This is a genomic window from Clostridioides sp. ES-S-0048-02, assembly GCF_020658495.1.
Lineage (GTDB): Bacteria > Bacillota > Clostridia > Peptostreptococcales > Peptostreptococcaceae > Clostridioides.
In genome coordinates this window covers 288358-346028 of record NZ_JACVWH010000001.1, presented here as the reverse complement: position 1 = coordinate 346028, position 57671 = coordinate 288358, and the positions used below count along the sequence as shown (strand labels likewise).

Genomic DNA, 57671 nt, shown 5'->3' with positions numbered 1-57671 from the left:
AATAACAATAATAATTATAAGTAAAAAGTTATATCTTTTTATAGATTATTTGCCAAATATATAATATAATTTTATATAGTATAGACTTTTTTTAATTTATTATTTAGATTTTTAGTGGATTTTTTAATTATGGAGGTATTTAAAATATGGAAATAAAAAGATATGAAGGAACTGGAAGAATGAGTAGAGCTGTAGTTTACAACAATACAGTTTATTTATGTGGACAAACTCATGCTGAAGGAGGAGTAGTTGAGCAAACTACTGAAGTTTTAAATAAAATAGAAGATTTATTAAACAAATATGGTTCAGACAAACAACATTTACTATCTGTTACCATTTATTTAAGAGATATGAAGGACTTTGAAGCTATGAACTCTGTATGGGATGCTTGGGTTGAAAAAGGATTTGAACCTGCTAGAGCTTGTGTTGAAGCTAGACTTGCTAGAGAACACTTATTAGTTGAAATGAGTGTTGTTGCTGCTACAAAATAATTGTTTTAAATTTAATAAGCAAATATAATTACTTTAACCTATAAGGAGATATAGTATTGATTAATACTACATCTCCTTATTATTTAATTCATCAATTTAATTGTTTTCTATTGGCAATATCAACCTAGATGGATATTTTCCTCCATGATAAATTGTATTTTTTGCTTTTATATACTCAATACTATTATAACTATCTTCAGTGTTACTATTTTGGAATATAAAGTTTTTCGCACTAGATGTTATATCTAACCTAATTCTATGCCCAGTTTTAAATGTATTTGATATTTTTGAAGTTGTTATTGTAAACTTATAAATTTCTCCTTCTTCCATAAATTCTGACTTGTAAAAACTATTTCTGAATCTAGCACTTAGTATACCATCAGCTAATTTAATTGAGTTTCCATCTAAATCCACATCCATAATTTTTATAACCCAATCAGTATCTTTTGCCGAACTTGATGCAAAAAATTCCAACTTTATATCACCTGTTATAGTAAATTCTTCACTAAAAGCATCTGATGTGTAGCACAACATATCACTTCTTTTCTCCAAATCTTTATAATTATTTGGAACTCCCACTTCATTTTCTGACATATCAATCAACTGTATTGAAGGGTCTTTTGGATTATATATGTAACTATCATAATTTTCTTTTGAACATTCTTCAAAAGATAGTTTTCCATCCCCTAAAGATGTATTAGCATTTCCACCACTTATTAAATAGATACTTTTATCTATTTTATTTGCTATTGGCCAATTATCTGCCATCTTCCATTCATTCGAACCTACTGAATAATACTCTATTGGAGCAGTCTTATCTATATCATTTTCTACTCCTTTTAAGTATTTATCAAACCATAATAGATAGTTATAGTCTACATCATACCTCAATGAATTATCTCCAAAAGGAATATCATTTATATCCCTTATCGTGTTTGAATTATGCATCCATGGACCTAATATAGCCTTTCTCTTTCCTCTTTCATAATTTTTTATTACATCCAAAGCTTCTGTAGTACCCATACCATTATCATCATACCATCCAGATATGACTAATGCAGGCACATTTATTTTATCTTTTTTTAGATGCCAATCCATCCTATCCCAATATTCATCCTTTTCTACTCTTTTTATCCACTCTTCTAAAAATTCTATTCTATATCCAAGTGCTTCAATAGGTATATTTTGTATCGGTCTTATATTTAAAACATCATCCCAGTCATCTCTTAGCATTTTACTTCTATCGACTTTATTTCTTGATACCATAAATGCCCATGCAAGCATTCCAGATACAAAAGCTCCACCTTTTCTTGGTATGTCAATAAAAGGACTACCTGCTGTAACTATACTAATTAAAGCTTTTAGGTGTTTGTTTCCTGAAGATGCAGCTGCCCATTGAACATAACCAAGATATGAGGCTCCCATCATTCCAACAACTTCATTTGACCAGTCTTGTGCTACTATCCAATTTATAGTACTATCTCCATCTTCTCTTTCATAAATCATAGGCTCCCACTTACCTTCTGATTCATTTCTTCCCCTGACATCTTGTATTACAACAGCATATCCCCTTTGTACATACTTATAATATATTTCTTTGTCATTTTCTTTTCCATATGGAGTTCTCATAAGAATTGTAGGTACTTTTTTAGTAGAGTCTTCAAACTTAGGAAGATATACATCTGTAGAAAGTTTTATTCCATCTTTCATATCAATCATATAATTTCCATCAAATTTTATAGGATATATCGCTTCATTTTTATGTGTTTTATTCCACTCTTTTAATATCGTATAATCCTCATATTCATCCATAATTAGTATAGTACAAGTTTCCCTGGACAAGCATATAAAACCAACTATTTTATTATCCAAAACAATTACATCTAAAGGAAATTTTTTATTTCTTTGAACCCAGATATAGTCATTAAACTTAGAATATGTTTCTCCTAACTCATTTACAACCATACTTTTATCTGTGTTTATTAAGCTATTACTATAAACATTAAAGTTTTCAAATAAGAAGTTTAAATCTATTTTTGTAAGATTTAAATAATATATTCCTTCATCTTTATTCATAGGTTTTATTTCTTCTATTTCATTTGTAAAAGGATTTAATTTTTCAATAAGTAATGTTTCATCAAATACTACATTACCACTATACAAACCAGATATATATAACTTAAACTTTTTCAATAAAATTCACCTCCTAGAGACCAAGAACCATTTTTATTGCATATGCCACCGATATACCTGCATAATTTCCTAATACTCCACCAATTACCCCCATCACTACAGCTACACTTACAAGCGAATTCCATTTTGCTGAAGCGGCTACTAAAGCTGACGTTGGACCATCAGCAATTGCTCCAACTATAGAAAGTATTACATATTGATACTTTATCTTTAACATTCTAGTTACAAATAGATGGAAGACAAATGAAGCAAAGATTATGCTAAAGCAATAAAATGTTATAGTAAAAGTTGAACCTAAAAATTCTTTTATATCTACTGAAAATCCTATTGTACATAAAAAGAATAATGCAACAAACAATCCTAAATCTAAATTCCCCTTTAATTTTTTTACTGGTTTTAATTGAGCAATTATAATTGAAATTGTTGTAACTAAAAGAATTCTTGCTGCACTGCTAAAGCTTGAACTAAAATATCCTGAAAGAATTGTTGCAACCTCTGTAACAACAAAGCCTATAGCCAGCATCCAAGCGATATCTTTTATGCTCCACTCTTTTGATTCCATAAATTCTTCATTCTGACAATCTTCTAACTCTGATTCTTCTAAATGATATGGCCAAAACTTTTGAAACTTCTTAGAATTTTTTAATATTGCTGGAAGTGCAAACATAAATATTAATGTTGGAACTCCAATTACATAATCAGCTGCATTCGCTGCTGCTAGAGTTTGTCTACTTACATTAAGACCTGTTCCAATAGCTGTAAGATTAGCACTTCCTCCAGTATATGTACCTACAAACATCCCTGCAACTTTCCATCCTTCTGATATTTCACCTGCAAATACCAATCCAAATAAAAACGCCATTATACTTACTGTCAATACTGCCACAAAAATTGCTATTAAAGGCTCTCTTGATAGCTTTGTCATTTCTTTTAAATCAACACTCATCAACATTATAGTCATAGAAACTGGTATAGCATATGTAGAAATAGTTCCATACAATTCTGTACTTACTGGAACTACCTTTAAATTTGAAAGTATTATTCCCATTATGATTATTGTAAGTGCTGGTCCTAAACTCTTAGTTACTTTATATTTTTGTAAGTAAAATCCAAATGCAACCATAGCTGTCATTATTGCAAGTATACTACCTGTACTTGAAAAAAGTGTATTCATATTTAACCCCCTAATTTCATCATAAGTTTACTTCTATTCCTAAACCTGGTTTGTCGATAAGATTCATAATATCTCCATCCATTTCAAATCCTCCAGATATACTTTCTAACTCTTCACAAAACATAAAACTATCAAGGTCAGCTTCTGTTATATTCTTCTTAGATGCTATTAAATTTGCTGCTGCTGTTATACCAATCCTTGTCTCAAGCATACATCCTAACATACAATTAACCCCACTTGCTTCAGCTATATTATTGATTTTTATTGCAGGGTAAATTCCACCAGATTTCATTAACTTGATATTAAATGTATCAACTGCATTTTTCTTTATAGCTTTAATTGCATCTATTGGTGAATGTAATGACTCATCTATCATAATCTTAGTATTACTCTTATTTCTTATGTAAGCAGTTCCATCTAAATCCCAATGTGGAAGTGCTTGTTCAATCGCATCAACGCCAAATTCTTCTAGTTTTTTGATAGTATTTATGCTACTATTTACATTCCAGCCTTGATTTGCATCTATTCTAATTCTTATATTATCTCCAACAGCTTCTCTAATTAATTTTACAGCTTCAATATCTTCTTCAGGTCTTATTCCAGCTTTAAGTTTCAATATTCTAAAACCTTCTCTAACTCTTCCCAGTGCTTCTTCTGCCATTTTCTCTGGTTTATCTATACCTATAGTTACATCTGTTTGAATTTTGTTATCATATCCTCCAAGAACTTTATAAAGAGGTACATTCATAATTTTACCTTTAAGGTCATACAAAGCTATATCAATTGCTGCTTTGGCAGAAGTATTACCTATTATGATTCCATCCATAATTGTATGTATAGTTTCAATATCTAATGGGTCTTTACCTATAAGTTCCTTTTTAAACATGATTAATATAGAAATTACAGTATCTAAAACTTCACCTGTAACTGCTGCAAGAGGAGCAGCTTCTCCAAATCCACAGTAACCTTCATCAGTCTCAATTTTTAAGATTATGCTCTCTCCATATTCAATTGTTCCAAACGAAACTACAACAGGCTTTCTTAATTTGATTCTTAATTTTTCAAATTTAATATCTGTTATTTTCATGTTAACCTCCTCATTTTTGAAGTAATAATTTAATTTTTTTATTTTTATACTTCAAATTATATTATTACTTCAATACATCTGTCAATATAATTTACTGAAAATTTAATTTTTTCTAAAATATCCTACAATAATACCTTTAAAATTAATAATCCTATATTAAATTTTTCTGCATTATATTGATTCATCAACAAATTATTTTTATAAGATTTTATTTGCACCTCACTAATTGCTAATTCTTAAAATCTTCCATTCATCTTTCTTGCTACTACTTCTATGTTATGCTATAATTACTTTGTTTTAATCGAATATTTTGTATAAATTTTATTATTTGGAGGTTCTTATGCTAGGGGAAAAGATGAGAAATATAAGAAAAAACAAGAAAAAAACACTAAGTGATGTTTCCAAATTGACAGACTTATCTATAAGTTATATATCTCAAATCGAAAGAGATGCTATTGAACCATCCCTGTCTTCATTAAGAAAAATCGCTGAAGTTTTAGATACTCCTTTATATATGTTTATGGATGATAATAACACGGATGATTTAGTCATCAGAAAAGAAGATAGAGTTATGATGAAGTTTCCAAAAAGTGAAATGTTTTATGAGATAGTATCTCCAATGCCAACAGCTGATTTTGCACCTTCAATCTTATTTTTAGAATTTGAACTTAAACCAGAAAGTGAAGATACTAAAGACTATATCTCTCATGCATCAGAAGAAGTGGTTGTATTGACAAGTGGTATAGTTGATATTTGTATAGGTGAAAATATAGTAAGATTAAATCCTGGGGATTCAACATTTATAAAAGCTAATACTCCTCATAAAATTATCAATCCAAGTAAAGATAAACCAGCTCGTGGATATGGTGTTATATCACCTCCCATTTGGCCAATAAAGTCCAAGTAAATATCTACAATACAATTGTTTAATATGTAAAATGTTTTAATACATAAAACCAAAACGTAAGCTCTTTTAAAATTAATGTATTTACTCAAATAAAAATAGCTATTTGACTAATTCAAACCATTTTAATAATGGCAAATAGTAAATAGCTATTTCTAAATTGTACTTTAAATTGTAACAAAAATTAATATTAATTAAATTTAAATTAAACCGCTATATCGTTTAATACTTTGGCTTTAACAACTCTTATATTTTTCATACTTTTATATATATCTTGAATCTTATCTTCTTGTTCTTTCAATAATCTATGAGCTTCATATATATCTACAAACTCAAACTTTACTACATCATTTGGCTTTGATTGTGCTAACTTACACAAATCTACACTTATAACATTTCCTATTTTAGTATAACCACCACTAGTTTGTCTATCTGATAACATTATGATAGGTTTCCCGTGTCCAGGTACTTGTATAGCTCCATAAGAAATACCATCAGATATAATATCTGCTCCATTAATATGCTTTATACTATCTCCTTCTAATCTACAACCCATTCTATCTATTTCATTTGTAACTTTATATTCATTTAATAGAAATTTTTCTACTTCCTCTTTAGAAAAAGCATCAAATTGAGGTCCTTTTACAATTCTTAGTACTATTTCTGAACTATAATTTGGAATGTATTTTGAATTTAATTTTTTGTTTATTGTAAAATCTTTTTCTTGAGCAAAAGTATTTATATAATCACCTTTTTTAAGTGCTCTACCTTCAAATCCACCAATCTTAGCTCTTGTATAAGTTGATTTACTTCCCATTGCAAGTGGAACATCTATTCCACCAGCTATTGATACATATGCCCTAGCCCCTGAGTTTACACCTCTAAATGATAATATGTCACCAGGATTTATTTGATATGACCTCCAATTTTGAATCTCTTTTCCATTTATTCTAGCTCCTAAATCTCCACCAGTTACTGCTATTTGTGTATATTCATCAAAGGTAATTGTAGGACCTAACATTAGAACCTCCAAAGAAGCTTCATCTTCAGAGTTTCCAACTAATATATTTCCCACTCTATGTGCATATTCGTCCATTGCTCCACACCCAGATACACCATATTGTCCATATCCAACTCTACCTCTGTCTTGTATTAATGTTTGGAAACCTCCTAATTCTACTTTAAATCCCATATATACCACTCCCTGTATTATCACTATTTTTAAACACTTAAATTATTTTTTTCAATTTCTATAAATTCATCTAAAGTTATTGGAACAAACTTTATAAAATCTCCAGCTCGAAGTAAAATTTGTTCTTCTCTATTTTCGTCATATAGTTTTAAAGGTGTTCTACCAATTATTTGCCATCCACCAGGGCTATCTATAGGATATACACCTGTCTGAGAACCAGCTATTCCCACACTTCCACCATAAATTTTAGTTCTTGGTACTTCTAATCTAGGTGTAGCTATTCTTTCATCCATTCCACCTAAATATGGAAATCCAGGAGTAAATCCCAACATATATATTAAATACTCTCTGCCTGTGTGTATATTTATGACTTCATCTACAGTCAGATTATTGTAACTTGCGACAGTTTCAATATCTATACCAAATACCTTATCGTAACATACTGGAATTTCATGTATTTTAGGTTTTGGCAGCTCTATACTTTCTAAATTATTTTCTATTTTTTTTAAGCTCTCAATTAAACTATCAAAATCTATTTTCAAGGGATTGTAGCTTATCATAAGTGACCTATATGTTGGCACCATTTCTGTAACAATACCTTTGAGATTTGATATTTCTATCGCTCTCATAAACGAAATTACTTTTTTATTTATATCTTCCGATATTTCATTTCCAAATTCAGCAACTACTGCTTTGTCTCCTGATAGCAAGTATCTAGTTTCCATAAATGTCACCTCTTTTAAATTAAGCAAATAAAGTACTCAGGCTACTAAGAGAAGTTATCCCTGCATAAGCAGATATTAAAACTACTATTAATCCAAATATCAAAAGCCATGTAGGATGTTTATAATCACCAACAATATCTTTTCTCTTAGATGCTATAAGCATTATTCCTAAAGTTATTGGAAGTATTAAACCATTTAAAGCTCCTGCTAAAATTAATAAAGTTGCTGGCTTTCCTATAAATGCCATTATAAGTGTTGATATAGCTATAAATGCTATTATAAAATACTTTTCATTTTTTTCTATGAAAGGATTTAGCGTCTTTAAGAAAGAAACTGATGTATAAGCAGCTCCTATAACTGATGTAATTGCAGCAGACCATAATACAAGCCCAAAGAATTTATATCCTATCGCTCCTGCACTAAATTTAAAAGCTGAAGCTGCTGGATTTTCTGGGTCAAGTTGAATCCCTTTTGAAACCACTGCTAATATTGCTAAAAATAAAAGTACCCTCATCATAGTTGCAACTAATATCCCTAAAAGAGATGATTTAGTTATTTCTTTTATATTTTCTTCACCTGTTATTCCACCATCTATTAATCTATGTCCTCCAGCGAATGTTATATATCCTCCAACACTTCCTCCAAGTAGAGTTATTATCGGAAATATCAGTGTCTTTGGATTTTCTGGTTTTACCATTCTATAAACTGCTTCTCCAACAGGAGGATGATTTGATATTGCTACATATCCAACTATAATTATCATACCTAATGCTAAAAACTTAGTTATCTTATCTACTAAAGAATTTGAATTTTTTGACATAAATACAAATATTGCTATTAATCCACTTAATACAGTTCCTAATGTCATATTCATATTAAACATTACATTCATACCAAGTGCAGCTCCACCAACATTTCCTATATTAAAAGCTAATCCACCAAGGCCTACTAAAAAGGCTACTAGGTAACCTAAGCCAGGTACTATTTTATTTGCTATATCTTGACCTCTAAGACCTGATACACCAATTACTCTCCATACATTCACTTGAGCTCCTATAAAAAGGATAGTTGTAATTAGTACTACAAATGAAAAACTTGGCCCAAAATCTTGAGTAAACTGTGCTGTCTGAGTTAAAAATCCTGGCCCAATTGCTGATGTTGCCATTATAAATGCGGCCCCTATAAGTGCCCCAACGTCTTTTTTACCTTTTTCGTTATCTGTAATATTTTTTGTACTCATATTTTATTTCCCCCTCATATTATCAGTCTTACAATGTGTCCTCTGATGAACAAACTTCCATATTTTCTAATGGACAAACCTCTATACTTTCTAATTCAAAACGTTTTCTTATTTCTTTAACAAACTCTATTGCTTTTGGATTGTCTCCATGCACACATATAGAGTCCGCTTTAATATGTATAATTTCGCCAGTTATAGTTTCCACTGTTCCTTCTTTTACCATCTTAACAACTCTATCTATTGCAGTTTTTGTATCATGTATAACGGCTCCCTCTACATTTCTTGGAACCAAAAATCCGTTGCTATCATAGGCTCTATCTGCAAATACTTCATTTGCAAACTTAAGTCCAACCTCTTTAGCTGAATTTATCATTTCACTATTATATAACCCTAACAATGTAATATCTTTATTAACTTCATATATAGCTTCACAAATCGCCATAGCTAAATTTTTATCTTTTGCAGCCATATTATATAAAGCTCCATGTGGCTTTACATGCTGTATATTACATTCATTTGAAGTTGCAAATGCCATTAATGCTCCTAATTGATACTTTGTATAATCTTTAGCTTCTTGTTTTGTTATTTTCATCTCACGTCTTCCAAATCCTATTAAATCTAAAAACCCTGGATGTGCTCCTATTTTAACTCCATTTTCTTTAGCGAGTTTTACTGTTTTATCCATATGGCTAGGATCTCCTGCATGAAATCCACAGGCTATATTAGCTGATGAAATATATTTTAAGACTTCTTCATCTAAACCAATCTTATATGTTCCAAAACTTTCTCCTAAATCGCTATTTAAATCTACTTTATACAATTTATGACCCCCCTTGCTAACATTTTGATAGAATAAGTAGTTTTAATTTTTAAATTTTGTTTATTATATATATTGCATGAAATATTTTATTACTTGTATGCAATCTATTTTTTCAACTATTTTAATACATTTAATTAATATAATTTTACCATTTAAGGAATTTTTTTGCAATTAATTTAAATCGACATTCATTTGTACTTCTTTTTCAAAAACATTTTTCCCATTTTTTAGTTAATAATTAATTATTTATAGATGAATTATAGCTTTTAACTTTCATTTTTAAAGCATTTTTCAATTTTAATAACTTTGTATGCAAGACAGAAGTGTTTTTTTTCATTCATTTGTTTATTTCATCTATATAATTATTTATTTTTGTCCATAGAATGTCTTTACATTCCCTTAAATACTTCATTTCATACTTTGAATGGAAAAATTTAAATATGTATACTAAATGCATGTTAAAATATTATGTTAAAAAGACGACAATATTTGTACATAATGTAGACATATAAATTTATAAATTATACAATAGTATTATTAAGATTATATATTTTTTAACATAAATTTTATATTGGAGGAAAAACAATGGAAAAAAACTATACTATGCCGATATACCAAAAGATAGCTTTGGATATTGCAAATAAAATATATACAGGTGAAATACAGGAAGATTCAGTATTGTTTGGACGCTCTGCTTTGGCTGGTAAATACAATGTATCACCAGAAACTATAAGAAGAGCTGTTAAAATTTTAGAAGATATTGGCGTTGTTAAAAGCATAAAAGGTAAAGGTGTTATTGTACTATCACCAGACAAAGCTTCTTCTTTTATAAAAAAATATAGAGACATTACAAATATATCATCATATAAATCAACACTTTACAATTTAATAGATACTAAATCAAATCTAGAAAATGAAATCTTAGATACTATAAATAAAATTATAGATTATTCTAATAGACTAGAAATAATAAACCCCTTAGTGCCCGTTCAGTTCACAATAAATTCTAATTGTAAGTACATTGGCCAAACAGCTGCACAAACTAAGTTTTGGCAAAATACAGGCGCTACAATTGTTGCAATCAAAAGAGGTGAGGAACTTATAATCTCTCCTGGTCCATATATTGAATTTTTAGAGGGAGATATTCTTTTGGTTGTTGGAGACCAGCATATTTATAATTCTATACCAATGTTTTTATACGAAAATGAAAAATAGATTATACTATTTGGTTACAACTATGCAGAAATATAAATTTGAGAATAAAAAAGTAAAAATAAAAAAGTAGAGCTTTACAAAGCCCTACTTTTAAGTTTAAACACATCTAACCTTTAAATTTCTGACTCATCTTCTTTTTCCCAACTTAAAGCTCTTGATACAGCTTTCTTCCAACCTTTATATAATCGACGTCTCTTCTCTTCACTCATATTTGGATTAAACTCTTTTTCGACTGACCATTTTGATGTAATTTCATTTCTTCCAATATAGAATCCTACACACAATCCTGCTAAATAAGCAGCCCCCAAAGCTGTAGTTTCTACTATTTTAGGCCTATCTATATCTACATTTAGTATATCTGACTGGAATTGCATTAAGAAATTATTATTACTGGCTCCTCCATCAACCTTTAATGACTTTAATTTTAATTTTGAATCATGTTGCATTGCTTCTAATACATCCTTTGTTTGGTATGCAATTGATTCCAATGTCGCTCTAATTATATGCTCTTTTTTTGCACCTCTTGTAAGACCCAATATTGAACCTCTAGCATACATATCCCAATATGGAGCACCAAGACCTGTAAATGCAGGTACTACATACACACCATTAGTATCTTCTACTCTATTTGCATAAAATTCACTGTCGCTTGCAGATTCAATCATTTTAAGTTCATCTCTAAGCCATTGGATAGATGCTCCACCAATAAATATACTTCCTTCCAATGCATAAGTTACTTTTCCATCAACACCCCAAGCAATCGTTGTAAGCAAACCATGTTTAGATTTAACTATATTGCTACCCGTGTTCATAAGTAAGAAGCAACCTGTTCCATAAGTATTCTTTGCAGTACCTTCTTCAATACAATGTTGGCCAAATAAGGCTGCTTGCTGGTCTCCTGCACATCCAGCAATAGGTATTTTAGCCCCTGATAACATACGCTCATCTGTATGCCCATAGACATAGCTAGAAGGTTTTACTACTGGCAACATACTTATTGGTATATCTAATTCTCGTAATATATCTTTATCCCATTCTAAGTTATTTATATTGTACATCATTGTTCTAGATGCATTTGAATAATCTGTTATATGTACTTTCCCACGTGTTAAGTTCCATATTAACCATGTATCTATAGTACCAAATAACAATTCGCCTTGTTCTGCTTTTTCTTTAGCACCTTCTACATTATCTAGTATCCACTTTATCTTTGTTGCTGAAAAATATGCATCTATCAAAAGACCAGTTTTTTCCTTTATTGATTCCTCTAATCCTTTACTTTTGAGTACATCACAGATTTCTGATGTTCTTCTACATTGCCATACTATCGCGTTATAAATCGGTTTCCCAGTATACCTACTCCAAACAATGGTCGTCTCTCTTTGATTAGTTATACCTATTGAAGCAATTTCTTCTGGTCTTATACCTGCTGTTTCTATTACCTCTCTCATTACCCCACTTTGTGAACCCCATATTTCCATAGGGTCATGTTCTACCCAGCCAGCTTTTGGATAAATCTGTTTAAATTCCTTTTGCGCAATTTTTACTATTTCGCCTTTTTTATTAAATAATATAGCTCTTGAACTAGTTGTCCCTTGGTCTAGTGCCATTACATATTTCTTTTCCATTATTTTATTCTCCTTATCATATAATAATATTATTAACTTATTAAAAAGAAAAATCTAATATTACATAATTTTAGTACATATTCCTGCTTAAATATAAAAAATATAAATCTAATTAGATTAAATACTTATATAATAAGGCATCTATTTTACGCCATATCTATATATTAATATTATACATTATAGCTTGCATATTGATTAATAAATTTTAAAGGTTTATAATAAACAGTGTTCATAATAATTTTAATGAAAGAGGTGGTCATATGCCTAAGATTTTAGAAAATGTAAAGGAAGATATACTAAAAGTGTCTCGAGATATGATTTTGGAAGAAGATTACTCAAATATTAGCATAAGAAAAATAGCCCAAAGGTGTGGTATAAGTGCAGGTACAGTGTATAATTACTTCAAATCAAAACAAGAAATAATAGAATATATTATAAAATCAGAATGGGATTTATTGATAAGGCGAATTGAATACTCTAATAAAAATAGTAATAATTACATTGAAAAACTAAATATTATCTTTACAGAAATAAGAAATTTTATAAACAAAGTTCATAATATTCAATATGACGATTTTTTAGATACTTTTGAAATGGAAAGATTTATCGAAATGAAAAAACAAAAAAATGATTTTCATGAGCAACTTTCAAATAAAGTATATGAAGCTTTACAACAAGAAGATTTCTTTAATAATGATAAATTAGTATGTAATATCATAATCAAAATGTTTTTTTCATACTCAACCTATCTTCATATAGAATTTGAAGATTTAAATCCGTATATTGAAAAATTAATACATTAAGGTGGTGTTTACCTTGAATTCTAATACTAGTGTTCAAAGCAAAGATAATAATCCAAAGTTATTTTTAGTACTCACTCTTTATCTTTTAGGTATATTTATGGGAGCTATTGATACTGGAATAGTATCACCAGCAAGAACAATTATACAAAATAGCCTAGGTGTAAATGAAAAAACAGGAATTTGGATGATTACTATATATACACTAACATATGCATCTGTAATCCCTATTTCTGGTAAATTAGCAGACAAAATAGGAAGAAAATATGTATATTTAGTTAGTATATTTCTATTTGGTAGTGGCTCATTAATCTGTGGATTATCATCATTATTTTCCAACTTTTACATTTTACTAATTGGCCGTGTTATACAAGCTATTGGTGGAGGCGGAATTATGCCAATTGCTACAGCAGAATTTGGAACCACTTTCCCAGAAAACAAAAGAGGTATGGCTTTAGGTTTAGTTGGAGCAACTTATGGTATAGCAAATATTTTAGGTTCAAGTATAGGTAGTACAATACTAAGTATATTTGGAACTCAAAATTGGAAGTGGTTGTTTTTTGTTAACCTTCCAATATGCTTGGTTATAATTATTGGAGGAATACTATGTATTAAAAATAATAAGTCTACATCTACAGAGAAAATTGATAAATTAGGAACATTAATGTTGATATGTATAATAGTATCTTTGTTATATGGTCTTATGAATATAGACTTTTTTAATTTTAAAAATTCTCTACAAGATACATCAGTTTATCCTTATTTATTGACATTTATAATACTTATACCTATTTTTATATTTGTTGAAAATAAAGCTAAAGACCCTATTTTGAATTTCGAATATTTTTTGAATCCAAGAATACTAATAGTACTCATTTTATCTTTAATTGTTGGCATTGGAATGATGGGTATGGTATTTGTTCCACAATATGCTGAAAATGCATTAAAAATAAATGCTGGTTCTGGTGGATATTTTGTTGCTATATTAGGATTATTTGCAGGTATTGCCGCTCCTTTGAGCGGAAAACTTATTGATAAGTTTGGCGCAAAAAAGATACTGTTACTTGGATTTTCAGTATCTATGATAGGCTCTCTTTATCTGATTTTAATTGCACTAAAAACCAATACAGTATTTAGTGTATGTGTAAGTCTTATATTTATGGGATTAGGAATGGGATTTACTATGGGAACACCTTTAAATTACATGATGCTTTCAAATACAAAAATAGAAGAATCTAATTCTGCACTTGCAACACTGTCTCTGATACGTTCAATTGGAACTTCAATTTCACCTGCAATAATGATTGGATTTATAGCACATGCGGGATTATCTGTACAGGATAATATTATGGATATAGTTGGTAAACCATCAACACCTAAAATAGTTCAACTTGAAGAACTTGAAACTATGATAGATGATTTAAAGTCAGACCCAGAAATGGCTAAGAATTTGAAAAATATTTCTATACCAAACATGAACGATTCATCAAGTATTAATATGGATATGACAGATGGCAAACTCCCAAAATACTTACTAGACAAAGTTCAATCAGCAGATACAACCAATATTACCAACATCACAAAAGAAATATCAACAACAATGTTTGATGAAAAAGTTCCTTCTGTAATTACGAAAATAGAATTAAATGTCCAAAAAGGAATAGATGGTACTCAAAGTGGAATAAATGGTATTGAAGAAGGTGAAAACAAACTAAACAGTGGCATCAAAGGAATTCAAACTGGTATTGACAATATGATAAAAGCTAGAACTGGTATTAATCAAGGAATAGCTGGAATAAAAAAAGGTATCGCTGGCACTGATAAAGGCATAAAAGGTATGGAACAAGGTATAAAAAAACAAGATAAAGCTATAAATGAAATGACACTTGCTTATAATAAAATACCTACAATACCACAGGGTACTACTCCTTCTGATAATGAAAATTCATCAAATAATCAAGAGCAAAATAACACTAGTAATTCTGACTCAAACAGTAATAAAAATGATTCTACAGAAAATAAAAATAACAATTCTAGTGAAAATAAACAAAATTTAAATGAAAAAAAAGAAGCTCTAAATTCTTAAATACAACAACTAAAAAAAGCAAGAGCTGAGTTAAATACCAAATTGCAAAAAACTAAATCTCAAAGAAAAGAATTAAGTAAAAAACTTAAAAACATGGAATCTCAAAAGAAAGAACTTCAGAGAAAATTAAATGATTCCATAAATAAAAAACAAGACATGGAAAAAGGTTTTGACACAATGGAACAACAGAAAAAATCGCTTCAATTAGTTCTAGCAAAAACACAGGAATTAAAAGATGAAATACCAAAAGCTTTTAATAAGTCAAAACTAGATTATATAAATTCTATAGAAAACAATAAAACAAAAATAGAAAATACACTACAATCTACTCTAAATTTAGGATTTAGACAGATGTATATAACAGTTTTTTGCGTAAATTTACTTGCATTCATAGTATTGTTATTCTATAAAGAAAACAAAACTAGATAAACAAATCCAATAGTATTATATTGTAAGCCTATATTATATTTTAAACATTTGAAATTCTTTATCTTTAACTAATATAAACTACAGTATAATACTATTCTCTTTCTAATATCTATCCTTAATATAATTTATATATATTCTTCATTATTAGAAAATTATATTTTCATACCCAAGTATACTTTAAAAGTAATCTATAAAATATATTATTGAAACTATTTTATTTTCAATATCTACTTTTGTCTATTAAAAGATATCTATAAATCAAAATAAACCATATATTTTCAATTATAATATGTTAAAATCATAGTATGAGTATATTAATTTAAGCAAAATGTCATTTAGACTTTATTTTAGTAATTTTATAAAACAAAAGGAATATACCTCGATTTTTAATGTCATCTGGACTTTATTTATAAAAAGAAAGGAGTGTGTTTCATGGATACTTTAGGAAAAAGAATTGCTTATTTGAGAAACTCCAGAAAACTTACCCAGCGTAAACTTATGGACATTTTAAAATTTGAAAACTTAGGTAAGTTTGAAACTGGAGGTAGAAAGCCTAATTGCGATATATTAATGTCAATAGCTGATTATTTTGATGTTAGCACTGACTGGCTTCTATATGGAAAAGAAAAAGTAAACTCCAATAATAGTGTTAAAGAAAATAGGGAAGATTATTTGTATAATCTACATGTAACTGATGATGAAATGATGGTATTAAACCTCTATAGGCAATTGAATGAACGTGATAAAATAAAAATAGAAGGAATGCTAGAGTTTAAGATATCTGAATATAAAGAATTAGAAAAACATTCTCCTACTGAGGATAACGATAAACCAGTTTAAACATACATAATTTGATACGAATTTACATCATTTGTAGAGATTCTTTTTTTGTGATAAATTGGCAACTAAAATATGGATATTAAATTGCTCAAATAAACTATGATTTAATTACAAATACATTTATTGTAGTTGAATTAACATATCCATATTTTAGTTTATATGTTTTTTATATGTTTTTAAAAATATTCTATATCACTATGTAATTCTTTCTATCTCTAATTAATATATTACTTACGTCTTTAATTCTTCCAACATCTTTTTATATACAATTGTACATCCTTCGTAATTTTCCTCTTTAAGAAGGATTGAGCATGAAGTAGAATATTTAGTTAAAATATCCAATTTTTCCATGTTTAAACTTCGTACACCATTGAGAGCTGTAATAAAATCATCAATTGCTCTACAGCACTCTATTACTCCATCTGAATCTAATTTACACATAAGAATATGTCCCTTCTTCATATATTAGTTATTAATATTAATCTTCTTCTGAGTATTCTATATTAAGCAATTGATAAATTGATGATTTATATTTTTTTCCTGTCCTTCTGCCATTTAAAATAGCTGACAAATAGTTTTCATTAACACCGACTTTTTTTGCTAATTCCCTTTGAGTCATGTTTAATTCAATAAGCCTTTGCTTGACCTGTATTCCCAAAAAAGGTATCCATTTTTTTCGAGTATCCATTTAATCAAGTTCCCTTTCTAAATAATTTATATTTATTTTTATTATTAAACTTATACACCTCCCTCTGTTTAGTATATTTTTTAAATATGTACAAATATTAAGTACATGAATTTATTTAATACTAAATAAGATTTTTTGATTACTTTGTGCTAAAATTAGGATGTAATTTCGTATCATTAAATTAATTATAAAGTCATTTTGACCTTAAGTCAATATTTTTTATGTCATTTTGACCTTAAATTTGCAACTATCTATATTTTAAAAAGTCTTTCTGACATTAATTGAATGGAGAGTGTTTATGGATACTTTAGGAGAAAGAATTGTTTATTTAAGAAAAACAAAGAACCTTAAGCAATATGAATTAGAAGAAATGTTAAACTGTGATAATTTGAGTAAATTTGAAAGAAATATTAGAAAACCAAATTATGAGATATTAAAATCCATAGCTGATATATTTAATGTTTCTGTAGACTGGCTATTAAATGGAGATAATATATCACAAGAATCAAATTTAATTTGCGATTCCTCACCAAACTATCCATTTAATAGCATCAGTTCTAATGAAATAAAACTTTTAAAAAATTTTAGAAAACTAAGTGATTATGATAGAGCAAAAATAGAAGGTATGATTGAATTAAAACTTCATGAATATGAAAAAGAGAAAGATTTTGAAAAAACTGAGTATGATAAAAATAAAGATAAAAAATAGATAAATAATTTTTATGTTGCTTTTGATACGATTTTACATCATTTCTTTGCTCTAATATTTTTATTTCATTTATTTTCTTTTTTATAGTTTTATGATAAAATAATTAGTATATTTTGCTTTACTTGAATGTAATTATTTATACAAAAGTCAAACATAATATAAATGTAGTAAATTTTTAGTTTCAAGTAATCTCTCGTTATTATAACTAAATATTTATTAAAATTAGGAGGATAAAATGGGCTTAAAAGACAAATTCGCGCAATCATTTGCTAGATCAAAAACTATGAGTGGCCCTGAGAAAAAGGCTAATGAAATAATGGGTAAATTACTTCTTAAGAAGGCTATATTACCTATCGTTTTAATGTTCGTGATAATAATCGCTGGAGCTATGCTGAAAATCAATTCTTGGGTTACACTTGGCATAAATTTAGTTATTGCTGTTGGTGCTTTCTTCTACATAAGAAATTCTAGTAAAAAGTATCAAAACTTTAAACCTTATGTTGGCAATTTGATTAGTTTAGAGAAAAAAGGTAAAAAAGAGTATGTTGCTATTATAAAACAAGGTAAACTACCAGTTAAATTACAAATTGCTTATGGTGGTGAAGACCTTGAACATATTAAGAAAAATCAAATGGTTCAAATAAGTTATAATCCAGATGCTAAAATAGCTATTTTAGTTAACAGACAATAATTTTATAGTTTAATTATAAAAAGAGGTAGCATTAAATGCTACCTCTTTTATATTTATATATTTTTTTAATTTTACTAGTATATGTTGTTGCTTCTACTAACCATTGTTACCAATTTAAAGTTATAACCTTTAAATTGGTAACATATCTTTTATATCATTTATTAAACTCACTCTAGCAGTGTTTACACTAACACATAACTCATCTATTGCCCCTTGGACATTAGTAGAATTAAGTTTGCTTACTGTATTATCATAACTTGTTTTCTCTGCTGTTGTTTCTATACTATCAAGACCTTGTTTTACCTCATTCACTGCATTTACAAGACTTGTTTTATCTGTCGTATTGAGTAAAGTTGTATCCCCTACTTTGTTATTAATCTCTATCTTATTGTCATCAATTTTAGTATTTAACTCTGTTTTAGCAGCTTCTATATCATTTGTCAAAAATGTTTTAGTTATATCTATTTTCTTATCTAGTTCTTGCATATCTTTCAAAGTTGCTAAAATAACAGTTGGGTCAACCTTTAAATTTACACTTGATGTATTAGAAACTACCAAAATAATTCTTATAATTAAATCTTTTACACTTCCAGAATCAACAGTTGGTTTATAAGTCTCTGGATATTTAGATATAGCTATAAGCTTATTATCTGAATCAAATATCCCAACTTCCCTTATCATAAATCCACCAATACTACCTGGTATTACAGTTTCTATAACTATCCAATTAGAATTTTCATCGTCTATTTTTACATTACTTATATCACCTTCCCAAACAACCTTTTTAAGAGATGTTTGTTCCTCTGTTGGATTGTATTCATTTCCTCCACCATCTCCAAGTTGTAACTTCACTAAGTCTACTTTTTTGCCAAGAGCAGTAGCATTTGCAATAGATGCTTTACCTGCTTTAGTCAAAATTGTATAATATTTTTGTTCTGCCAATTTATATCGCCTCCTGTTTAGGATATAATATTACTTTTTCCATACTTCTATCATTTCCTGTAGTAATACTTATTTCTCCAAATATATCTATATTTGATGGTGTCCATGGATATACAGTAACTGTTTCTCCTGTATTTACAGCAGTTCCACAAAACAATTCATTTTTATTCAACAAAATCATTTTAAACCTATGTTCTAAATGACATGGCTTTACACTTTCTAATACTTTATCTAACTCTACAATTGAATTATAACTACAATTATTAACTACAAATTCTAGTATAAATATAAATTCATTGCTAAGAACTTCTACTTCAACATTAGTCTTTGTATAGGCCTCACATATGTTTTTTATAACCTTTATTTTAGTTGTTCCTAAACTTCGTATTTTGGCTTTTATGTTACTTCTTCTAGTTTCATAATTTAAATCTTCATTATTTTGAATGCAAAGTATTTGTTCCCACATATCAAGACCCCATGTGGATGTATCAACAAACATTTGATTTATAGTATCATCAATATTTTCCTTCAATAAAGATAATTCAGTATCATAAGAGTTTTGTATTGCTTCAACTATATAATTCTTATAAAATGATGGAAGTTTATCAATTAATTTCATAAAACTTCCACCTCACTAAAATTTAAAGTTGTAACACTAGGTATTTTATCATCCTCAATTTTTATGTTATCTGTTGAATTATTTACAAGTAAATTACTTAAATCATGAACTCCAGAAGTACTTATTAAAATACCCAAAATTTTTGTATAAACAATTTCTCCAGTTATGGTTCTAAAGTACTGATTTATATTTTCCAAAAAGCTATTTTTTACCATATCCAAAGTGTATCCCCCTTCTAATTCCATAGAAGCACTTATACTTATATTTATAGGTACTGGAGTAGTTACTGTTAAGGTTGGCCCTATTGGCATTTCTTCTTCAATATGTTCTCTACATTTATTTATTATTTCTTCTTCAACAGACTGATTATTTTGACCAAATAGAAGAACTTTAACTGTTCCAGCGCCATTCCACCTTGGATATATCTTTGCATTATATATACCATCAACCTCTAGAGCCCATTCTTCATAATGAGCTTTATTTCCACTTGTTGCCTGATTCTTTTGTATTTTGAAAAATCTTTCTCTCAATTCTTCATCAGTTTCAATTTCTGTACCACCTGAAAATTTATTTATATTTGTTATCTTTTCAACACCAAATATAGTGTCATTTAACTTAAATTCACAGTCAGATGGTAGATTGTATTTAGTTCCAATTTCTAATGCTTGAACTGGACTTATATTTCCTTCTTCATCACCAATTACAACATCCTTTATTACTACAAATAATAAATCTTTATAAGAGATAATTGTTCCATTTGCTATTTCTACACCATTATCCCCTATAAACTCTACTTCCCCAGTAGCTTCACTACCAAGTTTTCTATATACACCAAACTCATTTACTCTTTTATCTAATAACTGGTCATAAGTATCTTCAATAAAAGCCATTTTATGTATATTAGAAAGTTCAACATACATTTTAGCAAGTTCAAAGTTATTTCCAGAAACCATATCATTTAAAAAAGAGCCTTCTCCTTTATAAACATCTAGATTTATATTTTTAAGAGTTCTATTTTTTATTACTTCATAGGTTTGTTCACTATACATTTATTTCCACCTCCCCATAGATAGTGGATATTTTTATATCTGCACTTAATACATCTTTTTTAAAGTTAGTATTTAATACATTTACTTGTAGAATGTATGGATTCATCAATAAAGCTTCTTTTATATATCTAGATGCTTCACTTTCTGTAAGACCTTTGCTGTACTTTTGCCCTATTAAATCAGTCAATTCAGTTCCATAATCATTTGAGTAAATTTCATGTTCATATTTATTTGTTTTTATACACTTATAAACCCAAACTCTTATGGCCTCATTTTTTTCAACAGTCTTAAAATCCCCATTTTCTAATATTGGTTCGTCTTTTTCAAAGTCCCATGCTACTTCATGGAATAATCCTAATTCTTCTTTTTTAGGAATTCTGTAATCCTCTGGAACACCTATAAATGGAAATATTATGTTAGACATTATAAACTCACCAACTTACTTACTACTGCAAATTTTTCTCCAACTTTAAACATTATTACTGTATCTCCTTTATTGAGTTGACTAGTAAGTGGTTCATTCAATTCATGAGTATGATTATCAGACTGTTTTGTTATAAAATCCCTTGTCGCTCTATCAAACAACCAACAGTCTATAAGTAAATTATCTTTATCTAAAACTATATTGTTCATTGATACTTTTAAATCAGGCAATTTATTTACTATTATTCCAACAAAAAAAGAAGGTTCATTATGAAATTTACCTTCTTCTCTCATTATTCCAATAAATTCATTGATTGGATTAGCCACTATATCACCACCTTTTATAGAACTCTTTTTGCATTATGAAAATCTTTTCTCTTACTTAATTTACTTATTTTTACCACATCTCCAGTACCTGGAGCATGTATAAATTCTCCATTACCTATATACATCCCAACATGATGAACTTCTTTTCCAAAAAACACTAAATCTGAGGGTTGTAAATTATTTTTACCTACATCTTTTCCATATCTAGATTGTTCTTTAGATGTTCTTGGTAATTTTACCCCTACTTTATTGAAACAATATACCATGAGACCAGAACAATCAAACCTATTTGGACCAGTGGCACCCCACTTATAAGCTTTTCCTCTATGCTTCATAACCTCATCTATAACTGTCTTAGCTTTTCCTGATGAATTAATAGAGTAAGTGCCATCTCCTATAACTGCTTTTCCATTCTTTTTACCCCAAGCATTACATTCTTTATTACTAGCCATCAATATATCAAAATGATACACTCCATTTTTTATATTTATTGCTCCTCCTCTATCAGTAACAGTATAAACTTTTCCATCTCTAGATGTACCAGTTCCCTTTACTTGTATCTTTGTTCCAAATTTTATACTCTTTGGTGCTGCGCAAGTATTCTTTTTAGGGTCTAGTCTATTTCCTTGTGCATCATAAAGTCCACCTTCCATAGAATTATTTGCAGGATAATATGCAGTAAATAAAGCTTTAACCTCATTCCCATTCATAATACCATCACCACTATCAACAATTTCCTTTTGCTCATCTTGCCCTACAGACTTTTCATCCATAATATTTTGAAAATTAAGTTCTAGTTCAATTTGATAATCTCCATTTTGCCATGTATGTTTATCTGTATCTATATAAAATAACCCTACTAACTTAGTATATGAATCTTTTACTTTTACTCCTCTACCAGTTACACAGCTTATGTCTCCATATCCTTTTAGAGAACAAGTCCTTTCAATTCCTTTAAACTCACTTTCTACATCTGTTGTACTATTTTCTTGTTGTTGTATAACTTTTTGCATTATTACATTTACTTCTTTAAATATCGAATCATTAACCTTCTCACTAATCTTATTACCATATTGGTCAACTACCAATACCTTATTTTTTACATTTTCCATACTTTCTGAAAAAGTTGTATTGATAAGATTAAATCCTTCTTCAAAAGTAACATTTAATGTAACAGTTCCTTTCTCAATAACATTAAATTTATCAAGATTAGCTTCTATCATATATTTTTTCTTTGTAGTCTTACTTGCTTCTGTATAAGCACTCATTATGGTATCATATCCATTTACAGATATAAACATTTTAGTATATTTTACATTAGTCTTTGGTATATTACCAATTGCAAGCTTATTATCTGCAAATACTTGCTTTGCAATATCCTCTACTAACTTGTCCTTAAAATTATATGACACTTCACTTTGTAAAAGTAAAAATCCCATATCTTTAGCTGTAAAATTGATGTTAACACTACTTGAGTCTTTAGACCTATTAATTATCATTCCTCTAAAAAGTTCTTTTTCATCTACATAAAAACAAATCGTACTAGCTATTGGAATATCAATCTGCTGAAAATTAATATCTGAAGCTGACTGTACTATTGAAAACTCTAATGTTCGTGATGGAGACTTATAGTCTCCAGACCAAGAAACTGTATCTACAATATTGCTTATATCATATATATTTCCGTTTTTTATGTGTACCCAAATCTTTATAATAAAAAATCACCTACCTTTTTGTTTAAACTTTGAGTAATTTTTTATAACAATTACGCTACTTTTTAGGATTTGCTCTAGGTATCTGTAGTCTTTTATATTCTCTTAAATCCAATGAAAAGTACACATCTCTTGTACCATCTTTTTCTTCATAGCTAAAACCTTCTATTATCACTTCCATATTTATATTTGTCTCTGTAACTGTAAATCTCAATATGAAACCTTCATTCATCCACCTTTGAATTTTATTTACACAATCATACGGTGATGGAAATCCTTTATAATTACAAAAAGAGTATTCCTTATTTGGAAAAAAACTAGATATATTTATACTTCTAAGGGCTACTCCTCCAAAGGTCGCTATTTCTCCAACTTTAAGTATATTTGATGAGTTTATAGTTGCTTTTCCATTTATACTTATTGAGGATGGTATTACTGGAAATCTGAATCTATCTTCAGCTTGTCTAAGCCACATTTCCATTATAAAACACCTCCTAGTTGTGCCATTTGTATGCTTGCAACTAATTTTGATGTTACTTTTTCAATATCAGCTTCTTCTCTAATCACTATTGTATCAGCTAATTTAGCTATACTTATATTTCCACCATTTTTTCCACTTCTATATTGATTTGCTTCTTGTTTAGTTAAAACCATTTCACCTTCATGAAGTCTTGTTGAGAAATCATTGTATGGTACATAATTTAAACCAAATGCATTATTTTTACCAGAATCACCAGCCTTTGTTCCAGCATATGGATCCTCTTTATAATTTTTTTTACTTTTTTCCACTAACTTTAAAACAGTTCCTGTAATACTTCCATTCTTTATCTTATTAACCATAGTTTGCCACCACTTACATATATCTTTAACTATTTTACACACTTTATCTAATATGTTAAAGAAAGCTCCTAATATTGGCTCTACAATTTTCCATCCCGTTTCTAACAAAGGCCCTAATGTCTCCCATACTGTTTTCCATATAACTCCTAATGTTTCTATAAAATTATTTATTTGAGGAGCATATTCTCCTAAAAAAGTAAAAATTCTTGTAATAATTGGGCTGACGGCTTCTACAACAGGTCCAATCAATTGAAATGCAGTTGTTACTACAGTACCAAATATACTTATTATACCTTGTGCAACTGGTGATTTATTGTTTATACTGTCTAATAATCCGTTAACAAGATTTACTATAGGAAGTAATGAATTTGTTAATGCTGTAAAATCAATATTTTGAGCAAGCATCTGACCTGTATTACCTATTGCCCCTGGAATATGCCCTAGTGCTGTAGCTGTCTGAGTTTCAATTGGATTTTGTTTATTTTCAGCAATCTTTTTTCCATTCATTACATCTGCTACTTTTTGAGAAAATCCACCCAAACTTTGTGGTACTTTTTCTAAAAATGAATTTATCTTTTCTAATCCACCTTGTAATATAGTATCAAATGGTTCAATCATGTTATTCAATCCCATATCAATGTAAGTTGATGCACTAGATAATAAACCAGGAATTGTAGAAGCCATTTCATTAGCTAATCCATTTTGCTTCTCCTTTATACCTTTAAGTGCATCATCAAATGTTTTATAATTTTCTCCAACCAAAGTATTTAGTGCATCCATATTACCCTTTGATGCACTTACAAAAGCTGCTGACACATCTTGTTCACTACTGGTATCCATATTTAATGCTCTGACATCTACCATAGCCTGAGTTATCTTCTTTGATTTACCAGCGTCTCCTCCACCAATCATCATTGCCTTAGTACTCATTGAAATAACTTCACTAGGATCAAAGGGTGTTTTTAATGCAACATCTTTTACTATATCATCGTAATAATCATTAGCTTCAGACTTAGCTTTAGCCTTATTTTTAATTCCTGTAGTTCTTTGAACAACATTAGTTAAAACAGCTTTTTGATTTTGCCCTTTACCTACTAAATCTACACCTTTTTTTACAGCTTCACCTACTGAAAATCCATTAGTAATATCAGATATTTTGTCTTTTATTCCTCCTAATACACTACTTGCTTTATCTTTTATTGAAATAGCTCCACTCCACACTCTCCCAGCAAATTGCTTTAATTTTGATAAGGTACCTATTAAAACATTTTTAGCTAAGTCTTTAACTGAAATGGCACTAATCCATTTACTATTTTTAATTTTACTTAATATATTTAGTATATTTTGGACGCTGCTACTTCCTTTTACATCCATCACTACTCTGCTGTTAAAAATTTTATTCTTAAGTCCAGGTAATTTATCAGTAACCATTTTTTTGGGAACATCTATTGTTCTAGTTTTAACTCGCTGAACAATCTCTTGTACAGTTTTTATTTTTGTAGGTTTATTACGCTCGTCTTTATTAACCTCAGAATTATTATTTTGGGATCTTGCATTTGGATGTGTATCCCTTCCTTTTTTACTATTTGCAATTTGTGATAATCTAACTAACTTACTTCTAGCCTTTTCTGCCTCTCTTCCAATTGTCCCTAAATCTTCACTAAAATTTTTACTTGATGAATTTGAATTATTCATACTTGCATTCATTTTTTCTATAGAAGAATTTACACTTTTTATGCTATCTTTCATTTTTTTTATAGAAGAATTTACACTACTTATACTACTACTTGCGCTAGCCATAGAACTCTTAATATTATTTGCCATTGCATTTGTTGAAGGAGAAACAGATACAGTAACTCTTCTAAAAGTCTCAGTAACTGATATGATTTGCTTCATTTTTGGAGTGTAATTATCTGTAAGATACATATTTATACCTTCTTCTCTTACATTACCCACTATATACCACCTCCTGTCAAAGGACAAACTCCGTATCCATGCTTCATTTTTTCAACTTCCTCTTCAATTTCTAAGGCGAAAAAAGCTTCAATAATCTTTAATTCGCCTTTATCCATTGCATAAAAAAGGGACGGTCTAATACCTTTTGTCTTCCAATAATAATACATTATTGTGGTCTTGGTATCCGTCCCTATTAGTTTTTTACCTCTTCTATGACTGCATTTTTACCATAACCCATTACATCTTGAAGGATTCTGTATAGATTAGTAATTTCACCTGGTAACAATAGCTTTCTTGCTAATTCCTTTGGAGTTGGAGCCTTAAATTTACTCATTAATTCCTTGTTTTTAAATAAAAGCTTTCCATCTAAATCACAAACACCTTCTATAATTGTAAGCATCTGCATCTCTGGTAAGTCTATATCCGTTTTCATATTTTCATCAATTTTAAGACAAGTATTTTGTATCTCCTCATCTTTACTTATTGTCAATGCTCTACACATTACTTTAAACTCTTGGCCAAATATATTAGATAATCTTTTTAGTTCAACTATAGTACTTGGTCTTTCTAAATTTTCTGTATCTACATTTAAAAGTAAGTCTACTATATTTATATTTTTTGATAATCCATTTTCACTCATTATTATCTACTCCTTTATCAATCAATTTCTATTAACTAACAGCATTTATTAACTATATATTTACTAACTATCCAGATAAAACTAAATTATATCAAGGAAGTCATACTCAGTAAATGTGAAAGGAGCTTCTATTTCTCCTTTTACTCCAACTTCCCAATCAGCTAAAGTTAAGTCATCAAAAGCTATATTTTTTACTGCTATTCTCTCCGCTCCATAAGAATCTGGGTCATTTAGCTTAGATATAGCTACAAATCTAGGTTCAGAACCTCTTTTTATCTTTTCTCCTATTAATTTATGCATTCTTGAGCTGACATGATATAAAGTTATTGAACCTTTTCCTTTATATCCCATATACTTCGTATCAGTTCCCATTTGACCTGCTATTATAATATCTTCCTTTGTAAATTCCATCTTTGCTTGAAATTTCTTTACTTCTGCTACTTTATCTCCATCAAGCCAAAGTTCTCCCCAAGTACCACTCATTACATTTCTAGCTTCCATATTTGCCATATTAATAATCCTCCTATATTTCTATTGATAAATCTATATCTTCCATAGCATCTAACATCTTTATTTTTGATGTTAAGAATACTTTTGAACCTGTATTAGCTTCTCTTAGTTCTTGCTCTTTCATATTAGATATATCTATATTTTTAGATTTTAAATACTGTTTTTGTGATTCTATATCTATATCTATAATTGAACCAGCTTCTATTAATTCTTCTTTTTCTAATTCTTCTAGATATTCTTTTATAGCTACTATTAATATACATTTATTATCATAACTATTAGGAATCTTGCCTATATAATCGTCTATTATTACTTTCTTTATATCATTATTTATAATATCCAAAGTGTCAACTATCTTGATTTTTTGGAACATCTCTCCTTTTTCTTCAGTTAAATCAGTTAAAGAATTTATTCCTCTAGCAATTCTTATAGCTCCAGCTTCTTTAATAAGGATAAGCTCTCCATTATTAACTTTTGACTCTGCATCAGCTTTAGTGCTTTTAGGTATATCAATAACATCACCAAGCTTAGTATAAGTTATTGATTGACTTAAAGGTGTTCCTGCTATAATACCAGCTATTCTACTCGTAAACTCCTCAGCACTATACTTCTTTGTTCCAACTAATGTATCTTCTGTAGTAAAATTAATTATTCCCTCATGATTTCCTGCAACTTTGCCCAATATCGCTTTAACTTTAACCTTATCTGTATCTCTAAGTTTAATTATCCAGCTTTTGATGACATTCTTATCAGCTTCTATTGCTTTAGGCATACATAAATAATTAAATTCTTTAGTTTCTAAAAAGTCTAAGGCACTTTGAACCTCTTCCTCTCCTCCTAACACATAAACTAGTACTTTATTTGGTGCATTGACATTTCCCATCAAAGCCATATTTATATAGTCTTTATTTTCAGCAGATAAATCAGCTGGTATATCTTCTTTTTCATGTATTTCATTAAATCCTAGTGCTTTGGTATCTTTAAGCACCATTGCAATTATTCCTCTAGCTGAACGCTCTTTAACAGTTGTAGCTAGCTCCTTAAATGATATATTGATACTTGGTAATCCTATAGCCATACTATCACTCTCCTAAGTTTAAATTTATTTCTTCCATATTTTCATATACTTCTTCTTCTTCATATACACTATCAAGAAAGTTTAATGTAATTGAAAAGTTCAATGTATAAATTGACTCCTCTTTTTTAATGCTTTGTTCAATTTTAGCTATATTTAATTTTCTATCTCTTACATTTACAGTTCTATTAAATAGCTTATCAAGTTCATCTGAAACTTCATACATTCTTATATTATTTGATTGTGGTCTTGGTAAATACTTTATAGACATAACAACATCTTTGTTGTTTGTCTTTAACATTATGGGTGTACAAAGAACTGATACCATACTTACAAAAAAACAAGACCCTTCTGAACCTTGCATACTTTCATCATCAATAAAAATACTTTCATCAAAACTTTTTTTAAGTATATCAATAATTGTTTCTAATATTTCTTTGTTTTTAAGCAAATAATCACCACGCTATCACTAAATATTTTTTTACTTAATGTGGCAAACTTCTTATGAGTAGCATAAGTAATTTTTAAAGATACATCTAATTTCTCTATTGTTATGTTCCCTCTATATTTTTAGGTAATATCATGTTTCTCAATTCCTCACCTCCCTCACTATAGATTTCTTTCACAATAACATTATCTCATGTATTTCAGTGGGTGTTGTTGCTATAGTGTGTATAAAGTGTTGTAAAAGTGTTATGTTTTTTATAATATTTCACTTAATTTACAAATCATCTTTTTCTTTAAGTTGTAGCAAGAAGTTCTATCTAAATGCAATTTCATAGAAATATAGGTCATATTATTTTTAGTCTTACTATTATAAAAGAGATTAAAAAATTCCATCTCCATATCATTTAGACAAGTTAGAGCATTTTCTATTTTTTCCTTTTCTATTTCTATATCATCTTTTTCCATTTTTAATTTTCTTAATCTCTCCTCTTTTTTTACAACTTCATTTTCAACAGAAGAACTTATATTATATGTAGTACTAGTTTTTTCAGTATAAACTACAGCTCCACATCCAAAGTATTCATTTTCACATCTTTTTATATCTAGGTTAATATTCTTTATCTTTACATCCAAATACTTGTAATTATGTAATCTTTCATCTACTTCCTTAAGTAATATATCTTTTTTATTATCCATTATATTTCTCCTTTTTATATTTTATTGTCTTTATCCTTAACTTTATAATGATAGTTTCTAATCAATAGGCTTATTGCAAGTTCCACAAACTTTAAAGAACATTTTGTTCTATATATATTCAAAAAATTTTATCCATATTTTGTTCTAAAATAACAGAATTTTTTATGCAAAATGAATCATAACTTTTTATGTCTATTTCTACTCTTGATATATAATTATTTGTAATTCCCGCTTTCTCCAAATTTAGTTTGCGACAACCTTATAGATTCTCTGTAACCTTTTAAATTATTTTTAAACATACTTTTCTCCTCCTAGTATAATTAAGAATATTTTGTTCTTATCTATATTCATTATATAGAATTATTTGTTCTTTATCAATATTTTTTAGAAAAAATCATTCTTTTTTCTTTTATTAGTTTTAATTTTTAGAACAATTTGTTATAATTTATACATAAGGTGGTGTTATAATGTTTGCCAAAAGATTAAGAGAACTTAGAAAGGAATTTGGATTTACTCAAAGAGAACTTGGTGAAAAAGTAGGAGTTTCTCAAAGAGTTTTAGGATACTATGAAACAGAAAACAGATTTCCTGATGAACATATTTTAAATAAATTGGCTGATGTATTTAATGTATCAGTTGATTACCTTCTTGGAAGAACCTTGGTTAAGGAAAATATTGACACTGTTGCGGCACATAGAAAAAATCCACATGAAGACTTACCTGAAGAAGCTCAAGAACAACTTAATGATTATATAGAATTTTTACTAAATAAATATAAAAAAAAATAAACTATATAATGAGCAGATTTATTTCTCTGCTCTTTTAATATAACTTTTCATCAAACATACATTCTATATTAGGGGGATTTTTATGAATAATTTGGATAAACTTTTTGAATTAGCTTCTCAGGAAGAGATAATAATTCATTATACCACTCATATTGCAGGTGACTTAGAAGGATTATATATAAACAGGCATGGTATAAAAGTTATATCATTACTCAGTAACTTAAAACAAAATACCAATAAACTTACATCCATATTAGCAGAGGAACTTGGACATCATTTCACTAGTTTTGGATACTATATATCCTCTTATAATGATTATTACACAAAAATCATTATAGATAAATGTGAAAATAAAGCTTTAAAATGGGCTTGTGAATTTTTAATTACAGAAGAAGATATAATAAATATAATTAATTCTGGTATTACTTGTGTTTATGAAATGGCTGATATGCTTAATGTAGATATCAAATTTTTTCAAAAAAGATTGGAATTCTTATCATTAAAAAAACAAACTTTACCACTTGGTAATAATAAATATCTTGTATTAACTAATTTGCCATATTTCTACATATTTGATCCAATTTCATAATAAAATGGTAGTAATTTTAATTGACTTAATAGCAAAAATCTATATATTTATTTTAGCAAATTTTGGTTTCTATAAACTCAATATTAATATATAATAATGATAGCACATTATTTAAAATTCTAAAAACAAATACATGCTTTTTTAAGAAAGGTTGTTTGATGAATGTATAAAGAAAAGTTTTTTGATAATTATTTTAAGTTCTTAGCACTATTTTTTTGGCCAATTATGTGGTATAAGTGGATAGTAATTTCAAATGGTACTCTTGAAAATACATTATTTACTGCTTATACAATTGTTGCAATTATTTACATCATTTTATACTCAATATTTATAATAAAATATAAAGACATTACACAAATAGATTTCTTTTACAGGATAAGCACTTTACTTGCATTTATATTTACTCTTTTTAGTTTCTTGATATATCCAAAGAGTTTATTTTTCTTGTATCTAAAGATAGTTTTTACTGGAATATATTTTTATTATTCAATAGTAAAAACACTTAAATTTAAACATGAAGAAGGAATAGTGGGAATTATGGCCTCAATTCTATTGATTGTAATCACCTTGTTCTATTAAATCTAAGTCTATTTGACTTAATATGACTTTAAATGTTAGACATATACATCGTTTTCTGATATTATTTAAGTTGGTAGCTTTATATTAATAATGAAATACACTATAAAAGGAGTTAACTATTATGGAAAATATGGAAAAAAAAGTTTTAGTAACAGTTGGAGAAAAAGAGATAACTAATATTGATATTGAAAATGCATTAAAATCATTAGATCCTTATCAAGCAATGCAATTTAAAACTGAAGAAGGAAAAAAACATTTATTAAATGATTTAGTAAACCAAGAACTATTCTTCTTAGATGCTAAGGATGAAAAATTAGATGAAGAAGAAGTGTTTAAGTTAGAAATGAAAAAAATAGAAGCAAATGTATTAAAGCAATTTGCTATAAATAAAGTTTTATCTAGTGTTGATGTAACAGAAGATGAAAAAGTAAAATTCTTTGAAGCTAATAAGAGTTCTTTTTCTAAACCAGAAAGTGCAACTGCTAAACATATACTAGTAGATAGTGATGAAAAAGCTAAAGAAATACTTGCTCAAATAAAATCAGAAGAAATATCTTTTGAAGATGCTGCTGTTAAACATTCTTCTTGCCCATCTAAAGATATGGGTGGTGATTTAGGAACATTCGGTAGAGGACAAATGGTTCCTGAGTTTGAAGAAGCTGTATTCTCTATGGCTAAAGGTGAAGTAAGTGAACCAGTTAAAACTCAATTTGGATACCATATAATAAAGTTAGAAGACCTTCAAGAAAGTACAGAATCTACATTTGATGAAGTTAAAGATGAAGTTGAAAAAAGTTTATTATACCAAAAACAAAATGAAGTTTATGGAAATAAAATAAATTCTCTTAATGCTAAATATGGAAATCTTGTAAAATACAACGACTAATAATAAAACAACAGATAAAAAAGGCTGTCTTATCTATAATTTTTAGAAAAGACAGCCTTTATATTAAAGTTTAAGAATTTAATTTCATATTATTATTCTTTTATTACAAAGAATAGAAGTAGAAACTTGAAAAGTTTCAAAAAATTTTCTAATTATCATCTGCTAAGTTTTTATATCCACGTATTATCTCATAACAATAACCTATTACATCTCTTCTTTTTATTATCCCAATAAATGTATCTTGGTCATCTATAACAGGAATAAAATTTTGATTTAAAGATTTTATTACTAAATCTTCAATATCTGCATTGATGGAAACAGGAGAATTATCCATTTTTCTATTTATATCTGTTACTGGAACATCTTCCAATCCTTTTAGGTCCAGATTTAAGTCGTTTTTTAATGTCCATAAAAAATCACCTTCTGTTATAGTTCCAATATATTTACCCTCTTTGCTTATTATTGGAATTGCAGAGTATTTGTGATATTCCATTTTTTCTAGGGCTTGCCTTATAGTGTAGTCTTCATATATATATGCTACTTCACTTTTTGGTGTTAGAAAGAATAATATGTTCATTACACTACCCACCGTTACCGAAAACTTATAAATATTATCCAATATTTATAATGTTACTTTTTTGCAGTAACTTTCTCCTTTCTCATTTTCTAAGTATTTTTTAGATACTATACGCTGTAACAAGCGTTTTTCTTTTAATAGCTTTAAATGTCTATACTTTATTAATATTTTTATATGGTCTATCAGCGTCACTTATTCTTTTTATAGAAAATTAACTAGAGGTTAATTGACTTAAACTGAGCCATAATAATTTTACTCTACACTATTAATTTTAACATATTTATCTTATTATTAATGCCTTTATTTTAATAATTTTAATTTATTTTGCAATTAATTTAGTTTACAAAAAACTGAAAAAACCGCTAAACGATTAGCGGCTTATCTGTCATATTACTAGAATACTAATATATATGAATTTTTAATTATAATCTAACTACGTTAGCAGCTTGAGGACCTTTAGCTCCATCCACTACTTCGAATTCAACACTTTGTCCTTCTTCTAATGATTTGTATCCATCTCCTGTTATAGCTGAGAAATGTACGAAAACATCTCCTTCACCTTCTACAGATATAAATCCAAATCCTTTTTCATTGTTAAACCATTTAACTACACCAGTTTTCATTAATAAATCCTCCTAAAAAAACACAATTATTTAGCTACTCTTTTCTGTAACCTTATTACTACTTTATCATATATAGCTATGTTTGTCAATTATTATTATTTTTATACATTAACAATCATTTTTTTTAATTTATAATATTAAATCATTGTTATCTTTTATACTTTATTTTTCTTTATAAATTTTTAATAGTTTATTTTTATTATATGGAATCTTATAGATTTATCACTCCAACCTAAATCCCATGGCACAAGCATTCTATCAGTATTATGACAGGTTACCAAAGGATATCCTCTTGAATCCAATCCCGTTACAGTCGAAACATGTGTTATTCTACCTTTTTTTTCATATCCTACAAAATCTCCAGGACGTAGATTATAAGCTTCTTTGTAAACATCTTCGTAAGAACCTTTAGCTATTAATGAACCTCTTCCACTATAGAGAGCATAATTTTTAAAAGCTTGCGCATTTACCCATGCTTTTGTTCCTGCTCTTTCACTATAATTCCAGATTGAATTTTTCTTAAACTTTCCACTTTCAAACATTATCTGTGATGCAAAGTTGGCACAATCTCCACCTTCTGGATTATAATCTCTATAATTTGGATTAAACTTCATACCATGTTCTTCATCTGCTGCTGCTCCACAGTATTTATGTGCATAATCTATAGCCTTCTTTTGCTCTTCTGTAAGCTGTAACTCTACAGCATTTTGTTGACCAATATAGCTTCTTATATCATCAGATTTTATATTTTCTAAATTTAAAGAATCTGCAAAAGGGTCTGTATACCACTCTTTAGTTATTACATATTGATTATCTATGATTTTTACATTTAGATAGTGATATGTACCTATTCTAAATACATTTTCTTTGTCATTTTGATTTTCATATGAGTACTTATACTCAGTTGATACAGAACATATTATGCCATATAAGTCTTTTTCTTTTTCTTTTATTTTTTTAACTTTGACTCTTGTCTTTATGTCTTTAAACTTTACACCTTGTTTACTAGACCAATTTTCTAAATACTTCATCTTTTTTACTTCATTTTCATAAGCCCAAAGACCAAACTTTTTTTCTGTTTCATAAAGACCTTTTAAAATATTTTCATTTTTCTCTAATATTGCCTTATTTCTGTAGTCAAATAAATTTTCAAGCAATAACTTATACTGGTCTTTTACATCATCACCTTCAACAGTAGCAGATTCTATAACTTTTTCTTTCATATTTTTCATACTTAAATCATTAATTAAAAATACACCTGCTGTAGTAGCTAAAGATAAAAATACAAATGCCATTATACCTTTGATGTACTTATTTTTATTTTTCAGTATTTTCAAAGCTACACCTCCCAAATAGTACACCTTACGAATAAATTCACAAAAAAGCTATTATTATATACAATAATTTTCATATTTAATAATTCTCTATCTTATTATGTCCAATATTAAAAATTAATTGTATTGATACACTGTTTTTTTTACAAATTTTTATTTTATAATCTACTTTTTTCTTTTTTTTATAGTAATATATATGTATATAAATATTTTGATATCATTATGATTAATACATACTAATGGAGGGTTTTTTATGCAAAAAAAAGTCGCAGCAATTAATGACTTATCTGGAATAGGAAAATGTTCATTATCAGTTGCTATACCTATACTTTCAGCATTAAAGGTTCAATGTTGTCCATTTCCAACAGCTATACTTTCAAGTCAAACTGGTTATCCTGAGTTTACATTTTTAGATTGCACTGATGAGATGGTAAAATATTCAACTGTTTGGAAAAATTTAAAAGTCAACTTTGATAGTATATATAGTGGTTTTTTAGGTTCAAAACATCAAATTGAAATAGTGGCAAACTTTATAAATGATTATCCAAATGCTTTTATCGTAGTTGACCCTGTAATGGGCGATAATGGAATTATGTATCCAATCTTTACAGAAGAAATGAGACATGAAATTAAAGAATTAGTTAGACATTCAGATTTAACTACTCCTAATTTAACAGAAGCTTGTTTCTTAACTGGAAATGACTATACAAAAAAGGATTATAATAGAGATGAACTTATAAATATTGCAAAGTCTGTATCTTCTTTAGGACCTAGTAAAGTTGTAATCACAGGTATATTAGAAGATGATAATATATTAAATTTAGCTTATGATAGAGATACTGACCATATATTCTTTACTTCTGTTAAATACAATAACTGTTCTTATAGTGGAACTGGAGATATATTTACATCTATACTTTGTGGTATGCTAGTGAATAACCATGACTTAGGAATAGCTGTTAATACTGCAACAGATTTTATATATAAAACGATAAATTATACGTCTCAATTTGACACTGATAGAAATGATGGAGTGATGTTCGAAAACTTTTTATCAGATTTAATTAATATATAAAATTAACCACAAAAATTATCCATTTTACAAATACCTACCAAGTATATAAAATTTAGGTATTTATAAAATGGATATAAGTATTAAATTATTGGTATTTCAATTGTTATCATTGCTCCACTAGTTTTTATAGAATTTTCAACATTTAAATTACCATTATGTTTTTGTATAATAGTATTTGCAATGTATAGACCCATACCATAATGAGATTTAGAGTTCCTACTCGAATCGCCTGTATAAAACTGTTCTGTAGCTTTTGATAAATCTTCCTTAGAAAAACCTCTTCCACAATCTGTAATTACAAATTTTAAATATCTTTGATTTACTAATACATCAAAATATAACTTACTTTGATTTGTTGAATAATCAATAGCATTTGAAATTATATTCATAATAGCTCTAAATAATAATTCTCTATCTATTGTTATATTCTTAGGTAAATCATCTTGCTTATAAAATTCCACATCTAAACTTTTTGTACTGGCCAGTGCTTCTATTTGCACCAAAACATCCTCTATAAATTTATCAATATTAATACTTTCTTTATTAATTGTATAACCTTTATCTGCTTTAGATATGTATATTAGAGTGTTAATATATTTTTCTATCTGAGTAACACCATTTGCTATATATTCCATATATTCTGATAGCTCAGGATTGTCATTTATTTCAATCAATAAGTCCGCATTTCCATGTATAATGGTTAATGGGGTCTTTATATCATGTGCTAATGCAGATATCTGTTCTTTTCGAGTTTCTTCCAGTCTCCACTGCTTTTCTAGAGAATCTTTTAATGCTAGCTTCATTTTTTCTATAGAAAAGAGAACATTATCAATTTCATAAATATCACTAGATTCTATTGTAAAATCTAAATCTTGCTGTTGTATTTTTTCTGTAGCATTTTTCAAAAGGTCCATTTTTGCATTAATTTTTTTACCAAAAGATTTTGATAGTATAACCATTTCAATAAAAAATGCTACAACAAAAATAATTATCCCTAATACTTCTGGCTTTGGCAAATATTTTCTTAAAGCTGGAGAATTGAATTCTGATACTATATCATATCTTATTATACATACTTCATTTTGTCTAAAAAGTTTTATATAATTGTCTGACGAATGTCCACTTTTTACTTCAATACCTTTCATTAAATTCCAGGTTTTTTTTGCTTCTTTATTATTAAAAGTTCCCGAAGTCAATTTACCATCTAAAGTGTAGATTCCATAGTCACAAAAATCTGGTATTATATCTTTAGTTACTTTTTCACTTGAAATAATTTCATCTTTATATTTGTAGATTTGCTTTTCTGTATAATTGGATGGCAACACTACTCCTAATGATAATAACACAGAAAACAAAAATACTAAAAGAACTCCCAAAGTAATTGTTGTAACAAAGAATACAGACAAATATCTTACAAAAATAGTTCCTAACTTTACAACTTTTTTATTATTAGACTTTTTTTTCCGAAACATTCGTATCATATCCTCCAAACAGTTTAATTAACAACTAAGCAACTATGTATCTGATTATTTTTATCTTTTTTATGCTATCAAATTATACTATAATATAATAATACAAATAATCTAAATAAACAATTAATTATTTTATTCTTCAGATTTCTTACCTTCCCATTTAGAAAACCAAATACATAAAATTACAAATGCAAAAATAGTTGCAAAGCCACAAATTAAACCTATTGACTGAAACTCTTGAATTGATTCAATTTCTTTAGAACTTGAAAAAGATGCCCAAACACTTACAAATCTAACACCCCATGCACAAGGAATATACTGCCATATACCATCTCCTAGTCCAGTTAGTAATAGTGCTGAAAGTAAAGTCTCCACTATACCTACTCCAATTGATGTTCCTTTTCCAAATCTCAAACTTAAGAATAAATGTAATATATATTCAAATAGATTACTTCCTGCTAAAATTAAAATTGAAATCATATAAAAACTTAGTGTAAAATGATTATTATTAAAAATAGTATCTATACCAAATTCAAAACCTAACACAGAAACTAATGTTGCTCCAAAACCAAGGCATATTAAAATTACATATTTACTTATAATTGTAAGGTATTTTGGATTAGATGATGTTAGTATATGCTTATAATTTCCTGAGTAATATTCTTGTTCAACGCACATTGAACACATAATACTTGATAATAAAGGAAAAGCTATAGCTATAACTTGTAAATATGCTCCTATCTTTGATATACTATCATAACCTGAAATATTGTAATATCCTAAAAATAAGCCTATTCCTACTAATGCAATACAAAAGTGTATTAGTACTATGTAAGTTCTTTTTAGTTTTATCAAGTCAGAATTAAATAGTCTTATTAGTTGTGCCATATTATTTCACCTCTCTATTTTTAAACCAAGCACTTGTAGCTAAAGTAAATAATATAAATAAAGCAATAGATATTAATATACCTGGTAAAATGACATTAGTGCTTAAAAGTTCATTTCCTTCTGGTACAGGAAGTCCATTTGGTAAAATATGCAATATTGCAGCCATTAACCTTGATGGAATTGAATATGGAAATAAACACCATGAACTTGTAGTTGAAAAAACTGCTACTCCAAATACAGTGAAAAACATATTTATTAAAACTGTAATAAACAAACCAAATTTTGAGGCTAAAAACATACAAAGTGGAATTTGCCACATAAATAGTAAGATAAGTACTATAGTTCCAATAATATTTTGATTTATTAAAATAGTTTTCTTATAAACTACTCCAATAAAAACTATCCCTATCATGAAAATAATTGAAGATATACAAAGTATAATGGTACAATAAAGTATTTTTCCAGTCCAGATATTTTTTTTGTCAACTGGCAATGACAATACACCTCGATACTTCTTTTTTTCATCTTTTTGTACTACTAAAGAACAAATCAAAGTTATTGCTCCTGGAAGAAACATAGTATACCACCAATTGTAAGCACCATTTTGTCCTCCACCTAGTCCAAAGCAGATAAGTATAGAAAATATTGGGGCTATCCAAGACAATCTCATTCCAAAAGTTCCTTTCATCTTTAGGAATTCTGCTCTAACAAATCTTTCCATGTTACTTACCTCTCTTTCTATTTTCAGCTACAACTTTCATAAAAAGTTCTTCTAAATTTTGTTCCCTTGATACTTCTCCTTGATACCCTATTACTCCATTAGAAATTATTCCAATTTCATCTACAACTTGCTCAACCTCAGATAAAATATGACTTGATAAAATAACTGTAATTCCTTGTTTTGGAAAAGAACGAATCAGTTCTCTAAGTTCCTCAATTCCAATAGGGTCAAGTCCATTTGTAGGCTCATCTAAGATTAAAAGTTTTGGGTGATTTAATAATGCAATAGCAATACCAAGACGTTGCTTCATACCCAGAGAAAACTGACCTGAACGCTTTTTAAAAGTATCTCTTAAATCAACAATCCCTAAAACTTCTTCAATGCGAGAGTCAGGAATACCAAGTAATGTAGTATGAACTTTTAAATTTTCTCTTGCTGTTAAATTCTCATATATAGCAGGTGATTCAATAAGAGACCCAATGTTTGCTAAATCTTTTCTAGTCCATCTATGACCTTCAAATAATATCTTCCCAGAAGTGGGGTTTAAGATTCCTGTTATCATTTTTAATAAAGTGGATTTCCCAGCTCCATTCGGTCCTAATAATCCATAAATAGAATTATGTTTAATTGCAATTGAAATATTATCAACTGCAACCTGCTCCTTAAACTTTTTAGAAACTCCTTTTACTTCCAAAATATAATTACTCATAATTTTCATCCTTTCTTTTGTCAAACTTATTTACAAGAATCATTCTAAATCATAAATATAAGGATTTTATAAGAATTAAAAAATTATAAAAAAAATGATGTGCTTTTAAATAAAACACATCATTTCTTATGTTAACTCTATTAATTCTCCATTGTAGTATATCTCTACTTCTTCAATCCAAATACTATTATCATCTTCTTGAATGACATTTTTGATAATATTATTTATAGTATATATTATATTTTGTTCATTTAAATAATCATCTTTCCAAGAAACTCTCCCCTTTTCATCAGGTTCAACTAAGTTTATCTTAACTAGACTATCTTTTTCCTGAACTTCTACTTCCATATCTAAACCATTAAAATACTCATGTGATAAAGTATCTAAGATTAACTGTAGTTTTTCTTTTAATGTACTTTCTTCATCTATTTGTAAGTATTTTACTATCTTTTCATCCTTTGAAACTATCTCTATAGGTATTTTAGCTGTTCTTCTAGGATTAATTGTATCAGTTTCTTCTTTGATATCTTCACCTTTCTTTACAACTGCAGAATCTCTAGAATCTCTAGAATCAACCAATTCTACTTTGTCAACTTTATAATCCATACATGCTGTACTCAATAAAGTAGTAGCAATTATTAAAAAACTTACTGCTATTTTATTCATAAGTATCCCTCTCCCAATTCTATTTCGATACTTATTATACCATAGTATAGACTATATTTTTATACTTTTAGGTCAATTTATTAATTATAGTAATGAATTATTTACATTTCTAATTTATTTGAATTTATTTTTATAGTATACTCTTGTTCTAAATTCGACAAGTTTTCATTTAAAAGCCCTTTTATTTCTCTTATATTTTTATATGCGTTATGATTTTCTTCACTGTGTTCATATTCAATTGAACTATCATTGTATTCTTCTGACTCATCATTAATTTCTTCTATTCTTTCTTTAGATTTTATATCGCAATTAAACTTATACTTATTTACTGGTAGACTAAGACTTACTTTAGAATTTGGAACCTCTATATCTAAATTTTTAGCAATTGGAAAATCACAATATATGCTAAAGTTGTTATCGTAATGTGAATTTCTACCTATTTTTTCTTTTATATTTATATTTTCAGGTATATATTGTTCTACATTATTGACAAATATGTCTTCATATTCTGAAGATATATCTAATGATTCTGTTTCTATATTTACGTTTTTAACACCTAAGACTGATTTTGTAGATAATTCAAGATTATTGCTAGATATTAAGTTTAATGTATCTAGCTTATTTATATTATTTTCAGTTATAACTCTCTCAAATCTTCCATAAGAAGTCTTATATGTTATATTGCTTGAAGCTACATTATCATATACTAATAAAGATGAATCTACACTTGATACATTTATATCTACATTATTTGGTACATAGATTACTATTTCCCTATAATCTCCTGAAAACATATTATTTATAGATGTATTGAATAATTGGTCAAAATTTTTAATTTTTTTAACACGATTTTCATATTTTCTTTCACCTTTTACAACTAATGTCTTATCCTTTAAAGTTACATTATATTTGTAAAATTCATTGTTTCCTCTTGTTGTCACACGTACATCTTCACTTGAATGTCTCTTTATCGTAACATTTATATTGCCAACAGATACATCTAACTTGTCAATATTTACTTTTTCTTGATAAAGTTTATTTTCCTTTTTGAATTCAGCTTCTTTTTCGAGTCCAAAGTTTATTAAGCTTGGCATAACTAAAATCCCTGACCATGTTGTTCCAATTATACCTATTACCAATAAAACCGCAGCAAATATGGCAAGTTTCTTATTCATGTTTATCTTCTCCTTTCTTATCATCTATTTCTTCAAAATCTTTATACATTGCCTCAAAATTTATACTATCATCGTTGTAATTATCAGATTCCTTTATATTCTCTTCTTTTTCTATATTACAATAATCATCATATAAATCTTCATTACTATCTTTATTTAAATCTTTCTCACTTAAAGTATCCTTATTTCTTTTTTCCATCTTTTTATTTGCATTTATATAAATGTTTTTTCTCTTTATCCAATTTATATAACTGCCTAACAATTGTTTACCTAACTTTATAACAAACAGTAAAATTTGCCATGCCAGTATCTCTAAACCTATAAATGCTATAGTCGCAAATATACAAAACATTGTAACATCTGGAACCATTGAAATAAATTTAATCACAAATGGAATTGATATGACAAAAGCAATCAATGTACATACTAACCCAATAGCAACTGAAATAATAGCACATACAAATGCAAATGCTGGAATAATCAATAATAAGGATAAAAATACTAATAAAATCTTTATAGCTTCTCTAGATACTCCTCCGACACCTTCTTCTATACTTGGAGTAAGCTTATCATTTACTCTTTCTTTCGATTTATTGTACTTTTCTTTAGCTTCATCTTTTAAAATAGAATAACCCTTTTTCATATCTAACTTGAATTTACTAAACTTATCATTTAAAATATCTGTGTTTATTATTTTTTCATCTTCAATGTTTTTTTCTTTTGTCTGTAGAATAAGTTCTCTTGCTATAGATTTTGGTGAACCAAGTGATGCTATTATTTCCATATCACTCTTTCCTTCTATAATCCCATCTACAAAATATTCTTCATAATCTCTCAATATATCATTAACTTCGCTCTCAGAAAAATCCTTTTTTAGATAATCCTTTAAAATTTCCAGAAACTCAGTTTTATTCAAGTTCATTACCTCCCTCATCTTCACTTATTAAAATCTCAACAGCTTTTACAAATTCTCTCCACTCTTCCATCAGATTGGATAAGTTTTCTTTTCCTAGTGAAGTTATTCTATAGTATTTTCTAGCAGGACCCTCATTAGATTCTAGTATATATGTTTCAAAATACAAATCTTTTGTCAGTCTTCTTAGAATAGGATATATCGTTCCTTCATTTACATCTATTACTTTGGAAATATTATGTACTATTTCATATCCATACATATCTTTTTTAGATATTAGAGCAAGTACACAAATTTCTAAGACACCCTTTCTAAATTGTGTGTTCATATACTCCATCCTTTCTTTAAATACACAGTATTGTGTTTTACAAGGTACTATGTTAAAACTTCTTATGCTTTTATAATAACACAGTACTATGTTTTACACAATAGTTATTTTTTAATATTATTATTGATTAAATTCTTATGTAAATGTATAATACTCTAATCAGATATATTTTATGAAAGTGGTGATAAATTGTCTAAAACAAAAGAAGATAAAACTATATTAATCTTAACAGCTCAATTTGGTGCTGGTCATATAAGTGCTGCAAAAGCAGTTAAAGAATGTATTATGGAAAAATATAGTAATTACAATGTTGTTATACAAAACTTTATAAATGCAAGTATACCTATGATGAATAAGCCTATGGTGAAGCTTTATGAAAACAATACAAAATATACTCCTGGATTATATAATTATTATTATTATTTTAAGAAATCGTTTGACTCAAGACATGATTTCTCTCATAAATTATATACACCTAAACTTTCTGAGTATATTTCTGATATAAATCCAGATTTGATTATCTCTACATTTCCACTAGCTGCTGCTTGTGTAAATAATTTTAAGATAAAAAACCCTGATATAAATATACCAACATTGACAGTTATCACAGATGTTGTAGACAGTATGGAATGGGTTTTTGAAAATACAGATTTATATTTTGTTCCATCTCCAGAGATAAAAAATAGATTTTTTCAAAAAGGAATAAGTCCAGATTCCATAAAAGTTACTGGTGTTCCTGTAGATAAGAGATTCCAGATTGAAAGTAAAGAACCTTGTTATGGAAAATATAGGCTATTGCTTTTGGGTGGAGGAAGAGGTCTATTTGATATAGATGAGGATTTTATGCATTGGATAGATGACTTCATTGAAGAACATATTAATTCCATAGAGATTACAATAGTTACAGGTAAAAATAAAAAACTATATGATAATTTAACTCATAAAAAACCTCTAAAAAATATAAAAGTACTTGGATTTGTAAATGATATGTACAATCTGATAAAAGAATGTGACTTAATGTTGACTAAACCTGGAGGAGCAACTATATTTGAAGCAATCCAGTCTCAAACTCCAGTACTTGTTAAAATGCCAAAAGTTGGTCAAGAAATTGAAAATGCTAAATTTATAATAGATAAAGGACTTGGAATGATTTATAGTGATGACCTAGACCTAAAAAACATATTTTATAAGTTAGTATCAAATGAGTTTGATTCTATAATAAATTTTATGAAAAAGAATCTAGAAGAGTTTAAAACAGTCATTCATCCAGATGAAATTGCTGATTATATATCAGAATTAATAGATAATCAATATAATTAATTTTATATTAATTTTATTGTAAAACTTAAAATCCAAAATTAAAGGCAATTGAGTATGGTTTTTACATTTGAGATTTAACTCAAAATGATTTAATCATACTTAATTGCCTTTATAACATCAAAATCAAATTATTACTACTTTATCTTAATATATATTTTTCTTGTATTGCATATATAATTGTTGTATTTCTTCCATGCTTCTCTTTAGTTCTATTTGTAAATCCGAAGCAGTTTGATAATCTTTATTTTCTACAGCCTCTCTTACTCTAGTAAATAGTGATTCCCTAGTTAAAGTATCTTTCATAATATTAAACTTTAAGTCTGATATTGAATTCCAAACTACTTCATCAAGTGCATCCATATTTTCTTTTGTGTGTACTTTTACAATACTTCTTATCTTTTGAATTCCAGCTTCTATTATTCTAGTTTTTAATTTTTTTTGCCACTTATCTATTGCCCCAACTTTAAATGATTCTATTATACTATCAGTAAATACATCACCTTGTTTTAAAGATTTTAATTTAGAAGCATATATTTCTAGGTTTTTCATATTTTCATAAACTGTTGCTGGAGGTGTTCCAAATCTTGCATTTCTTTCTTCTAAATTATAATGTTCAAATACATCATTTTCATCTCTATATGCTCTGTCTTTTTCTAAATAGAAACTTTCTTCTCCCACATTTTTAGATAATTCTTTTTCTAGTTCTTTAGTACTAAGTCCACTCTTAGCTGCTGCTTTTATACCATCTAACATTGTTTGATAACATCCTGCTATTACTAGGTAAGTATTAGATAGAGGACTTGGTGATCTTAATTCAAATCTTACAGTTTTTGGATTCTTTATATCTCTTATTAACCCAACAAGTACCGACCTATTTCTAGATGGCATTTCATAACTATGACCTAAAGATGTAACTATACATACAGGTGCTTCAAATCCAGGAACCAGTCTATTAAATCCATCATTAGAAGCTGTTACAATCGGATTTAATACTTCATAATTATAAAGAAGTCCCATAAGAGCTCCATACCCTAATTCACTTAGATAGTCTTCTTTTAAATCTTTTGGAGCAAATAAGTTTTTGATACTTCCATCTTTTAATTTTGCACTTACTCCTACATGTGTATGACCACCACTTCCTGCAACTCCATGAATTGGCTTTGCTTTAAATGTAACTTCTAATCCATGCGATGTAAATACATCTTCTATAACATCTCTTACTAATAATTCATTATCTGCCGCTTGTAGTGGTGTAGAAAACTTCCAAGAAACCTCTAATTGCTCCATAGCATGGTTTGTTTTTCCATCTATACTTATAGAACTTTGAATTCCCCCAACCTCTTTATGAGCCATTTCAGGGCTTACACCTAGCTTTTGAAGTATTATTAAACTTTGTTCCAGACAAGTTCTTATAATACCATGAGTTCTTTTCCAGTATTGTTCTTTTAAGCTTTGTGATACATATAATTTTTCTAAGTCAGCTTTATCTTCAGGAGTATTAACCCAAAATTCGAGTTCTGTAGCTGCTGTTAACATTATTTCTTCTATATCATCTACTGAGTTTATTCCTATATTGTTTATTACATGTGGATATTCTCTAAATATTTCAAACATAGATTTCTTAAAATATTTATCTGCTTTTTGAAGAATTCCCCTAGAACATACTTTTTTATTATCGTGTATTAGAAATGCAGGTATCTTTAATGTTCCTACAGGCAACCCTACTTCTTCATCTATGTATTCCATATTGTAATCTACATACCAATGACAACTTTTATCTGGCATTAAGTCTACTTTTGCATTATTCAATGTTGCTATATTGTAAAGTTCAACACTTGAACCATCAGTTTGTATAGCTGATTCTAAGAATTTATCTATATCCTCTAAAAATAATTCTACAGGAATTTTTTCATCTGTTGCATTTCCTCCTAAGTCAACTCCCATTAAAGAAACGAACCTTATGTTTTTATTGCTCTCTAGGATTTCTCTTATTTCTTCATTGGTATGCTTATCTTTCTCTATTACATATAATAAACTCTCCATCTTTTCACTCTCCTATGATTTTTGTGTAAATTTTATTTTATTAAATATACAAGATAAAATTCATTTTTCCTTATATTTATGAATTTTTCTTGCAAAATATTCGTGTTTTATTCGTGTTTTTATCTATATTATTATATATCAAGTACAAAAAGTTCGCAATATTTTTTCTTAGAAAAATATTATACATACAATAGTTTAACATTTTTATAAATATGGGGTATACTAAAATAAAAGTATTTTTGTTTAAAAATTTAATTTAGCTTATAATATAATCTATACTAGTAATAATACAAAAATTTAGGAGATAAACTTTATGGAATACATAATTTTCGATTTGGAATTCAACCAAGGATTTGACAAAAAACTCAATAAAACTGTGTCCAATGAAAAATGTCCTTTTGAAATTATACAAATAGGAGCAATTAAACTGGATTCTAAATTTAATATAGTAGATACATTTAATAGCTATATTAAACCTACACTATACAAGGCAATGCACCCTTTTATTAGTCGTATGACCAATATTAAAGACTCTGATTTTAACGATTCACCTACTTTTCCTGAGGTTTACAACAATTTCATAAAATTCATAGCATCACACGACCCTATACTATGTGTTTGGGGGATTGGAGATTTAAAGGAGTTATACAGAAATATCAATTATCATAAGCTAGCATCAGATATTTTACCTAAGTCTTATATTAATATTCAACAACATGCATCTAAATATTTTAATAATCCAACAGGAAAAAGTATTGGCTTGCAAAATGCTATTTCTATATTGGAACTTGATGAAAAAATGTCTTATCACAACGCTTTAAATGATGCATATTATACAGCGAAGGTTTTTATTAAGATATATAATCCAAGCATAGTACCTGATATATATGTGTATACAAATATTAAATCTAAATCTATAAAGTATTCTAATAAAAAAAGAGTTGACTATGATAAATTATTTGATGAGTTTAAGAAAATTCTAAATCGTGATTTGACTAAAGATGAGAAAAAAATTATTAATTTAGCTTACAACATGGGAAAAACAAATCAATTTGAATTAGAAAACTCTAAGCAAAGAAAAAATAAGTGAAATTTATTTAGGTTAAAAAAAGGCATGTAGATTAAAAGAATAATTAACTTTAAATTTACATCTACAGCCCAATTTTTATCCTGATTAAACTTCTATCTTATCTCTAATTCTACTGGACAATGGTCTGACCCCAATACCTCAGTATGTATATTTGCATTTGTCAATCTATCTTCTAATTTTTTAGATGCACAAAAATAATCGATTCTCCATCCAGCGTTATTTTTTCTTGCATTAAATCTATATGACCACCAACTATACACTCCTTCTTTATCAGGATTAAAGTATCTATATGTGTCTATAAATCCACTATCTAATAATTTAGAGAATTTTTCTCTTTCTTCTTTTGTAAAACCTGCGTTCTTTGTATTGTTTTTAGGATTTTTTAAGTCTATTTCTTTATGTGCAACATTCATATCTCCACACACTATTACAGGCTTATGATTATCTAATTTAACTAAATAATCTATAAAGTCATCTTCCCATCTAGTTCTATATTCTAATCTCTTTAATTCAGATTGAGAATTTGGCGTATATACAGTAATAAAATAAAAATCTTCAAATTCTAAAGTTATAACTCTACCTTCCTTATCATGTTCTTCTATATTTATTCCATACATTACTTTTAAAGGCTCTTTTTTTGTAAATATAGCAGTACCTGAATAGCCTTTTCGCTCTGCATAATTCCAGTACTGAAAATAACCTGGCAAATCTAACTCTATTTGCCCTTCCTGTAATTTAGTCTCTTGTAAGCAAAATATATCTGCATCAATATCTCTAAAAAAGTCTAAAAATCCTTTCCCAACACACGCTCTTATCCCATTGACATTCCACGATATAAATTTCATATTCCACTCCTCATCTAAATAGCAATTTTCTATTAGTTTTTTTATTTATTTTTCTATTTGTTTTTATTTTAACATTAATATACTATAAATTTATTTTAAAATCATTATTTCTTTAATACCTAAAAGATACATACTTTAATCAAATTTTAATTTTTTTGTTAATTCTTCAGGATTCATTGAAGAAACATACATATTTGTTCCAAGTTCAAATCCTCCAAGGTTATACTTTCTTGGTATTATGTGCATATGGACATTAAAGTATGATTTTGTTTCAATTTTTGTTGGATGAGTATGGATACATAAGTTAAATGGCATATACCCATTTATATTATATAATTTTTTAAATAACTTTTCGAATATCATAGAAATCTCTTTTACATTATTATCTGTTAATTCATCAAACTTTATGTTGTCTTTAAATATTACTCTTACTTCTCCACTGTACTTAGTTGCATATGGTATAATCACTAAAAAAGCGTCTCCATTATAAACCACTCTTTTATTTAAACTTATTTCATTTTCTACCAAGTCATTATACAAAGAGCTTTTATTACTATCATAATACTCTTTTGAAACCAACAATTCATTTGTAATTTCAGGTGGAATAAAAGACATAGATAGTATTTGAGCATGTGGATGCATCAAAGATGCTCCAGCCTTTCTCAAGAAATTTTTAAAAATACTCACATATTCTACTTTGTCATCTTTCGACAAATCTTTAAATCTATTTCTATACATAAAAAAAACATCTTCAAATTCTTTTTGATTCATATTGTAAAAACTGCTGTTATGTTTATTGCTTTCTATCATTACCTCATGAATACCATATATATCTCTTGCCAAATCATCAATTATAGGAAATTTATTATATATAGATTTTACAAGCCAACCTTCATCACCTTTTATTTCAAATAGTGTATCTGTTGCATAAGCTTCATTTCCCTTACAAAATGGGCATCCTTCATCGTATTCATTCGTTTCTTCTTCATCATTTGGTACATCAATTGTATCTAATGGTCTTTTCAGCCTATCAGTAGCAAATATAACAACATCATTAGTAATTGAATCTATTCTTAATTCTCTCATAATTAACACCTCTTAGTTAATAGCCTTTAATATAATTATATGATATTTATTGTATCTGTTAAATAAATTTATAATATTTTTTATAATTTTACATATTTAGTATTAGGTATTTTAATTTTCTAATACAAAAAAATTATAACTAATATATCCATATATTATCATACTATAAATAAGTTTATGTACATATAATTTATTAGTATAAATACGAGTGTTTCACTGTAATTTGTTAAAAGTTTATTTTAAAGCTATATTAATTTTTTTTGATGATTTTTACCTATAAGTATGTTATTATTATCTTGTAAAGATGTCTTGTATTCCAATATACAATTTACATAATACAATATACGTATTTAAATTAAATAGGGGGTATTAAAATGAATTATTCAAACAGAGTTAGTGCAATGCAAGCCTCTCCAATCAGAAAACTTGTTCCATTTGCACAAGCAGCAAAAGATAAAGGAATCAAAGTATATCACTTAAATATAGGTCAACCAGACATAAAAACTCCTCAAGGGTTTTTTGATGCTGTTAAAAACTTTGATAGCGAAGTTTTAGAATATGCTACTTCTGAAGGTATTCCAGAATTATTAGAAGCACTTCAAAATTACTACAAAACTTACAACATGGATTTTGAAAAAGATGAATTATTAGTGACTAATGGTGGTAGTGAAGCTTTACTTTTCACTATGATGGCTGTTTGTGACCCAGGAGATAATTTATTAGTTCCAGAACCATTCTATACTAACTACAATGGATTTGGTCAATGTGTAAACGTTGAAGTTAATGCTGTTACAACAAAGGCAGAAAACGGTTTCCACCTTCCATCAAAAGAAGAAATAGCTTCTAAGGTAGATGATAGAACTAAAGCTATAATTCTTTCTAACCCAGGAAATCCAACTGGTGCAATTTATACAAAAGAAGAACTTAATATCCTAGCTGAAATAGCTAAAGAAAAAAATCTATGGATAATAGCAGACGAAGTTTATAGAGAATTTGTTTATGATGGACTTGAGTATACTAGCTGTGGTAACTTAGAAGGTGTACAAGACAGAGTTATAATAATAGACAGTGTTTCTAAGAGATACAGTGCTTGTGGTGCTAGAATTGGTTCTATCGCTTGTAAAAATAAAGGTCTTATAGCTCAAATACTTAAATTGTGTCAAGGAAGACTTTGTGTTCCTACATTAGAACAAATAGGAGCTGTTGAATTATACAAAACTCCAGCTTCTTACTTCAAAGAAGTTAATGAAGAATACAAAAAAAGAAGAGACGTATTATACAATGAATTAATGAAAGTTGAAGGTGTTATATGTAAAAAACCAACTGGTGCATTCTATATAGTTGCTAAATTACCAGTTGAAAATGCAGAAGATTTCACAATCTGGATGTTAAAAGAGTTCAGTAAAAATAATGAAACTGTTATGGTTTGCCCTGCTGAAGGATTCTATGCTACTCCAGGTTTAGGACGTGACGAAATAAGATTAGCTTACATCCTAAATGAAACTGACCTTCATAGAGCTGCTACATTATTAAAAGAAGGTTTAGAGCAATATGTAGCTTTACACAAATAAATTTTAAAAGTTTACTTTATGTAAATTTTATCAGATAAAAAGTCCCCTTTTCAACCAATATTTGAAAAGGGGATTTTTCATAGTTTTCTATCTAAATTCGTCTTTATTTAATATATATTGAAGAGTATTTATTGCTCCTAGATAGTTCTTTCTATCTTCTTCAGTTAGTCTAGAAAGCTTCTCTTCTAATCCATCACTCAATTTATCCATAAAATCAGAAGCTATCTTATCTCCTTCTTCTGTAATATCAATTAAATACTTTCTTCTATCAACTAAATCTCTTTTTCTTGTTACATATTTCTTTTCTGTTAAATCATCTACCATACTAGTTAGACTGCCTTTTTCTATATTTAATTTAGAGCATAAATCAGTCATGCTTATTACTCCATAATTTCTTATAAATACTAATGCTCTTAATTGTGTTTTATTTACATTATAGTCTGGTGCGAATTTTTTTAGGTCTTCTAAATATAAGCTAGAATAAATCTTCGGAAATGTTTTTACCAAAAAACTTATAGTATCTTTTACTACGTATTTCATACAATCACCTCAGTTGTTTTAAAATTTATTAAATTATCTAACTAACTTATTTCAGTTTACATTAAAAATATTGCAAGTACAATAGTTTTTAAATAATGATTAAATTTAATTAGTAATCTTATTGTTTTTCTTATTTTTAATAATATTTCTCTGATTAAATATTATTTATATAGCTATTTTATTAAATTCATGATATAGTAAATAAGGAAGAACTCTTCACAGCGGTGAAGAGCAGACGCTAGCCCATTAAAATGGCTATCTTATTTATAAATAAGATAGCCATTTTTAATTATATTTTATCTATAAAACTTACACTCTTAAATCCACATCTACTTTTCCTAAATCTTCTTTATAATCTTTTATAGCTGGTTCTACAACTTCATTTACAAATTCTACAACTTGTTCTGGAGCTCTTCCTATAAAGTTTTTTGGGTCCATTATAGATAATATTTCTTCCTTACTCATTTTAAATGAATCATCATTCATTATAAGCTCAATTAAATTATTATCTTTACCTTCATGTTTAACTCTATAAGCAGCTTTCATAGAATATTCTCTTATTATCTCATGTAATTCCTGTCTATCTCCACCTCTTTTTACAGCTTCCATAAGTATTGTTTCTGTAGCCATAAAAGGAAGTTCTTCATTTACACGTTTATTTATCATATTTTCATATACTACTAACCCATCAGTTACATTTATACCTATTTCAAGTATAGCATCTGCTGCCATAAAAGCTTGAGGTATAGCTAATCTTTTATTGGCTGAGTCATCTAATGTTCTCTCTAACCATTGAGTAGCCTGTACCATTGCAGGGCTTATAGATTCAGATATTATATATTTAGATAAAGAAGCTATTCTTTCACTTCTCATTGGATTTCTTTTATAAGCCATTGCTGATGAACCTATTTGATTTTTTTCAAATGGCTCTTCTAATTCTTTTAGACTTTGTAAAAGTCTTATGTCATTAGTCATTTTATGCATACTTTGAGCTATTCCTGATAATACACTTATTACTTGATAGTCCAGCTTTCTAGTGTATGTTTGTCCACTTACTGCATAAGAAGAACTATATCCCATTTTGTTACAAATTTTCTTATCTAACTCTTTTACTTTTTCATGGTCTCCTTCAAATAAACTTAAAAAACTTGCTTGAGTCCCAGTAGTCCCTTTAACTCCTCTTAATTTCATATTGTCTATTCTATAATTTAAGTCTTCTAAATCAAGAATTAAATCTTGAGCCCACAAACAAGCTCTTTTCCCTACTGTTGTAAGTTGTGCTGCTTGAAAGTGCGTAAAACCAAGAGCTGGCATATCCTTATACTTAAGTGCAAATTCTTTTAAGTTGTTTATCAAATTTACAAGCTTTACTCTTAAAAGTTTTAGAGCTTCATTCATTTGTACAACATCTGTATTATCTCCAACATAAGCAGATGTTGCTCCTAAATGAATGATTCCTTTAGCTTTTTCACATTGTAAACCATACGCTTTTACATGAGACATTACATCATGTCTTACTTCTTTTTCTATTTTTCTAGCTTCATCAAAATTTATATTATCTATATTAGCTCTTAACTCATCTAATTGTTCTTCAGTTATATTGATTCCTAACTCATGCTCACCTTCAGCAAGAGCAACCCATAATCTTCTCCATGTAGAAAATTTAAATTGTGGAGAAAATATATAACTCATATCTTTACTACAGTATCTATCTGTAAGCGGATTTGAGTACGTAGTATATTTGTTATCTATCATTATATTAGCACCTTCCTTAAATCTTTTGTTGTATAGTTATTATGTACATATTAGTACATAAATAATTATATATAATTTTACGAACTATAACAAGGCTTTTTTATTTTTTGTTCATATTTATATAGATTATTTTTTATGTGCTAATATTTTTTATTTATATCTAGATTATCTTTTTCAATTAAATAATCCACAATCTCGCTATCAACAAAATTCAATACATATTTATACCTAATTGCATAGTATTTATCACTCCAGCCAAGTTGATTTTTTACGTCACTCTCATCTGCCCCAAGTCTTAAACTTATTGCTGCAAATGAATGTCTAAAGTCTCTTGCTGAATATTGAGAAAGTCCTGCTAAATCTAATGCTTTTTTTACTATCAATCTGACATTTCTATCTGTTATAGAATTGCTTTTTTGAGTTGTAAAAATAAAATCATCATTAGGTATTATTACTTCTGGAAGTCCAGAATAGTTTCTGTAGTCTTCTAAAAGCCTAAAAAAGTATGGATGTAACTTTACTACTCTCTCTTTTCTTCCCTTTCCTAGTCTAACATACGAGTTATCGTTTTCATCTACCATAAGGTCTTTCCACTTTAAGCTAACTAATTCATTTAATAAACACCCAGTAGTAACTAGACAGACTATTATCACTCTATCTCTTATATTCAGTTTTGGCAAAATACCTATAAGCTTATTTATTTCCTGTATGCTTAAAACATCATCCTTTGTCTTTATTCTAGTTACTGTTGGTTTTTCTACATGTCTAAATGGATTTATATCTATATATCCTTCTTTTTTTAAGAAGTTGTAAAAACTATGTAAATAACTATATATCTTTTCACAAGTTGATTTTGCATATTTGGTTTGTATATAGTCCACAAAATTTTTACAATCTTCTTTTGTTACATAAATTAATTCCTTTCCTTTTAGAAACTCTTTAAATAACATAACCTTTGATAAATAATCGTGTTTTGTATTTGGGTTTAATTTTGTAGAAAAAACATTAAAAGTTTCATACTCATAATCATCCAATATTTTCGTACTATACATAATAACTCCTTTCCTTTTCATAAAATAAAATAGTTATACTTTTACTATACCATATATTTCCCCCTCATATATACCCCTTATTCAATAGACAAGTTTCAAGTTTATGATTTTAAATTATGAAGGTTTTATGAAAATATCAATCTTCCATTGTGCACTACACAGTACTATGGTATTATAAGTTAGTAAAAGATGGCATATTTTATTAATCTTTGAATAAAATATGCTACTATAAATTTGTATTGGAGGTATTTAAATTTGGAAACATTTAGTTTGCTTGAAGTTTTTAAAGCAGTCATTTTGGGAATAGTTCAAGGAATTACAGAATGGCTACCAGTAAGTAGTACAGGGCATATGATATTAGTTGATGAATTTATAAAATTGAATTTTTCATCTACATTTATAAATACATTTTTAGTTGTAATTCAATTTGGTTCAATATTGGCTGTACTTGTTATATTTTTTAGGAAGTTAAATCCTTTTGATAGTGCAAAAAATACTAAACAAAAAAAAGAAACAGTTCGCTTATGGCTTAAGGTTATAATTGCAGTTATACCATCTGGAGTTATTGGTATACTGTTTGAGGATGATATAGACAGATTATTCTTCAATTCAACAGTAGTTGCAATTGCTCTTATTGTATATGGTATAATAATGATAGGACTTGAAAATAGAAATAAAAGACCAAAATATAAAGATTTTTCTCAAGTTACATATAAACTAGCTCTTTGTATAGGTTTATTCCAATGTCTAGCTCTTATTCCAGGTACATCTAGATCTGGTTCAACTATAATCGGTGCAGTATTACTTGGTACTTCTAGATACGTAGCAGCAGAATTTTCATTCTTCTTAGCTATTCCTACAATGCTTGGAGCTAGTGCATTAAAACTTTTAAAAGCTGGGTTTGGATTTACTGGATTTGAATGGCTTATTTTAGGTGTTGGCTCTGTAGTAGCTTTTATAGTTTCAATCGTAGTTATTAAGTTTTTTATGGATTATATCAAAAAACACGATTTCAAAGTCTTTGGCTATTATAGAATAATTTTGGGTATAGTTGTTCTTGGTTATTTCTTTTTATTCTAGAGTATTTTAATTTAATGACAAATGATAAGGAGAAAAATTATGAGTGTTAAAAAGGAAATATTTGATTGGATTAAGTCAATAGCCATGGCTATTGTACTTGCATTTGTAATATTACAATTTATAAGACCTTCTATTGTTAGTGGAGAATCAATGTATCCTACTTTAGATGATAAAGACTATCTAATTTTAAATAGAATATCATATAAAGTTGGTAAACCTGAAAAAGGTGATATTGTAGTTTTTAAAACTAATTTAGTTGATGGAGATACTGGAAAGAAAAAAGATTTAATAAAGAGAGTTATAGCTACTGAAGGTGACAGTATAAAAATATCAAATTCTAAAGTATATGTAAATGGCAAATTACTAACCGAACCATATATACATAATAATTATACTTCTGGAGATATAGACACAGTTGTTCCAGAAGGAAAGTTATTTGCAATGGGTGATAACAGAGAAAATAGTAATGATAGTAGATTCCCAGATGTAGGTATGGTTGATGAAGACGAAATTCTTGGTAAGGTTATGGTAAGGTTATTACCTTTTGATAATATTGGAAAAGTAAGTTAAAAAAATAAGAGACTGAGTTGGTAATATTTATTCTACACAATTCAGTCTCTTTTAATTTTTTGAATTCAAAATATATTTTATTCCCTATCTTCTTTTGATTCTGTAATAATTCTTATTATATCACTTGCATCTTCATTAAAGGTTGTTACTATACTTAGATAGTCAGTGGCCCTGCTCATAGCCAAATAAACCTTATTTAAATCACCTACAAAGTCATTTACTTGATAATCTTGCTCTGTATCATTTATTGTTTGATTATACAACATTTCTAACTCACATATTATTATCGCTTTATATTCTAAATTCTTTATTGTATATATATTTGCTATTGTCGTTCCTATCTTCTTACTTATGTTTGTTAAGTTATCTTCTGCACATATATAAGGAATTTGTGCTTCTTCTAATGCCTTTTTTAACATGTATTGAAAATAAATAGTTTTTCCACTTTTTAATTTCTTCTTATTATAAGGATATACAATAGCAACTTCAGAATAATCAAGACCTTTTTTGCTTATTAAATATTCGATTTCCCATATTACAGAACTTATTTGGTCATCTAAATCACTTACTTTTATTATATCAACCGACTTATTACCACCTCTAAGTGCTTTTGTATTAAAAAAAGTATTAAACTTTGTATTAGGTCTTAATTCATTAATATAAGCGTTAGAATTATTGGAAAAATTATTTGTAAAATCAACAATTTCTTTAGCTTGCCTATAATTTTTATTTAATATTATTTTATCATCAAACTCTATATTGCTGTATAGTTTCCTAAATATATTTAGTCTATTAAAGATATTTAAAGAGTTACAAGAATACACATTAAATATGAATTTTGTTTTATATAAAAACTCTCTTATAAAATCTATTTCATAATCTAAAAAACTTTCTGCTTCATCAATAAAAATCGCCTTAAACATATTTTTATTCTTTATAATGTTTTGTGCTTGCTTTACAAGATTATTAAATGTTTTTTCATAATCATTTTTTAACATATTATAGTCAATAATTAGATTATATTTTTTAGCTAATTTAAATATAAAGGAACTAAATGTATGAACTTCTAAATTGTTATTGTCTTTATATAATAATTCTATTCTTTCTCGAAGTTCATTACATAGTTGTTTTGTATGTGTAAATATTAGTAACTTATGATGTGGATATACTTTTGCCAGTTTTATAGCTCTAGAAAGCATATTTGCCGTTTTTCCTATACCAGAACCGCCTTCAATAAGTGTATTTCCA

60 protein-coding genes (1 of these 60 running past the window's edge) are annotated in these 57671 nt (G+C 27.8%); 18 read left to right on the top strand and 42 right to left on the bottom strand.

From position 1 onward, the window contains the following. The first annotated feature begins 146 nt into the window (after positions 1-146). Positions 147-491, top strand: a complete 345-nt coding sequence (locus IC173_RS01645) for a RidA family protein (protein ID WP_227855076.1) — start codon at positions 147-149, stop codon at positions 489-491. Between the two features lie 96 nt (positions 492-587). Here the strand turns inward: IC173_RS01645 and IC173_RS01640 are convergent, their stop codons facing one another. Genes IC173_RS01640 through IC173_RS01630 form a run of 3 tightly spaced genes read right to left on the bottom strand, consistent with a single transcriptional unit; the run spans position 588 to position 4945 of the window. Next, complete coding sequence (locus tag IC173_RS01640) at positions 588-2684, bottom strand: CocE/NonD family hydrolase (RefSeq protein ID WP_227823691.1); 2097 nt, start codon at positions 2682-2684, stop codon at positions 588-590. Positions 2685-2697: 13 nt separating this feature from the next. Further along, positions 2698-3858, bottom strand: coding sequence for a DUF819 domain-containing protein (locus tag IC173_RS01635; RefSeq protein WP_227434294.1), 1161 nt, complete (start codon positions 3856-3858; stop codon positions 2698-2700). 19 nt (positions 3859-3877) lie between these two features. After that, complete coding sequence (locus tag IC173_RS01630) at positions 3878-4945, bottom strand: mandelate racemase/muconate lactonizing enzyme family protein (RefSeq protein ID WP_227434293.1); 1068 nt, start codon at positions 4943-4945, stop codon at positions 3878-3880. A gap of 340 nt (positions 4946-5285) precedes the next feature. Between IC173_RS01630 and IC173_RS01625 the strand changes: the two genes are divergently transcribed. Beyond that, positions 5286-5852 (top strand): helix-turn-helix domain-containing protein, encoded by a 567-nt coding sequence (locus IC173_RS01625; protein ID WP_227434292.1) that lies wholly within the window; start codon positions 5286-5288, stop codon positions 5850-5852. 202 nt (positions 5853-6054) lie between these two features. Here IC173_RS01625 and IC173_RS01620 read toward each other — a convergent pair whose 3' ends face one another. The 4 genes from IC173_RS01620 to IC173_RS01605 are packed head-to-tail and all read right to left on the bottom strand — an operon-like array spanning position 6055 to position 9826. Continuing rightward, positions 6055-7041, bottom strand: a complete 987-nt coding sequence (locus tag IC173_RS01620; protein WP_227482271.1) for a biotin-dependent carboxyltransferase family protein — start codon at positions 7039-7041, stop codon at positions 6055-6057. Between the two features lie 29 nt (positions 7042-7070). Then, positions 7071-7766, bottom strand: coding sequence for a 5-oxoprolinase subunit PxpB (gene pxpB, locus IC173_RS01615; protein WP_227831190.1), 696 nt, complete (start codon positions 7764-7766; stop codon positions 7071-7073). Positions 7767-7785: 19 nt separating this feature from the next. Further along, entirely contained in the window at positions 7786-9006 is a 1221-nt protein-coding gene (locus IC173_RS01610) for an NRAMP family divalent metal transporter (RefSeq protein ID WP_227855075.1), read from the bottom strand. A gap of 28 nt (positions 9007-9034) precedes the next feature. Next, positions 9035-9826 carry a LamB/YcsF family protein gene (locus tag IC173_RS01605; RefSeq protein ID WP_227434288.1) on the bottom strand — a complete coding sequence of 264 codons (792 nt, stop codon included), beginning with the start codon at positions 9824-9826 and terminating at the stop codon, positions 9035-9037. Between the two features lie 585 nt (positions 9827-10411). Between IC173_RS01605 and IC173_RS01600 the strand changes: the two genes are divergently transcribed. Further along, on the top strand, positions 10412-11041 hold the full coding sequence (locus IC173_RS01600) for a TrkA C-terminal domain-containing protein (protein WP_227855074.1): 630 nt from the start codon (positions 10412-10414) through the stop codon (positions 11039-11041). Positions 11042-11154: 113 nt separating this feature from the next. On the opposite strand, the gene glpK is transcribed toward IC173_RS01600, so the two are convergent. Next, positions 11155-12669 carry a glycerol kinase GlpK gene (gene glpK / locus IC173_RS01595; protein ID WP_227855073.1) on the bottom strand — a complete coding sequence of 505 codons (1515 nt, stop codon included), beginning with the start codon at positions 12667-12669 and terminating at the stop codon, positions 11155-11157. A 260-nt stretch (positions 12670-12929) separates the two neighbouring features. Here glpK and IC173_RS01590 point away from each other — a divergent pair, with 260 nt between their 5' ends. From IC173_RS01590 to IC173_RS01575, 4 genes are all read left to right on the top strand, one after another. Further along, positions 12930-13472, top strand: a complete 543-nt coding sequence (locus IC173_RS01590; RefSeq protein WP_227855072.1) for a TetR/AcrR family transcriptional regulator — start codon at positions 12930-12932, stop codon at positions 13470-13472. Between the two features lie 13 nt (positions 13473-13485). After that, positions 13486-15555, top strand: a complete 2070-nt coding sequence (locus IC173_RS01585) for an MFS transporter (protein ID WP_227855071.1) — start codon at positions 13486-13488, stop codon at positions 15553-15555. A gap of 42 nt (positions 15556-15597) precedes the next feature. After that, entirely contained in the window at positions 15598-15984 is a 387-nt protein-coding gene (locus IC173_RS01580; RefSeq protein ID WP_227855070.1) for a hypothetical protein, read from the top strand. Positions 15985-16482: 498 nt separating this feature from the next. Further along, on the top strand, positions 16483-16824 hold the full coding sequence (locus IC173_RS01575; RefSeq protein ID WP_227855069.1) for a helix-turn-helix domain-containing protein: 342 nt from the start codon (positions 16483-16485) through the stop codon (positions 16822-16824). Positions 16825-17055: 231 nt separating this feature from the next. On the opposite strand, the gene IC173_RS01570 is transcribed toward IC173_RS01575, so the two are convergent. Both IC173_RS01570 and IC173_RS01565 read right to left on the bottom strand, forming a co-directional pair. Further along, positions 17056-17265: a hypothetical protein gene (locus IC173_RS01570; RefSeq protein ID WP_227434282.1), complete on the bottom strand. Its 210-nt coding sequence runs from the start codon at positions 17263-17265 to the stop codon at positions 17056-17058. Positions 17266-17302: 37 nt separating this feature from the next. Beyond that, complete coding sequence (locus IC173_RS01565) at positions 17303-17512, bottom strand: helix-turn-helix transcriptional regulator (protein WP_227434281.1); 210 nt, start codon at positions 17510-17512, stop codon at positions 17303-17305. A gap of 298 nt (positions 17513-17810) precedes the next feature. On the opposite strand from IC173_RS01565, the gene IC173_RS01560 reads away from it, so the two are divergent. Continuing rightward, positions 17811-18221, top strand: coding sequence for a helix-turn-helix domain-containing protein (locus IC173_RS01560; RefSeq protein WP_227434280.1), 411 nt, complete (start codon positions 17811-17813; stop codon positions 18219-18221). Between the two features lie 235 nt (positions 18222-18456). Then, the gene (locus IC173_RS01555) at positions 18457-18912 is read left to right on the top strand and encodes a hypothetical protein (RefSeq protein ID WP_227434279.1); all 456 of its coding nucleotides are present in this window, start codon (positions 18457-18459) and stop codon (positions 18910-18912) included. 129 nt (positions 18913-19041) lie between these two features. Here IC173_RS01555 and IC173_RS01550 read toward each other — a convergent pair whose 3' ends face one another. From IC173_RS01550 to IC173_RS01485, 14 genes are all read right to left on the bottom strand, one after another. Further along, positions 19042-19854 (bottom strand): phage tail protein, encoded by an 813-nt coding sequence (locus tag IC173_RS01550; RefSeq protein WP_227836131.1) that lies wholly within the window; start codon positions 19852-19854, stop codon positions 19042-19044. A gap of 1 nt (position 19855) precedes the next feature. Beyond that, a complete protein-coding gene (locus IC173_RS01545) occupies positions 19856-20473 on the bottom strand; it encodes a putative phage tail protein (protein ID WP_227434277.1) in 618 nt (205 codons plus the stop codon). Further along, positions 20470-21522: a baseplate J/gp47 family protein gene (locus IC173_RS01540; RefSeq protein WP_227855068.1), complete on the bottom strand. Its 1053-nt coding sequence runs from the start codon at positions 21520-21522 to the stop codon at positions 20470-20472. The genes IC173_RS01545 and IC173_RS01540 overlap by 4 nt, the downstream gene beginning before the upstream one ends. Continuing rightward, complete coding sequence (locus tag IC173_RS01535) at positions 21515-21946, bottom strand: DUF2634 domain-containing protein (RefSeq protein ID WP_227855067.1); 432 nt, start codon at positions 21944-21946, stop codon at positions 21515-21517. Before IC173_RS01535 ends, IC173_RS01540 begins: the two co-directional genes overlap by 8 nt. Further along, positions 21946-22272 carry a DUF2577 family protein gene (locus tag IC173_RS01530; RefSeq protein ID WP_227434274.1) on the bottom strand — a complete coding sequence of 109 codons (327 nt, stop codon included), beginning with the start codon at positions 22270-22272 and terminating at the stop codon, positions 21946-21948. Before IC173_RS01530 ends, IC173_RS01535 begins: the two co-directional genes overlap by 1 nt. 14 nt (positions 22273-22286) lie before the next feature. Continuing rightward, complete coding sequence (locus IC173_RS01525) at positions 22287-23771, bottom strand: NlpC/P60 family protein (RefSeq protein ID WP_227434273.1); 1485 nt, start codon at positions 23769-23771, stop codon at positions 22287-22289. Between the two features lie 271 nt (positions 23772-24042). Next, the gene (locus IC173_RS01520; protein WP_227434272.1) at positions 24043-24465 is read right to left on the bottom strand and encodes a hypothetical protein; all 423 of its coding nucleotides are present in this window, start codon (positions 24463-24465) and stop codon (positions 24043-24045) included. Then, positions 24465-26780, bottom strand: coding sequence for a hypothetical protein (locus IC173_RS01515; RefSeq protein ID WP_227855066.1), 2316 nt, complete (start codon positions 26778-26780; stop codon positions 24465-24467). Before IC173_RS01515 ends, IC173_RS01520 begins: the two co-directional genes overlap by 1 nt. Then, on the bottom strand, positions 26780-26947 hold the full coding sequence (locus IC173_RS01510) for a hypothetical protein (protein ID WP_227855065.1): 168 nt from the start codon (positions 26945-26947) through the stop codon (positions 26780-26782). The genes IC173_RS01515 and IC173_RS01510 overlap by 1 nt, the downstream gene beginning before the upstream one ends. A gap of 26 nt (positions 26948-26973) precedes the next feature. Then, positions 26974-27420 (bottom strand): phage tail assembly chaperone, encoded by a 447-nt coding sequence (locus IC173_RS01505; protein WP_227434269.1) that lies wholly within the window; start codon positions 27418-27420, stop codon positions 26974-26976. 81 nt (positions 27421-27501) lie between these two features. After that, positions 27502-27930, bottom strand: coding sequence for a phage tail tube protein (locus tag IC173_RS01500; RefSeq protein WP_009896262.1), 429 nt, complete (start codon positions 27928-27930; stop codon positions 27502-27504). A 13-nt stretch (positions 27931-27943) separates the two neighbouring features. Continuing rightward, on the bottom strand, positions 27944-29008 hold the full coding sequence (locus IC173_RS01495) for a phage tail sheath subtilisin-like domain-containing protein (RefSeq protein ID WP_227434268.1): 1065 nt from the start codon (positions 29006-29008) through the stop codon (positions 27944-27946). Positions 29009-29012: 4 nt separating this feature from the next. Further along, positions 29013-29456: a DUF6838 family protein gene (locus IC173_RS01490; RefSeq protein WP_227434267.1), complete on the bottom strand. Its 444-nt coding sequence runs from the start codon at positions 29454-29456 to the stop codon at positions 29013-29015. A 251-nt stretch (positions 29457-29707) separates the two neighbouring features. Beyond that, positions 29708-30148, bottom strand: a complete 441-nt coding sequence (locus tag IC173_RS01485; RefSeq protein WP_227831199.1) for a hypothetical protein — start codon at positions 30146-30148, stop codon at positions 29708-29710. 467 nt (positions 30149-30615) lie between these two features. Here IC173_RS01485 and IC173_RS01480 point away from each other — a divergent pair, with 467 nt between their 5' ends. From IC173_RS01480 to IC173_RS01470, 3 genes are all read left to right on the top strand, one after another. Then, positions 30616-30936: an XRE family transcriptional regulator gene (locus tag IC173_RS01480; RefSeq protein WP_227434265.1), complete on the top strand. Its 321-nt coding sequence runs from the start codon at positions 30616-30618 to the stop codon at positions 30934-30936. Positions 30937-31018: 82 nt separating this feature from the next. Then, entirely contained in the window at positions 31019-31525 is a 507-nt protein-coding gene (locus IC173_RS01475) for an ImmA/IrrE family metallo-endopeptidase (protein WP_227434264.1), read from the top strand. Between the two features lie 709 nt (positions 31526-32234). Further along, the gene (locus IC173_RS01470) at positions 32235-32990 is read left to right on the top strand and encodes a peptidylprolyl isomerase (RefSeq protein WP_227434332.1); all 756 of its coding nucleotides are present in this window, start codon (positions 32235-32237) and stop codon (positions 32988-32990) included. Positions 32991-33138: 148 nt separating this feature from the next. Here IC173_RS01470 and IC173_RS01465 read toward each other — a convergent pair whose 3' ends face one another. From IC173_RS01465 to IC173_RS01455, 3 genes are all read right to left on the bottom strand, one after another. Further along, on the bottom strand, positions 33139-33567 hold the full coding sequence (locus IC173_RS01465) for a CBS domain-containing protein (protein ID WP_227434263.1): 429 nt from the start codon (positions 33565-33567) through the stop codon (positions 33139-33141). A 422-nt stretch (positions 33568-33989) separates the two neighbouring features. Next, on the bottom strand, positions 33990-34190 hold the full coding sequence (locus tag IC173_RS01460; protein WP_227434262.1) for a cold-shock protein: 201 nt from the start codon (positions 34188-34190) through the stop codon (positions 33990-33992). A 182-nt stretch (positions 34191-34372) separates the two neighbouring features. Next, positions 34373-35527: an amidase domain-containing protein gene (locus IC173_RS01455; RefSeq protein ID WP_227855064.1), complete on the bottom strand. Its 1155-nt coding sequence runs from the start codon at positions 35525-35527 to the stop codon at positions 34373-34375. A 250-nt stretch (positions 35528-35777) separates the two neighbouring features. Between IC173_RS01455 and IC173_RS01450 the strand changes: the two genes are divergently transcribed. Next, positions 35778-36599, top strand: coding sequence for a pyridoxamine kinase (locus IC173_RS01450; protein WP_227434260.1), 822 nt, complete (start codon positions 35778-35780; stop codon positions 36597-36599). 80 nt (positions 36600-36679) lie between these two features. Here the strand turns inward: IC173_RS01450 and IC173_RS01445 are convergent, their stop codons facing one another. The 8 genes from IC173_RS01445 to IC173_RS01410 all read right to left on the bottom strand — a co-directional run bounded on the left by IC173_RS01445 (position 36680) and on the right by IC173_RS01410 (position 43471). Further along, a complete protein-coding gene (locus IC173_RS01445; RefSeq protein ID WP_227855063.1) occupies positions 36680-38071 on the bottom strand; it encodes a sensor histidine kinase in 1392 nt (463 codons plus the stop codon). Positions 38072-38203: 132 nt separating this feature from the next. Next, a complete protein-coding gene (locus IC173_RS01440) occupies positions 38204-38959 on the bottom strand; it encodes a lantibiotic immunity ABC transporter MutG family permease subunit (RefSeq protein ID WP_227823672.1) in 756 nt (251 codons plus the stop codon). A gap of 1 nt (position 38960) precedes the next feature. After that, positions 38961-39680 carry a lantibiotic immunity ABC transporter MutE/EpiE family permease subunit gene (locus IC173_RS01435; RefSeq protein ID WP_227434257.1) on the bottom strand — a complete coding sequence of 240 codons (720 nt, stop codon included), beginning with the start codon at positions 39678-39680 and terminating at the stop codon, positions 38961-38963. Between the two features lies 1 nt (position 39681). Continuing rightward, the gene (locus IC173_RS01430) at positions 39682-40389 is read right to left on the bottom strand and encodes a lantibiotic protection ABC transporter ATP-binding protein (protein WP_227823671.1); all 708 of its coding nucleotides are present in this window, start codon (positions 40387-40389) and stop codon (positions 39682-39684) included. A 126-nt stretch (positions 40390-40515) separates the two neighbouring features. Next, positions 40516-41055 (bottom strand): hypothetical protein, encoded by a 540-nt coding sequence (locus tag IC173_RS01425; RefSeq protein ID WP_227855062.1) that lies wholly within the window; start codon positions 41053-41055, stop codon positions 40516-40518. Between the two features lie 101 nt (positions 41056-41156). Next, on the bottom strand, positions 41157-42230 hold the full coding sequence (locus IC173_RS01420; protein ID WP_227434254.1) for a DUF4097 family beta strand repeat-containing protein: 1074 nt from the start codon (positions 42228-42230) through the stop codon (positions 41157-41159). After that, positions 42223-43152, bottom strand: a complete 930-nt coding sequence (locus IC173_RS01415; RefSeq protein ID WP_227482261.1) for a DUF1700 domain-containing protein — start codon at positions 43150-43152, stop codon at positions 42223-42225. Before IC173_RS01415 ends, IC173_RS01420 begins: the two co-directional genes overlap by 8 nt. Beyond that, entirely contained in the window at positions 43139-43471 is a 333-nt protein-coding gene (locus IC173_RS01410) for a PadR family transcriptional regulator (RefSeq protein WP_009889116.1), read from the bottom strand. Before IC173_RS01410 ends, IC173_RS01415 begins: the two co-directional genes overlap by 14 nt. 189 nt (positions 43472-43660) lie before the next feature. On the opposite strand from IC173_RS01410, the gene IC173_RS01405 reads away from it, so the two are divergent. Next, positions 43661-44791, top strand: a complete 1131-nt coding sequence (locus tag IC173_RS01405) for an MGDG synthase family glycosyltransferase (RefSeq protein ID WP_227434252.1) — start codon at positions 43661-43663, stop codon at positions 44789-44791. 144 nt (positions 44792-44935) lie between these two features. Here IC173_RS01405 and IC173_RS01400 read toward each other — a convergent pair whose 3' ends face one another. Further along, a complete protein-coding gene (locus IC173_RS01400) occupies positions 44936-46834 on the bottom strand; it encodes a glutamine synthetase (RefSeq protein WP_227434251.1) in 1899 nt (632 codons plus the stop codon). 313 nt (positions 46835-47147) lie between these two features. Here IC173_RS01400 and IC173_RS01395 point away from each other — a divergent pair, with 313 nt between their 5' ends. Further along, positions 47148-47924: a 3'-5' exonuclease gene (locus tag IC173_RS01395; protein WP_227855061.1), complete on the top strand. Its 777-nt coding sequence runs from the start codon at positions 47148-47150 to the stop codon at positions 47922-47924. 92 nt (positions 47925-48016) lie between these two features. On the opposite strand, the gene IC173_RS01390 is transcribed toward IC173_RS01395, so the two are convergent. Next, the gene (locus tag IC173_RS01390; RefSeq protein ID WP_227855060.1) at positions 48017-48769 is read right to left on the bottom strand and encodes an exodeoxyribonuclease III; all 753 of its coding nucleotides are present in this window, start codon (positions 48767-48769) and stop codon (positions 48017-48019) included. 135 nt (positions 48770-48904) lie between these two features. After that, entirely contained in the window at positions 48905-49855 is a 951-nt protein-coding gene (galT, locus tag IC173_RS01385; RefSeq protein ID WP_227855059.1) for a galactose-1-phosphate uridylyltransferase, read from the bottom strand. 374 nt (positions 49856-50229) lie between these two features. Between galT and IC173_RS01380 the strand changes: the two genes are divergently transcribed. Beyond that, on the top strand, positions 50230-51426 hold the full coding sequence (locus tag IC173_RS01380; RefSeq protein WP_227434247.1) for a pyridoxal phosphate-dependent aminotransferase: 1197 nt from the start codon (positions 50230-50232) through the stop codon (positions 51424-51426). Between the two features lie 87 nt (positions 51427-51513). Here the strand turns inward: IC173_RS01380 and IC173_RS01375 are convergent, their stop codons facing one another. The 3 genes from IC173_RS01375 to IC173_RS01365 form a co-directional block, all read right to left on the bottom strand. Next, positions 51514-51966, bottom strand: a complete 453-nt coding sequence (locus IC173_RS01375; RefSeq protein WP_227434246.1) for a MarR family winged helix-turn-helix transcriptional regulator — start codon at positions 51964-51966, stop codon at positions 51514-51516. A gap of 309 nt (positions 51967-52275) precedes the next feature. Further along, the gene (gene purB / locus IC173_RS01370; protein ID WP_227482258.1) at positions 52276-53721 is read right to left on the bottom strand and encodes an adenylosuccinate lyase; all 1446 of its coding nucleotides are present in this window, start codon (positions 53719-53721) and stop codon (positions 52276-52278) included. A 140-nt stretch (positions 53722-53861) separates the two neighbouring features. Then, the gene (locus IC173_RS01365) at positions 53862-54773 is read right to left on the bottom strand and encodes a tyrosine-type recombinase/integrase (RefSeq protein WP_227434244.1); all 912 of its coding nucleotides are present in this window, start codon (positions 54771-54773) and stop codon (positions 53862-53864) included. A 255-nt stretch (positions 54774-55028) separates the two neighbouring features. Here IC173_RS01365 and IC173_RS01360 point away from each other — a divergent pair, with 255 nt between their 5' ends. Together IC173_RS01360 and lepB are read left to right on the top strand one after the other, a co-directional pair. Next, on the top strand, positions 55029-55853 hold the full coding sequence (locus tag IC173_RS01360; protein ID WP_227434243.1) for an undecaprenyl-diphosphate phosphatase: 825 nt from the start codon (positions 55029-55031) through the stop codon (positions 55851-55853). 39 nt (positions 55854-55892) lie between these two features. Continuing rightward, positions 55893-56423 carry a signal peptidase I gene (gene lepB / locus IC173_RS01355; protein WP_227434242.1) on the top strand — a complete coding sequence of 177 codons (531 nt, stop codon included), beginning with the start codon at positions 55893-55895 and terminating at the stop codon, positions 56421-56423. Positions 56424-56500: 77 nt separating this feature from the next. Here lepB and IC173_RS01350 read toward each other — a convergent pair whose 3' ends face one another. Then, on the bottom strand, positions 56501-57671 hold the 3' portion of the coding sequence (locus IC173_RS01350) for a UvrD-helicase domain-containing protein (RefSeq protein WP_227434241.1). Its footprint extends 617 nt past the window's final position; 1171 of the gene's 1788 nt are visible here — the last part of the coding sequence; its start codon lies beyond the right edge, outside the window; it ends in the stop codon at positions 56501-56503.

Excerpts from the sequence above, each read along its gene's own strand:
- IC173_RS01480 (WP_227434265.1), top strand. The coding sequence starts at position 30,616 with ATGTTTGCCAAAAGATTAAGAGAACTTAGAAAGGAATTTGGATTTACT.
- IC173_RS01560 (WP_227434280.1), top strand. The coding sequence starts at position 17,811 with ATGGATACTTTAGGAGAAAGAATTGTTTATTTAAGAAAAACAAAGAAC.
- IC173_RS01470 (WP_227434332.1), top strand. The coding sequence starts at position 32,235 with ATGGAAAAAAAAGTTTTAGTAACAGTTGGAGAAAAAGAGATAACTAAT.
- IC173_RS01500 (WP_009896262.1), bottom strand. The coding sequence starts at position 27,930 with ATGGCAAATATGGAAGCTAGAAATGTAATGAGTGGTACTTGGGGAGAA.
- purB (WP_227482258.1), bottom strand. The coding sequence starts at position 53,721 with ATGATAGATAACAAATATACTACGTACTCAAATCCGCTTACAGATAGA.
- IC173_RS01570 (WP_227434282.1), bottom strand. The coding sequence starts at position 17,265 with ATGTGTAAATTAGATTCAGATGGAGTAATAGAGTGCTGTAGAGCAATT.
- IC173_RS01485 (WP_227831199.1), bottom strand. The coding sequence starts at position 30,148 with ATGGATAATAAAAAAGATATATTACTTAAGGAAGTAGATGAAAGATTA.
- IC173_RS01635 (WP_227434294.1), bottom strand. The coding sequence starts at position 3,858 with ATGAATACACTTTTTTCAAGTACAGGTAGTATACTTGCAATAATGACA.
- IC173_RS01400 (WP_227434251.1), bottom strand. The coding sequence starts at position 46,834 with ATGGAGAGTTTATTATATGTAATAGAGAAAGATAAGCATACCAATGAA.
- IC173_RS01630 (WP_227434293.1), bottom strand. The coding sequence starts at position 4,945 with ATGAAAATAACAGATATTAAATTTGAAAAATTAAGAATCAAATTAAGA.
- IC173_RS01395 (WP_227855061.1), top strand. The coding sequence starts at position 47,148 with ATGGAATACATAATTTTCGATTTGGAATTCAACCAAGGATTTGACAAA.
- galT (WP_227855059.1), bottom strand. The coding sequence starts at position 49,855 with ATGAGAGAATTAAGAATAGATTCAATTACTAATGATGTTGTTATATTT.
- IC173_RS01365 (WP_227434244.1), bottom strand. The coding sequence starts at position 54,773 with ATGTATAGTACGAAAATATTGGATGATTATGAGTATGAAACTTTTAAT.
- IC173_RS01625 (WP_227434292.1), top strand. The coding sequence starts at position 5,286 with ATGCTAGGGGAAAAGATGAGAAATATAAGAAAAAACAAGAAAAAAACA.
- IC173_RS01420 (WP_227434254.1), bottom strand. The coding sequence starts at position 42,230 with ATGAATAAGAAACTTGCCATATTTGCTGCGGTTTTATTGGTAATAGGT.
- IC173_RS01450 (WP_227434260.1), top strand. The coding sequence starts at position 35,778 with ATGCAAAAAAAAGTCGCAGCAATTAATGACTTATCTGGAATAGGAAAA.
- IC173_RS01510 (WP_227855065.1), bottom strand. The coding sequence starts at position 26,947 with ATGTATTATTATTGGAAGACAAAAGGTATTAGACCGTCCCTTTTTTAT.
- IC173_RS01535 (WP_227855067.1), bottom strand. The coding sequence starts at position 21,946 with ATGTCTAACATAATATTTCCATTTATAGGTGTTCCAGAGGATTACAGA.
- IC173_RS01600 (WP_227855074.1), top strand. The coding sequence starts at position 10,412 with ATGGAAAAAAACTATACTATGCCGATATACCAAAAGATAGCTTTGGAT.
- IC173_RS01410 (WP_009889116.1), bottom strand. The coding sequence starts at position 43,471 with ATGAACACACAATTTAGAAAGGGTGTCTTAGAAATTTGTGTACTTGCT.
- pxpB (WP_227831190.1), bottom strand. The coding sequence starts at position 7,766 with ATGGAAACTAGATACTTGCTATCAGGAGACAAAGCAGTAGTTGCTGAA.
- glpK (WP_227855073.1), bottom strand. The coding sequence starts at position 12,669 with ATGGAAAAGAAATATGTAATGGCACTAGACCAAGGGACAACTAGTTCA.
- IC173_RS01375 (WP_227434246.1), bottom strand. The coding sequence starts at position 51,966 with ATGAAATACGTAGTAAAAGATACTATAAGTTTTTTGGTAAAAACATTT.
- IC173_RS01390 (WP_227855060.1), bottom strand. The coding sequence starts at position 48,769 with ATGAAATTTATATCGTGGAATGTCAATGGGATAAGAGCGTGTGTTGGG.
- IC173_RS01475 (WP_227434264.1), top strand. The coding sequence starts at position 31,019 with ATGAATAATTTGGATAAACTTTTTGAATTAGCTTCTCAGGAAGAGATA.
- IC173_RS01465 (WP_227434263.1), bottom strand. The coding sequence starts at position 33,567 with ATGAACATATTATTCTTTCTAACACCAAAAAGTGAAGTAGCATATATA.
- IC173_RS01415 (WP_227482261.1), bottom strand. The coding sequence starts at position 43,152 with ATGAACTTGAATAAAACTGAGTTTCTGGAAATTTTAAAGGATTATCTA.
- IC173_RS01540 (WP_227855068.1), bottom strand. The coding sequence starts at position 21,522 with ATGTATAGTGAACAAACCTATGAAGTAATAAAAAATAGAACTCTTAAA.
- IC173_RS01505 (WP_227434269.1), bottom strand. The coding sequence starts at position 27,420 with ATGAGTGAAAATGGATTATCAAAAAATATAAATATAGTAGACTTACTT.
- IC173_RS01645 (WP_227855076.1), top strand. The coding sequence starts at position 147 with ATGGAAATAAAAAGATATGAAGGAACTGGAAGAATGAGTAGAGCTGTA.
- IC173_RS01445 (WP_227855063.1), bottom strand. The coding sequence starts at position 38,071 with ATGTTTCGGAAAAAAAAGTCTAATAATAAAAAAGTTGTAAAGTTAGGA.
- IC173_RS01525 (WP_227434273.1), bottom strand. The coding sequence starts at position 23,771 with ATGATAATTAATAGGTCTAAAGACTCAAGTAGTGTTAACATCAATTTT.
- IC173_RS01555 (WP_227434279.1), top strand. The coding sequence starts at position 18,457 with ATGGGCTTAAAAGACAAATTCGCGCAATCATTTGCTAGATCAAAAACT.
- IC173_RS01520 (WP_227434272.1), bottom strand. The coding sequence starts at position 24,465 with ATGGAAATGTGGCTTAGACAAGCTGAAGATAGATTCAGATTTCCAGTA.
- IC173_RS01495 (WP_227434268.1), bottom strand. The coding sequence starts at position 29,008 with ATGGCTATAGGATTACCAAGTATCAATATATCATTTAAGGAGCTAGCT.
- IC173_RS01425 (WP_227855062.1), bottom strand. The coding sequence starts at position 41,055 with ATGAATAAAATAGCAGTAAGTTTTTTAATAATTGCTACTACTTTATTG.
- lepB (WP_227434242.1), top strand. The coding sequence starts at position 55,893 with ATGAGTGTTAAAAAGGAAATATTTGATTGGATTAAGTCAATAGCCATG.
- IC173_RS01435 (WP_227434257.1), bottom strand. The coding sequence starts at position 39,680 with ATGGAAAGATTTGTTAGAGCAGAATTCCTAAAGATGAAAGGAACTTTT.
- IC173_RS01620 (WP_227482271.1), bottom strand. The coding sequence starts at position 7,041 with ATGGGATTTAAAGTAGAATTAGGAGGTTTCCAAACATTAATACAAGAC.
- IC173_RS01610 (WP_227855075.1), bottom strand. The coding sequence starts at position 9,006 with ATGAGTACAAAAAATATTACAGATAACGAAAAAGGTAAAAAAGACGTT.
- IC173_RS01545 (WP_227434277.1), bottom strand. The coding sequence starts at position 20,473 with ATGAAATTAATTGATAAACTTCCATCATTTTATAAGAATTATATAGTT.
- IC173_RS01430 (WP_227823671.1), bottom strand. The coding sequence starts at position 40,389 with ATGAGTAATTATATTTTGGAAGTAAAAGGAGTTTCTAAAAAGTTTAAG.
- IC173_RS01380 (WP_227434247.1), top strand. The coding sequence starts at position 50,230 with ATGAATTATTCAAACAGAGTTAGTGCAATGCAAGCCTCTCCAATCAGA.
- IC173_RS01575 (WP_227855069.1), top strand. The coding sequence starts at position 16,483 with ATGGACATTTTAAAATTTGAAAACTTAGGTAAGTTTGAAACTGGAGGT.
- IC173_RS01460 (WP_227434262.1), bottom strand. The coding sequence starts at position 34,190 with ATGAAAACTGGTGTAGTTAAATGGTTTAACAATGAAAAAGGATTTGGA.
- IC173_RS01565 (WP_227434281.1), bottom strand. The coding sequence starts at position 17,512 with ATGGATACTCGAAAAAAATGGATACCTTTTTTGGGAATACAGGTCAAG.
- IC173_RS01590 (WP_227855072.1), top strand. The coding sequence starts at position 12,930 with ATGCCTAAGATTTTAGAAAATGTAAAGGAAGATATACTAAAAGTGTCT.
- IC173_RS01440 (WP_227823672.1), bottom strand. The coding sequence starts at position 38,959 with ATGGCACAACTAATAAGACTATTTAATTCTGACTTGATAAAACTAAAA.